The organism is Holdemania sp. 1001095H_141210_F2, assembly GCF_015558105.1.
Classification (GTDB): Bacteria; Bacillota_I; Bacilli_A; order Erysipelotrichales; family Erysipelotrichaceae; genus Holdemania.
This window is the reverse complement of the sequence record NZ_JADNPO010000001.1, coordinates 57672-114887: the sequence shown is the minus strand read 5'-3', so window position 1 is coordinate 114887 and position 57216 is coordinate 57672. Positions and strand designations below refer to the sequence as shown.

The 57216-nt window shown below is 51.7% G+C and carries 57 protein-coding genes and 2 tRNA genes (2 of these 59 running past the window's edge); 26 read left to right on the top strand and 33 right to left on the bottom strand.

Annotated elements, in window-relative coordinates; genetic code table 11:
* From I2G61_RS00575 to I2G61_RS00560, 4 genes are all read right to left on the bottom strand, one after another.
* Positions 1-699: the 5' end (the start) of a HAMP domain-containing sensor histidine kinase gene (locus tag I2G61_RS00575; protein ID WP_072685016.1), read on the bottom strand. Its footprint begins 1551 nt before the window's first position; 699 of the gene's 2250 nt are visible here — the first part of the coding sequence; the start codon lies at positions 697-699; the stop codon falls past the left edge of the window.
* Between the two features lie 4 nt (positions 700-703).
* The gene (locus tag I2G61_RS00570) at positions 704-1408 is read right to left on the bottom strand and encodes a response regulator transcription factor (RefSeq protein WP_072685015.1); all 705 of its coding nucleotides are present in this window, start codon (positions 1406-1408) and stop codon (positions 704-706) included.
* A 76-nt stretch (positions 1409-1484) separates the two neighbouring features.
* Positions 1485-2363, bottom strand: a complete 879-nt coding sequence (locus tag I2G61_RS00565; RefSeq protein ID WP_072685014.1) for a glycosyltransferase family A protein — start codon at positions 2361-2363, stop codon at positions 1485-1487.
* Positions 2364-2366: 3 nt separating this feature from the next.
* The gene (locus I2G61_RS00560) at positions 2367-3125 is read right to left on the bottom strand and encodes a TVP38/TMEM64 family protein (protein WP_072685013.1); all 759 of its coding nucleotides are present in this window, start codon (positions 3123-3125) and stop codon (positions 2367-2369) included.
* A gap of 220 nt (positions 3126-3345) precedes the next feature.
* Here I2G61_RS00560 and I2G61_RS00555 point away from each other — a divergent pair, with 220 nt between their 5' ends.
* On the top strand, positions 3346-3951 hold the full coding sequence (locus tag I2G61_RS00555; RefSeq protein ID WP_072685012.1) for a histidine phosphatase family protein: 606 nt from the start codon (positions 3346-3348) through the stop codon (positions 3949-3951).
* A 100-nt stretch (positions 3952-4051) separates the two neighbouring features.
* Here I2G61_RS00555 and I2G61_RS00550 read toward each other — a convergent pair whose 3' ends face one another.
* From I2G61_RS00550 to I2G61_RS00540, 3 genes are all read right to left on the bottom strand, one after another.
* The gene (locus tag I2G61_RS00550; protein WP_006058713.1) at positions 4052-4693 is read right to left on the bottom strand and encodes a lactate utilization protein; all 642 of its coding nucleotides are present in this window, start codon (positions 4691-4693) and stop codon (positions 4052-4054) included.
* 63 nt (positions 4694-4756) lie between these two features.
* Complete coding sequence (locus tag I2G61_RS00545; protein ID WP_072685011.1) at positions 4757-5053, bottom strand: hypothetical protein; 297 nt, start codon at positions 5051-5053, stop codon at positions 4757-4759.
* Between the two features lie 94 nt (positions 5054-5147).
* Positions 5148-6281, bottom strand: a complete 1134-nt coding sequence (locus tag I2G61_RS00540; RefSeq protein ID WP_083538584.1) for a M20/M25/M40 family metallo-hydrolase — start codon at positions 6279-6281, stop codon at positions 5148-5150.
* A gap of 89 nt (positions 6282-6370) precedes the next feature.
* On the opposite strand from I2G61_RS00540, the gene I2G61_RS16725 reads away from it, so the two are divergent.
* Positions 6371-7864: an NAD(P)H-hydrate dehydratase gene (locus I2G61_RS16725; RefSeq protein WP_195395395.1), complete on the top strand. Its 1494-nt coding sequence runs from the start codon at positions 6371-6373 to the stop codon at positions 7862-7864.
* Positions 7855-8325 (top strand): GNAT family N-acetyltransferase, encoded by a 471-nt coding sequence (locus tag I2G61_RS00530; RefSeq protein WP_195395396.1) that lies wholly within the window; start codon positions 7855-7857, stop codon positions 8323-8325. The genes I2G61_RS16725 and I2G61_RS00530 overlap by 10 nt, the downstream gene beginning before the upstream one ends.
* 114 nt (positions 8326-8439) lie before the next feature.
* On the opposite strand, the gene I2G61_RS00525 is transcribed toward I2G61_RS00530, so the two are convergent.
* Both I2G61_RS00525 and I2G61_RS00520 read right to left on the bottom strand, forming a co-directional pair.
* Positions 8440-10488 (bottom strand): S9 family peptidase, encoded by a 2049-nt coding sequence (locus tag I2G61_RS00525; RefSeq protein WP_195547733.1) that lies wholly within the window; start codon positions 10486-10488, stop codon positions 8440-8442.
* Between the two features lie 66 nt (positions 10489-10554).
* Complete coding sequence (locus I2G61_RS00520; RefSeq protein WP_072685007.1) at positions 10555-11454, bottom strand: mechanosensitive ion channel family protein; 900 nt, start codon at positions 11452-11454, stop codon at positions 10555-10557.
* 163 nt (positions 11455-11617) lie between these two features.
* Between I2G61_RS00520 and I2G61_RS00515 the strand changes: the two genes are divergently transcribed.
* From I2G61_RS00515 to I2G61_RS00505, 3 genes are all read left to right on the top strand, one after another.
* Positions 11618-11938, top strand: coding sequence for a co-chaperone YbbN (locus I2G61_RS00515; protein ID WP_072685006.1), 321 nt, complete (start codon positions 11618-11620; stop codon positions 11936-11938).
* Positions 11938-12855 (top strand): thioredoxin-disulfide reductase, encoded by a 918-nt coding sequence (trxB, locus tag I2G61_RS00510; protein WP_083538582.1) that lies wholly within the window; start codon positions 11938-11940, stop codon positions 12853-12855. The genes I2G61_RS00515 and trxB overlap by 1 nt, the downstream gene beginning before the upstream one ends.
* Positions 12856-13023: 168 nt before the next feature.
* Positions 13024-13257 (top strand): hypothetical protein, encoded by a 234-nt coding sequence (locus tag I2G61_RS00505; RefSeq protein WP_072685004.1) that lies wholly within the window; start codon positions 13024-13026, stop codon positions 13255-13257.
* 14 nt (positions 13258-13271) lie between these two features.
* Here the strand turns inward: I2G61_RS00505 and dhaS are convergent, their stop codons facing one another.
* A complete protein-coding gene (gene dhaS / locus I2G61_RS00500) occupies positions 13272-13829 on the bottom strand; it encodes a dihydroxyacetone kinase transcriptional activator DhaS (protein WP_072685003.1) in 558 nt (185 codons plus the stop codon).
* Positions 13830-14115: 286 nt separating this feature from the next.
* Here dhaS and I2G61_RS00495 point away from each other — a divergent pair, with 286 nt between their 5' ends.
* Positions 14116-14622, top strand: coding sequence for a hypothetical protein (locus tag I2G61_RS00495; RefSeq protein ID WP_072685002.1), 507 nt, complete (start codon positions 14116-14118; stop codon positions 14620-14622).
* Positions 14623-15298: 676 nt separating this feature from the next.
* On the opposite strand, the gene I2G61_RS00485 is transcribed toward I2G61_RS00495, so the two are convergent.
* The 13 genes from I2G61_RS00485 to I2G61_RS00430 all read right to left on the bottom strand — a co-directional run bounded on the left by I2G61_RS00485 (position 15299) and on the right by I2G61_RS00430 (position 28315).
* Positions 15299-16066 carry an SDR family NAD(P)-dependent oxidoreductase gene (locus I2G61_RS00485; protein ID WP_200798802.1) on the bottom strand — a complete coding sequence of 256 codons (768 nt, stop codon included), beginning with the start codon at positions 16064-16066 and terminating at the stop codon, positions 15299-15301.
* A gap of 80 nt (positions 16067-16146) precedes the next feature.
* Positions 16147-17370, bottom strand: coding sequence for a mannitol dehydrogenase family protein (locus I2G61_RS00480; RefSeq protein ID WP_229100621.1), 1224 nt, complete (start codon positions 17368-17370; stop codon positions 16147-16149).
* A gap of 5 nt (positions 17371-17375) precedes the next feature.
* Positions 17376-17747: a hypothetical protein gene (locus I2G61_RS16285; RefSeq protein WP_229100619.1), complete on the bottom strand. Its 372-nt coding sequence runs from the start codon at positions 17745-17747 to the stop codon at positions 17376-17378.
* Entirely contained in the window at positions 17738-18817 is a 1080-nt protein-coding gene (gene uxuA / locus I2G61_RS00475; protein ID WP_072684998.1) for a mannonate dehydratase, read from the bottom strand. Before uxuA ends, I2G61_RS16285 begins: the two co-directional genes overlap by 10 nt.
* Before the next feature lie 61 nt (positions 18818-18878).
* The gene (locus I2G61_RS00470) at positions 18879-19943 is read right to left on the bottom strand and encodes an iron-containing alcohol dehydrogenase family protein (protein WP_072684997.1); all 1065 of its coding nucleotides are present in this window, start codon (positions 19941-19943) and stop codon (positions 18879-18881) included.
* A gap of 3 nt (positions 19944-19946) precedes the next feature.
* Positions 19947-20624: an RpiB/LacA/LacB family sugar-phosphate isomerase gene (locus I2G61_RS00465; protein ID WP_072684996.1), complete on the bottom strand. Its 678-nt coding sequence runs from the start codon at positions 20622-20624 to the stop codon at positions 19947-19949.
* 258 nt (positions 20625-20882) lie between these two features.
* Positions 20883-22109, bottom strand: a complete 1227-nt coding sequence (locus I2G61_RS00460; protein ID WP_072684995.1) for an ATP-binding protein — start codon at positions 22107-22109, stop codon at positions 20883-20885.
* 201 nt (positions 22110-22310) lie between these two features.
* On the bottom strand, positions 22311-23195 hold the full coding sequence (locus I2G61_RS00455) for a class II fructose-bisphosphate aldolase (protein WP_072684994.1): 885 nt from the start codon (positions 23193-23195) through the stop codon (positions 22311-22313).
* 60 nt (positions 23196-23255) lie between these two features.
* Positions 23256-24350, bottom strand: a complete 1095-nt coding sequence (locus tag I2G61_RS00450) for a PTS fructose transporter subunit IIC (protein ID WP_072684993.1) — start codon at positions 24348-24350, stop codon at positions 23256-23258.
* Between the two features lie 18 nt (positions 24351-24368).
* Complete coding sequence (locus tag I2G61_RS00445) at positions 24369-24680, bottom strand: PTS fructose transporter subunit IIB (RefSeq protein WP_072684992.1); 312 nt, start codon at positions 24678-24680, stop codon at positions 24369-24371.
* A 143-nt stretch (positions 24681-24823) separates the two neighbouring features.
* Entirely contained in the window at positions 24824-25276 is a 453-nt protein-coding gene (locus I2G61_RS00440; RefSeq protein ID WP_072684991.1) for a PTS sugar transporter subunit IIA, read from the bottom strand.
* A gap of 40 nt (positions 25277-25316) precedes the next feature.
* On the bottom strand, positions 25317-27284 hold the full coding sequence (locus I2G61_RS00435; RefSeq protein ID WP_072684990.1) for a transcription antiterminator: 1968 nt from the start codon (positions 27282-27284) through the stop codon (positions 25317-25319).
* Between the two features lie 278 nt (positions 27285-27562).
* Positions 27563-28315 carry a DeoR/GlpR family DNA-binding transcription regulator gene (locus tag I2G61_RS00430; RefSeq protein WP_072684989.1) on the bottom strand — a complete coding sequence of 251 codons (753 nt, stop codon included), beginning with the start codon at positions 28313-28315 and terminating at the stop codon, positions 27563-27565.
* A gap of 75 nt (positions 28316-28390) precedes the next feature.
* Here I2G61_RS00430 and I2G61_RS00425 point away from each other — a divergent pair, with 75 nt between their 5' ends.
* From I2G61_RS00425 to I2G61_RS00395, 7 genes are all read left to right on the top strand, one after another.
* Positions 28391-29179 (top strand): 5-deoxy-glucuronate isomerase, encoded by a 789-nt coding sequence (locus tag I2G61_RS00425; protein ID WP_072684988.1) that lies wholly within the window; start codon positions 28391-28393, stop codon positions 29177-29179.
* A gap of 166 nt (positions 29180-29345) precedes the next feature.
* Complete coding sequence (locus tag I2G61_RS00420) at positions 29346-30401, top strand: transaldolase family protein (RefSeq protein ID WP_072684987.1); 1056 nt, start codon at positions 29346-29348, stop codon at positions 30399-30401.
* 12 nt (positions 30402-30413) lie between these two features.
* On the top strand, positions 30414-31565 hold the full coding sequence (locus I2G61_RS00415; protein ID WP_072684986.1) for an iron-containing alcohol dehydrogenase: 1152 nt from the start codon (positions 30414-30416) through the stop codon (positions 31563-31565).
* A 92-nt stretch (positions 31566-31657) separates the two neighbouring features.
* Complete coding sequence (locus I2G61_RS00410; protein ID WP_072684985.1) at positions 31658-32617, top strand: aldo/keto reductase; 960 nt, start codon at positions 31658-31660, stop codon at positions 32615-32617.
* A 565-nt stretch (positions 32618-33182) separates the two neighbouring features.
* Complete coding sequence (locus I2G61_RS00405; protein ID WP_072684983.1) at positions 33183-34973, top strand: flavocytochrome c; 1791 nt, start codon at positions 33183-33185, stop codon at positions 34971-34973.
* Positions 34974-35168: 195 nt separating this feature from the next.
* Entirely contained in the window at positions 35169-36629 is a 1461-nt protein-coding gene (locus I2G61_RS00400) for an FAD-binding protein (protein WP_072684982.1), read from the top strand.
* A gap of 69 nt (positions 36630-36698) precedes the next feature.
* Positions 36699-37067 carry a VOC family protein gene (locus tag I2G61_RS00395; RefSeq protein WP_072684981.1) on the top strand — a complete coding sequence of 123 codons (369 nt, stop codon included), beginning with the start codon at positions 36699-36701 and terminating at the stop codon, positions 37065-37067.
* A 155-nt stretch (positions 37068-37222) separates the two neighbouring features.
* On the opposite strand, the gene I2G61_RS00390 is transcribed toward I2G61_RS00395, so the two are convergent.
* Positions 37223-37546, bottom strand: a complete 324-nt coding sequence (locus tag I2G61_RS00390) for an inorganic diphosphatase (RefSeq protein WP_072684980.1) — start codon at positions 37544-37546, stop codon at positions 37223-37225.
* Positions 37547-37813: 267 nt separating this feature from the next.
* On the opposite strand from I2G61_RS00390, the gene I2G61_RS00385 reads away from it, so the two are divergent.
* From I2G61_RS00385 to dcd, 6 genes are all read left to right on the top strand, one after another.
* Positions 37814-39247 carry a tagaturonate reductase gene (locus I2G61_RS00385; protein ID WP_072684979.1) on the top strand — a complete coding sequence of 478 codons (1434 nt, stop codon included), beginning with the start codon at positions 37814-37816 and terminating at the stop codon, positions 39245-39247.
* Positions 39244-40719, top strand: a complete 1476-nt coding sequence (locus I2G61_RS00380; RefSeq protein ID WP_072684978.1) for a UxaA family hydrolase — start codon at positions 39244-39246, stop codon at positions 40717-40719. The genes I2G61_RS00385 and I2G61_RS00380 overlap by 4 nt, the downstream gene beginning before the upstream one ends.
* Positions 40720-41334: a hypothetical protein gene (locus tag I2G61_RS00375; protein ID WP_072684977.1), complete on the top strand. Its 615-nt coding sequence runs from the start codon at positions 40720-40722 to the stop codon at positions 41332-41334.
* Positions 41335-41470: 136 nt separating this feature from the next.
* Positions 41471-41650, top strand: coding sequence for a hypothetical protein (locus I2G61_RS00370; protein ID WP_072684976.1), 180 nt, complete (start codon positions 41471-41473; stop codon positions 41648-41650).
* Between the two features lie 137 nt (positions 41651-41787).
* Positions 41788-43149 (top strand): hemolysin family protein, encoded by a 1362-nt coding sequence (locus I2G61_RS00365; RefSeq protein ID WP_072684975.1) that lies wholly within the window; start codon positions 41788-41790, stop codon positions 43147-43149.
* Between the two features lie 167 nt (positions 43150-43316).
* On the top strand, positions 43317-43856 hold the full coding sequence (gene dcd, locus I2G61_RS00360) for a dCTP deaminase (protein ID WP_072684974.1): 540 nt from the start codon (positions 43317-43319) through the stop codon (positions 43854-43856).
* A 187-nt stretch (positions 43857-44043) separates the two neighbouring features.
* Here the strand turns inward: dcd and I2G61_RS00355 are convergent, their stop codons facing one another.
* Together I2G61_RS00355 and I2G61_RS00350 are read right to left on the bottom strand one after the other, a co-directional pair.
* Positions 44044-45393, bottom strand: a complete 1350-nt coding sequence (locus I2G61_RS00355) for a four-carbon acid sugar kinase family protein (protein ID WP_072684973.1) — start codon at positions 45391-45393, stop codon at positions 44044-44046.
* On the bottom strand, positions 45390-46052 hold the full coding sequence (locus tag I2G61_RS00350) for an aspartate/glutamate racemase family protein (RefSeq protein WP_195395423.1): 663 nt from the start codon (positions 46050-46052) through the stop codon (positions 45390-45392). The genes I2G61_RS00355 and I2G61_RS00350 overlap by 4 nt, the downstream gene beginning before the upstream one ends.
* Positions 46053-46749: 697 nt before the next feature.
* Between I2G61_RS00350 and I2G61_RS00345 the strand changes: the two genes are divergently transcribed.
* The 6 genes from I2G61_RS00345 (at position 46750) to I2G61_RS00320 (ending at position 50377) form a co-directional block, all read left to right on the top strand.
* On the top strand, positions 46750-47436 hold the full coding sequence (locus tag I2G61_RS00345; protein WP_072684970.1) for a TM2 domain-containing protein: 687 nt from the start codon (positions 46750-46752) through the stop codon (positions 47434-47436).
* Positions 47437-47537: 101 nt separating this feature from the next.
* Positions 47538-47627, top strand: a tRNA-Ser gene (locus I2G61_RS00340).
* A 135-nt stretch (positions 47628-47762) separates the two neighbouring features.
* On the top strand, positions 47763-48293 hold the full coding sequence (locus I2G61_RS00335; protein WP_072685064.1) for a phosphatase PAP2 family protein: 531 nt from the start codon (positions 47763-47765) through the stop codon (positions 48291-48293).
* A 53-nt stretch (positions 48294-48346) separates the two neighbouring features.
* Positions 48347-48433, top strand: a tRNA-Leu gene (locus tag I2G61_RS00330).
* Between the two features lie 357 nt (positions 48434-48790).
* On the top strand, positions 48791-49534 hold the full coding sequence (locus tag I2G61_RS00325; protein ID WP_072684969.1) for a hypothetical protein: 744 nt from the start codon (positions 48791-48793) through the stop codon (positions 49532-49534).
* 348 nt (positions 49535-49882) lie between these two features.
* Positions 49883-50377 (top strand): CarD family transcriptional regulator, encoded by a 495-nt coding sequence (locus I2G61_RS00320; RefSeq protein ID WP_072684968.1) that lies wholly within the window; start codon positions 49883-49885, stop codon positions 50375-50377.
* A gap of 9 nt (positions 50378-50386) precedes the next feature.
* On the opposite strand, the gene I2G61_RS00315 is transcribed toward I2G61_RS00320, so the two are convergent.
* The 7 genes from I2G61_RS00315 to I2G61_RS00285 form a co-directional block, all read right to left on the bottom strand.
* The gene (locus I2G61_RS00315) at positions 50387-50707 is read right to left on the bottom strand and encodes a helix-turn-helix domain-containing protein (protein ID WP_072684967.1); all 321 of its coding nucleotides are present in this window, start codon (positions 50705-50707) and stop codon (positions 50387-50389) included.
* A gap of 795 nt (positions 50708-51502) precedes the next feature.
* Positions 51503-52726 carry a phosphopentomutase gene (locus I2G61_RS00310; protein WP_195547732.1) on the bottom strand — a complete coding sequence of 408 codons (1224 nt, stop codon included), beginning with the start codon at positions 52724-52726 and terminating at the stop codon, positions 51503-51505.
* A 17-nt stretch (positions 52727-52743) separates the two neighbouring features.
* Positions 52744-53844: an aminotransferase class V-fold PLP-dependent enzyme gene (locus I2G61_RS00305; RefSeq protein WP_195547731.1), complete on the bottom strand. Its 1101-nt coding sequence runs from the start codon at positions 53842-53844 to the stop codon at positions 52744-52746.
* A 10-nt stretch (positions 53845-53854) separates the two neighbouring features.
* A complete protein-coding gene (locus I2G61_RS00300) occupies positions 53855-54823 on the bottom strand; it encodes an amidase family protein (RefSeq protein WP_195547730.1) in 969 nt (322 codons plus the stop codon).
* A gap of 6 nt (positions 54824-54829) precedes the next feature.
* A complete protein-coding gene (locus I2G61_RS00295; protein WP_072684962.1) occupies positions 54830-55999 on the bottom strand; it encodes an alanine racemase in 1170 nt (389 codons plus the stop codon).
* A gap of 3 nt (positions 56000-56002) precedes the next feature.
* Positions 56003-56914: a phosphotriesterase gene (locus I2G61_RS00290; protein WP_195547729.1), complete on the bottom strand. Its 912-nt coding sequence runs from the start codon at positions 56912-56914 to the stop codon at positions 56003-56005.
* Positions 56915-56971: 57 nt separating this feature from the next.
* Positions 56972-57216, bottom strand: partial view of a DUF2620 family protein gene (locus I2G61_RS00285; protein ID WP_072684960.1) — the 3' portion only. The gene runs 136 nt beyond the window's last position; only the last 245 of its 381 coding nucleotides appear in the window; its start codon lies beyond the right edge, outside the window; the stop codon is at positions 56972-56974.

Here is a 57216-nt window from a genome sequence, read left to right as displayed (position 1 = left end):
GTTGTGGATCAGGCTGGTAATCGCGTCATCGCTTTCCAGCACGTTGGGAATGCCAAAGATCAGCGTGATGTCCTTCAGCACCGGCTCATGCAGCTCCAGAGAGAAATCCCCATAATACTGCACATAGTTCGTCAGTACGCTCAGCGGATAGAAATCCGAATAGCCATAACCGCTGTTGGACGTGACGCTCAGCACACCGTAGCTGTCGTATTCCGCGCGGATCCAAAACTGATAGTTTTTGGATAATTCGCTGTCGGTCTGAGCCAACACGTTGGTTTTGGGTCTGCGCACGGTCGTCTTAGTGACGTTGTCAATCGCCAGGGCATGCAGATTACCCAGCTGCAGGCTGTTTTCAAGCTCCTGCTGCAGCGACCAGTCGAGCTGCGATTTCTGTTCGTTGATCTCACTCTGCGTCCAGCCGTCTTCTAAAAGAAGCTGCTGCTGATCAGCGCTGATCAACAGATCGGCGTAGCCCAGATCAGTATGGTTGACCTCGTTGATCAGATCGCGGATCATCGTGACCGCATAGTCGTTGATCCATGCACGAACCGCGCGGCTTTGGCCGAACAGCTCGCGGTGAGTTTCCGGCCCGGCGTTCTCGCTGATCGATCCGGCCGATGGGATAAGGATCAGACTCAGGAAACAGATCAGAACCAGAAATCCGGCCAACAGTTTTTCTGAAAATTTGGATTTATTCATTCCTTTATCCCTTCTCTATTTTGTAGCCGACGCCCCACACCACCTTCAAATACCGCGGATTGCGGGGATCGATCTCAATTTTTTCACGGATGTTGCGGATGTGCACCATGACCGTATCGGTCGCGATCGCTTCCTCGTTCCACACTCGTTCGTAGATTTCTTCAGCGCTGTAGACGCGTCCCGGATTTTTCATCAACAGCTGCAGAATCCGGAACTCAATCGGCGTCAGGCGCACCGGATTGCCGTCGAGCGACACTTCCTTGGTATCGTTGTTCAACTCCAGGCCGCCGACCGTATAGACCTGTTCATCCTCGCTCTGATGTTCTTTCAGGCTTAAGAATTTGGCATAGCGGCGCAGCTGGGAATTCACCCGCGCCAACAGCTCCATCGGCGTAAACGGTTTAGTGATATAATCGTCCGCGCCCATGTCCAGGCCGGTGATTTTATCCATGTCCTCGGACTTCGCCGACAGCACGATCACGGGAAAATCATAGCTCTGCCGCAGCGTCATGATCATCGTCAGTCCGTCCATCACCGGCATCATCAGATCGACAATCGCCAGATGAATCGTCTGACGGGCCAGAACCTCCAGCCCTTCCTTCCCGTTATAGGCGCGATGAACGCCGTACCCCTGGTTCTTTAAATAGATTTCGATCGCGTTGCCGATCTCGACTTCGTCTTCGCAGACGAGAATTTGATAGTTTTGCATGGTTTGCTCCCCTCACTGATTCTTCCTTTAGTATAGAATAAACTCATGAAGTTGCAATGGATAAAAAGCTTAAGAATTAGTAAAGATTGCGGTGAACGAGGAATTCTGTGCTGGGCGAGGGTTCGGAAAACGGCAGAATCTGATCCAGAAGCGGATCATCAAAGCGGCCGTGCAGCGCCAGCGCGCCCCCGATCACTAACCGCACCCTGGCCAGCATGACCCGGGCCTGACGCGTCAGCGACGGATCATAGGCGACAATGCAGCGGGCCTGATCCTGGAACGCTTCCAGCATATCCTTAAGAATATCCGGGCGCAGTGAATAGGTCAGACTGTTGGGCCGATGGGTATTGTAATGAACCAGGGTATCCGGAACGATCACGGTCTTCTCCGCTCTCAGCAGTATCTGGGGAATCAGCTGGACGTCCTCAAACACCCGGCCTTCCCAGAACTGCAGACCGTCGAACAGCGACCGCCGGATCAGCTTGCCCCAGGCGTAGTTGCGCACCTGGCGGTCCTTCATCAACATTTTCATCAGCGTCCGCTTGTGCGGAACCTGAACACGGCGGACATGGCGGCGGGTTGTGATCCGGCCTTCATAAACGTTGCCGCAGATCACGACGTCGGCCTGATACCGGGCCTGTGCCGCGACCAGCGTTTCCAGTGTGCGCCGCTTCATCCAGTCGTCGCTGTCCAGAAACAAAATGAATTCGCCCTTCGCGGCCTTTAGCGCCGCGTTGCGGGCCGCTGAGACGCCGCGGTTTTCCTGATGGATGACCGTGATCAGCTCGGGATGGATCTTCGCGTAGAAGTCCAGCCGCGATCCGGTGCGGTCCGTGGAGCCGTCGTCGACGGCGATCACTTCAAAGTCGTGATAGGTTTGTTCCAACAGGGAACGGATGCAGGTATAGATTTCTTTCTCGCTGTTATAAGCGGGGATTAAGACGCTGACTTTCATGATTTATCCCTCGGACGGCACAAAGGCCGTCTTCCCTTTCTTGGTTTTCGCCTGTTCGTTTCGTTGATGCTCCAGCGCTTTCTGCTGGCGTTTTTTCATCACCGTGCGGTAGAGCAGCAGCCCTGCGCCGCTGAAGGCGATCGTAATCGCATAAATCCAGAAGGCCGATGCGAAATCCTGCTGGATCAGCTTGTCCCCGGCAAGCGTCGAGGTGATGACCGACGGAATCCGCGCGACGGTCGTAATGACCAGGAAGTGCGTGAACTTGACCGGCGTTAACCCGGCAAAATAGGTGATGATATCCTTGGGTGTGCCGGGAATTAAGAAGATCAGGAAGATCAATTTGTCCAGCTTCTGTTCATCCTTCATAAACGAAAGCTTATCGAGCTTTTCCTTCGGCACCAGGCATTCGACTAAGCTGGAGCCGTAGCGGCGCACGAGCCAGAAGATCAGCGCCGTGCCGACCGCCGCGCCGATCAGGCACAGGATCAAGCCTTCGATCGGGCCGTAAGCGACGCCCGCGCCGGTTTCAATGATTTCTCCCGGCAATAACGCAACTAACACCTGCAGCGCCATCATGCCTGCTAGCACCGCCCGGCCCAGCCAGCCGAACTGTTCCAGCCAGACTTTAAACTGCGCCGGATCCGAAGCCACGCTTTGAAATAAAACGAACAACACCGCCGTCATGACGAGGGTAAAGGTAAGGATCGCGCCGATTGAGAACCAACGCACACGTTTCTGCCACTTTGTTTTCTGTTCCATCTTGAGGGTCCTCCTGATTACTGGTTTTATTCTACCCGTTAAACATGAAGATCCCCTTCTGGAAATTCAAAAGAAATTCTTAAGCCTTGCTGAAGAAGCGATGAAGGTCAAAAAATTACGTTTTTATCAGCGATTTCTCCTCCTCCGCTGGCGTTTTCCGCCAGGTCTGGCTATAATGGATTTCCTGACATCTCAAAAAGCAGGGAAAGCGAGGTCTTGTATGAAAATCATTTATACGCTGCAGCATCCGCAATCCGAGCACCATCTCAACGGCCGGGTCGGCTCGTGGACGGATTGGGATTTAACCGAACTGGGCATCGCACAGGCCGAACGCATCGCCTTCCGTTTGAAAGAAGAACTGAAGGACAAGCCGGTCCGGCTTCTTTCCTCGGATCTCAAGCGCGCCTGGCACACGGCGCAGATCGTCGGCCAGGCACTGAATGTCATACCGGAAAAAGAAATCCGGCTACGGGAGCGGAACCTGGGCGAAGCTGTCGGCCATTCTGTGGCCTGGCTGAAAGAAAATTTGCTTCAGCCGGAAATCACGATCGACGACCGGCTGTTCCCGTCCGCCCAGACCCGCCGTGAACAATACGTCCAGCTCAAGCCCTTGCTGGAAGAGCTGCTGGCAAAGGAGGAGGAAATCCTGCTTCTTGTTTCGCACGGCGATACGCTGGGCATCCTCCATGCCCTGTGGCTGGGTCTGGAAGCGGAAGCACTGAATTCGATTCAGCTGGCCGGATCAGCCGGCGGCGTTTTGGAACTTTGGCTGCGCGGGGGCAAGCGGATCGTGCGCCGGCTCGGCGATCTGTCTTATCTGTGCTGAACTCTTGAATCAACAAAAAAACATGCGGCTTCCCTTTTCGGGATCGTCCGCATGTCTTTTTTATGCTTTTTTTTATCGTGTCCCATCCATTTTAAATGAATCAGAACCCGATTTCATCGGCGATCATGATGATCGTGAAACGTCCCGGCGTCTTCCGGCCATGGTTGATGATGCCGACCGAATTGCAGACCGACTGCTGGATCTGGCAATCCATGCACTTTCCCGTTTCAACGCACGGCGCTTTGTGATGTACGCGCATCGCATTGAGCGGCGCGATCTGACGCAGCCGCTTCATCGCGTCATCCAGCGTATCGACAACCTTGTTCACTCCGGCGACCACGATGACCTTGCGCGGTCCGTAGCTGATCGCCGCGACACGATTACCGGACGAATCAATATTGACCAGCTGCCCCTGCCGCGTGATCGCGTTGCTGCTGGTCAGAAAGACATCCGCTAACAGAGCCTGACGGTAGATTTCCTCAACCTCGGAAAACGGCAGCCCCTCCTGGTAACGGTCAAAAAAGTGATAATCGCCGTTGCGCAGGATATTGATCATATCCATCGCTTTGAGCGTTTCCGATCCGCCGACGCCGACGCTGGCGCCCTTGGGGATCAGCTCGAGCACTTTGTCGCGGGCTTCCTCCACATTTTCGGCATAATAGGTGATATACCCCTTTTCCGCTAACAGATCGACCATTTCATGGGCGACGGCCACTGCTCTGCGCTTACGATACTTATCCATACGACTCTCCTCTTTTCTATTTTTTTGACAAAAAAGACCGCGGCGAAAGCGCGGCCCTTTTCATTACTGATTGACTTCTGAATACTTCCGGCGTTCCGGACTCAAGTTGTCGCAATAATACCGCACGGTCAGCGCGCCGCCAATCTTGGTTTTGACTTTCGGCAATTCCATAAACCGGTCGCCTTCCAGCATGATTTCGATCATCGCTTTGCAGCAGGCCGTCAGATTGTTCACCTTCGGCTCCACTTCCGTCATCAGCTCTTTGGCGTTGATATCAATATACAGCCACTGGATGTTATGGGCATCCCATTTTTTCTGATTGATAATGTCGATATAATCTTGTACTGTTTTCTTTTCCATTAGAAAGGTACCCCCTAATCGATTTTATTATAGCATTGAACATCAATGAAATAAAGTCGAATCGCGGAATCAAGCCGTTTTTTCAGAATTCAAATCAAAGAAAATAATCTAAAACAAATTCCATCATGACGCCCAGCCCCGGAAGCAGCGACGCCTTTTCGATTTTTTCTTCGCGGGTATGCGCGCCCTCGCCCAGATAGCCGCCGAAGCATAACGAGTTAATGCCCAGCGAGAACGGAATGTTGCAGTCGGTCGATCCAGAGTGCCCCTCCGGCCGCACGCCGATCCGCCGTTCGATCAAATCCTCGACCTTTTTCTCAATCGCGCGCTGTTTCTCCTGGTCGATTTCGCCCATGCACGGCCGTTCGCCTAAAATCTCGACATTGACCTCCACGCCCATCTTCCGGTAAGCGTCGATCAGGCTGTCGAACATGCCGCGCAGCTGATCCAGGTGCTCACGCACATCGGAGCGGAATTCAAACAACATCGAAGCCTGCTGGGCGATCGTGTTGACGGAAGTGCCGCCTTCAATCGTGCCGACATTATAGGTGGTCTTGCCGCCCTGCGGCACTTTGACAGAGTACAGCGCGTCGATCAGGGAAGCCAGCACGCGGATCGCGTTGCGGTTGCCGAAAGCGCCGTAGGAATGGCCGCCCTCCGTCTTCACTTCGACGCGGTAGCGGACGGAACCGACCGCCTTGTTGACATAGCCTTTATAGGAGCCGTCAAACGAGTAAACCTCGCTCAGCTTATCCGCGTAATCCTGCATCAGCCGGCGGCAGCCCTTAAGGTTGCCCAGACCTTCCTCACCGGCGTTCAGCACGATCAAAACGCCTTGCTTCGGCGGACACTTCTGCTCGAGCAGATACCGGGTGATGACCATCAAAAGCGCGACGTTCGCCGTGTCGTCCCCGACCCCCGGCGCTTTCAGCCAGCCGTCTTCCTCCACCAGCTCAAAGCCGGTTTCATCCGGGAACACCGTGTCCAGGTGCGCCATAAACGCGACGGCCTTGCCGGCCTGAACGTCGCCGAGTGTAACGATGACATTGCTTGCCTCGTCGATTTTCACATCTTCCGCGCCGACATCGCGAAACCACTTCGCGCAGAACTCAGCGCGGGCCTGTTCATGATTACTGAAGGCCGGGATCGCCACCAGCGTGCGGATCAGTTCCACAACCTCATCCTGATGATCGCTGACATACTGTTCAAAAGCTTCATTCCAAATCAAAGAAATACCCCCTTTTTTCAGGTTTCATTATACCATTCTTTTCGGCGTCGGAACAATTTATGTTAGAATAGTGCCAGGAGGTGATCCCTGTGATCCTCGAGAAGAATCAAATCGCCGCGGCGGAAGCGGCCAGCGGCAAAACTGAAACACAGCTGATGGAGCTGGCGGGCAAACGCTGCGCCGACACGCTGCTGCACGAATATCCGGAAAACGACTCGTTTCTGATCCTGTGCGGAAGTGGCAACAACGGCGGCGACGGGTTTGTGATCGCCCGGCATTGCTTAGCGGCCAACCGGCAGGTGGCGATCATTCTGATGCTGGACGACATCCGTACTCCGGCGGCGATCGAAGCCCGGCAGAAGCTGCCGGATTCCTGCCTGATCTATGGTTATCAGGAATTAAGCGAAACCCAGTTTCAGACGATGGCGCAGCGCGACGACGTGATCGTTGACTGCGTGTTCGGATTTAATTTCCATGCCCCGCTGCCGGATTTTTTGCGCAGCGCTTTCCGCTGGATCAACCAGCAGCGCCTGCCCGTTGTCAGCATCGACCTCAACAGCGGTCTGGAAGCGGATCACAGTCTTGGGGATCCCGATGCCCTGCACAGCGAGCTGACGCTGGCGTTAGGGGCGTTGAAGCCGGTTCACTTATTCAGCCGGGAACATCAGAAGCTGGACCGGCTGATTCCGATCGGACTGGGGTTCGCGGAGCCGGAGGCATCGCGCTGGATCCAGATGGACGCGCTGCAGGTCACGCGCCTGCTGCCGCGGCTGCACGACAACGATTATAAAAGCACGACAGGCCGGTTAACCGTGATCGCCGGCAGTCCCTGGATGGCCGGCGCAGCCCAATTCAATCTGGAAGCGGCCCAGGCGATGGGCTGCGGCATGCTTCACGCGCTTGTCGATCCCGCAATTTATCCGATCCTGCAGGCAGCCTGTCCGCACGTCGTCTATCATCCCAACACGCTTTCGGAAGCGGATCTGACCGCGCTGCTTAATCAATCCGACGCCGTGGCAATCGGCAGCGGCTGCGATCATCTGGCAAATCTGGAAACGTTATTGGAAAGAGTGCTGCGCCGCAGTTCCGTGCCGGTAATTCTGGACGCCGCCGCACTGCGCTGCCTAGCACGTCATCCGGAGTGGCTCAACACCCCTCACGGCGATTGGATTCTCACGCCACATGTCGGGGAGTTCAGCGCGCTGTGCGGACGCAGCGTTGAGGAAATCCAGGCGGACCGGATCCGCTGCGCCGAGGAATACGCCCTCGCTCATCAGGTGACGCTGGTCTTAAAAGGCGCGGACACGCTGATCGTTTCACCGGAAGGCCTGCGCTGCGTCAACAAGACCGGCAACCCGAGCCTGGCCAAAGCCGGCAGCGGCGATCTGCTGACCGGCATGATCGCCGCCCTCGCTGCACGCGGATTGACACCGATGGAAGCGGCCTGCTGCGGCGTCTGGCTGCATGGCAAAGCCGCGGATAAAGCGATTGAAAAGACCTCGCTGTACGGCGTTCATCACAAGGAAATTCTGGCCGGTCTGGACGCCTTCTTATTCGATCATCAGAAGGAGTTATGGCGGTAATGGAAATCCGCCCGGTCAACCGCGCTGATTTACCGGCAATTCGCGACTTGTTTCTCCGCAGCGTCCAGGAAGTCGCCATCCGGGATTACACCCCCGGCCAATGCGCCGCTTGGACAGCGGGCGCTGATAAACCCGGCTGGGCCGAGCGGTTTTTAGTCACCTGGACGATCGGCGCATTCTGTGAAGATCAGCTGGCAGGCTTTGCGAATCTGGAAAGTCCGACTCAGCTGGATTGTTTCTACGTCCACCCCGATTTTCAGCGTCAGGGCGTCGGCACCGCTTTGTTGAACGCTGTCGTAGCCCAGGCCCGCAGCCAGGGCGCGGTCTTCCTGGAAAGTGATATTTCGCTGACCGCCGAACCGTTTTTCCGCAGGCAGGGTTGGAAAGCTGTGCGCCGCAATCAGGTCTGCCGGGGTGATCAGGTGCTGATCAACACGACGATGCGGAAGACATGGGGTTAAAGCCAGACGGACCGTCTGTGTTTTATCTCTGGCGATTTCGCTGCATATTTACCTTTAATTTAACCTAAACAAACGGACGACTGTGATAAGCCGTCCGTTTTTGATCTTTCTGTTTTATGATTCTGTTTCGTTTTCCGTTTCTTCTTCTGGCTCCAGCACGCTGAGATGATCGGTGTACTGATCGAACCACTGCGTGATTTCCTTTAACCGGCGGATCCGGTGAATCGGCTTCCCGGAACGGCTCAGCTCATGATTTTCACCATGGAACAGGCAGATCCGGGCGTCGACATTATGCAGCTTCAGCGCCTGAAACATTTGTAAGCCTTCCGCCATCCAGCAGCGGTAATCCTGATCGGAATGGATGAACAACGTTGGCGTCACCGCCTTGTCCGCGTATTTTAACGGTGAGAAGCCCCACATTTTTTCCGGATTTTCCCATGGCGTCGAATCCATCTGGCTCATGTTGTGATAGTAGCCGATATCGGTTGTCAGCGATTTGGAAAACCAGTTGGAAATGGAGCGCTGGCTGGCAGCACACGCGAAACGATCAGTATGGCCGATAATCCAGTTGGTCATAAATCCGCCGTAGCTGCCGCCGGTGACCGCAACGCGTCGTTCATTAATCATCGGATAGGTCTTCAGCACGAGATCCGTAAACGTCATGATATCGGAATAGTCGACTGTTCCATACTTGCCGCGCAGATCCATAAACGCGTTGCCGCGGCCGTCGGAACCGCGCGGGTTGCAGAAGAACACAAAGTAGCCCTGAGAAGCCCAGTACTGCATCTCATGCATGAAGACTTCGCCATACGCCGCTTTCGGTCCACCGTGGATATCCAGCACCGCTGGATAGGTCTTCGCCGGGTCAAAATCGATCGGTTTCAGCACCCAGCCGTCAATCCGCACGCCGTCGTTGGTAAAGCTGATCTTCTCCGGCTGAGCAACATAGGACTCCGCGAGCACGGCGTCGTTAACATGCGTGAGCTGGATTTCTGCGCCGTCTTTCAATTCGTACAGCTCCTGCAGCCGCATTTTGCGCATCGCGCTCAACACGATCCGGCCGTTCTGCACGTCGAAGAAATCGACGGAGCCTTCCGCCGTCGTTAACGCCCGGCGCTGCCCCTGACGATCAAACACCGTCAGTTCGGAATGGTTATCCCACGTCAATAACGTCCAGATCTCGCCGTTGACGATCTTCCAGCCGCGGCCGCCATACAGCTTGGCATCGCTGCCGACAGAGCTGCCCCACGACAGATCCTCGCCGTTGAGCAGTGTCATCGCACCGCTGGCAACATCAATCGTATACAGCTTGGCGTTTTCGCTGGATCCCCAGGTTTGATAGTCGGTCGCGGTCACGGCCAGCTGGTTATCGTTAAGCCAGCCGAGATGACCGAAGCTCCATTTGCCCGACGGCACCAATGTCGTCCGCTCGCCGCTGGCCCGGTCAATTAAATACAAGACTGAGGTCTGGCTGTTGACGGAATCGAATTCAGGACCGGCGATCGCGATCTTCGTGTGATCCGGGCTGATTTCCAAATGCCGCACATCCATGTATTTCGGGGATAAGATCTGAGCCTCGTCCGTGCCCGGTTTCACCAGCACCGCCCAGGTTCTTTTTTTATTGATGAAGCCGCGGCCGTTAAACCAATACGGCAGTTCGTCTAAAACCTCGTAATCCTTTTCTTCTTCCCGCTGTGCCAGCACCTTGTCGAGTGCCTTGCCTTCCAGCCCCTCTGCCGGCAGCTCGTTGAGATCCTTCAAGACCAGCGCGGCCATCGTTTCCTCGTCGACCGGCTTTAACGCCGTGACCTTCCATGGCAGCGTAAACGCCTTCCGCGCTTCCCCACCGTTAAGATCCAGACGGTAATAGGTCGTCTGCGTCTTCCCCTGCTTCGCCGCTTTTTCATCCTCGCCGGTCCGATCGGCTGGAAACAGGATATGTTCCGCGTCTTCAAACAGGAAATTACGTTCTTTATGACCTGACGTCAACGGAATACTGCGTTTCTGATCAAAGTCCCAGCACCTCAGATCGTGCTCATACCCGGTGCCTTCCGCGTTGCTTTGGCTCTGCACATAAACGCATCGCCGGCCATCCGGCGATAACGTCGCTTCCGACAGATACTGATAGGCTTTAAACGTATCAATTTGAATTGGTTTTGCCATTTTATTCTCCCCCTGCCCCGCTAATGGAGCTCATTGTCCTTATTTTACCGCTGCCTGAACGCAACGTCAATTTGGTTGTGACGAATCTTCCGCTTCCATTTTCAAATGCACGTCCTGCTGCGGATACGGAATGCCGATCCCGGCCTCATCCAGCGCTTCCTTGATCGCCAGACGCAGGCCACGTTCGACCTCCCAATGCCGTAAGGGCAGCGTGCGGCAGATGACCGTGATGTTGACGGAGGAATCCGCCAGCTCCGTAATTCCCTGAACCTTCGGTTCCTCGACGATGATTTCCTTGACCTGCCGGGCATACGCCTTGGCCGCCTGATCGAGAATCTCCATCACCTGGCGGCTGTCCGCTTCATACGGCGTGCCGACCGTGACCTTCGCCAGCGAATCCATCCGGGAATAATTGATCACCCGGCCGATCGTGCCGTTGGGAATGATGATCTGCTGCCCGGCGAAGTTTTTCAAATACGTCACGCGCATCGCCGTCGCCGTCACAGTGCCTTCAATATCGTCCAGCTTGACATAATCGCCGACCGAAAACTGCTTTTCAAACATCATGAAAAAACCAGTGACCACGTCCTTGATTAAGCTTTGCGCGCCGATGCCTAAAGCCAGCGAGCCGATCCCGGCGGATAACAACAAATTGTTGATCGCATTGCCGAAGCCCAGCTGCGCCAGGATCATCAAGGCGCAGATGCCGTAGACGATATAACGGAAGGTGCTGCGCGTCATCGTCATCATTGTCTGCACGCGGCGCGCCTGCATTTCCGGCATTTCCTCGGATTTTTTGATCTGCCGGGCAGTTAATTTGGAAATCAGATTCAATACCAGCTTGCCGCCCAGAACGATCAACAGTATGCCGACGCCTTTCCAGAACAACAGCCCGCTGTTTTCAGCGAGCGTGCTCAGAAAACCGTTGAAATAATCCGTGATTGTTTTTCCCAGAATTCCTGTCATGAACATCCCCCTGTCTTGTGCTTAAGTTTAACGAAAATCGGCGGCTTATTCAATCCTTCTTCATGGAATTGAAAGATTTCCCGGGGTTTGCAGGCAAATTCCTTGTTTTCCCGCGTTTTTCACGGCTATAATGAAACCAGAATAACATAAAGGAGGATTCGTAATGGCAACGGTAATTACAAAGGATAATTTTGATCAGGAGGTCGTTCATTCCGACCTGCCGGTCATGCTCGATTTCCAGGCGCCCTGGTGCATGTACTGCCGGCGTTTAGCCCCGGTTATCGCCAAGCTGGAAAAAGAATTGGAAGGCCGGGTGCGGATCGGGACAGTCGATATTGATCAACAGCCGGAGCTGGAAGAAAAATTCGACGTCAACACGATTCCGTCGCTGATCCTGTTCAAGCAGGGCGTGCAGGGTTCAACGCTGGTCAATCCGCCGTCCCGCGGCGCAATCATGAGCTGGCTGGAAGAACAGGGGATCTGATGATGGAACACGTACAAGTCGTTGTTTTAGGCGGCGGCCCCGCCGGATACACGGCGGCGCTGTATTGCGCCCGGGCTGGTTTCCGCACTGTAATCCTGGAAAAATTGTCGGCCGGCGGCCAGATGGCGACCACCGCGCAGATCGACAATTACCCGGGGTTTGACGAAGGCGTCGATGGTTTTGAGCTGGGCATGAAAATGCAGGCGCAGGCGGAACGGTTCGGTGCTGAAACTTATTTGGAAGAAGTGCTTTCCGTGGATTTAACCGCAGTCCCCAAGAAGATTGTCACCGACAGCCGCGAGCTGACGGCGGACGCCGTGATTCTGGCAACCGGCGCGTCGGCGCGGAAATTGGGCGTGCCGGAAGAAGATTCGCTGGTCGGGCGCGGCGTAGCGTACTGCGCGACGTGCGACGGCATGTTTTATAAGGGCAAGACGGTCGCAGTCATCGGCGGCGGCAACACCGCGGCGGCGGATGCTTTGTTTCTCTCGCGGATTTGCGAAAAGGTGATTCTGATTCACCGGCGCGACACGCTGCGGGCCGACCGGGTTTACCTCAATCCGCTGCAAAGCTGCGATAATCTGGAATTCATCTGGAACAGCACGGTCGATGCCATTCTGCATGATCAAAAGGTCACCGGTCTGCGGCTGCGCGACAAGTTCAGCGGCGAGCTGCAGGAAATCGCATGCGACGGCGTCTTCGTCGCAGTTGGCCAGCTGCCCAACACCGCTTTGTTTGAAGGACAGCTGAAACTGGATCATGGATACATCGCCGCGGATGAAACGACGAGAACCTCGCTGCCGGGTGTCTTCGCGATCGGCGACGTGCGCACCAAAGCGCTGCGGCAGGTCATCACCGCCGCCAGTGACGGCGCAGTCGCCAGCCACTTTGTTGAGGAATACCTCGCTTCCCTGTAAGCTTCCGTTCCTCATTTCATAATTTCATAACATATTTGACGGCCGCGGTTTTCCGCGGCCTTTTCTGCCCGCCGAAATTTGTCTGAAATTACGACACAACGCGCAAACTGCTTATAGGCAAATCCTGTCTGTTCACGTATGATAATTTCAGAAAGCAAGGGATAGGAAATGTCATTGGACGCAAAGCTGAAGCAATCACTTTTGGAAACCGCCGCCCGCCATCGGCTGCGCCGCGGCAAATCCGGAAGGCAGACCGCCCGCAATCTCGTCGATCTGACCTGCACGCTGAAAAAAAAGGATCTGCCGGAATATGACAGATCGCTGATCAGTGAAGAATGCTTCAATCTATTAAAAAAGACGAGTATCGAAGACACGACAGCCTGGCTGATCCATCGGATCTAGCCTTTTTCATTGGCTTAGAACTGCCCCTGCAGACGCAAATTCGCCATTTTCTCGCTGTCATTGGCCAATTTCCGAATCCGCAGCGACAGGGATTTGGGGCTTTCCTTCATTCCGTTCCGGACCCAGTCACAGATAATCCCGCACATTCCATAGCTGTAAAAGCGGGAATACAGCCGCACATCCGCCTCCTGCAGCCGCAGGCTCCCATCCAGACGGCGGATCGCTTCTTCAAACAGCGTGCAGGTGATCTGAAACAGATAATCCTCAAAACACTGCGGCGAAGCGCTGATCGTATTCTCATAGAAGATCTGATTTTCGCGCATCATGGTCAGCAGCTTTTCCATGTGCTGATGCCAGTTGTCAAAGGTCACGTCGCTGGCCAGATAAACAAACCCTTCCTGATAATAAATCCAGTCCAGCAATTCGTATTTATCCTGAAAATGGTAATAAAACGTCTGACGATTCAGTCCGCATTGTTCCGTGATGTCCCGCACTGAAATCTTGTTAAAGTCCTTGTGATGACATAATTCTTTCAAGCCTTCCGCGATCGCTTTTTTCGTCAGATCCGCCATGTCCTGCCTCCCGGATCTGCACTTGCCCGACTCCCGGCCGCAAATCCTGTTTCTACGATAGCTTTATTGTAAGCTATTTTGATCAAAAGGGAAAGAATGAAGCATACCCGCTTCTGATAAATGGGATTTGGATCCAAGCTCGGTCATTTTACGGAGTGCTGCAGCCTCTGATCTCTGTAAAAGAGCGTAAGGATTTTAAAACACTGAATACTTTCTATTTAAAATTAATATTGGTATTAATTATCACATCCACTATAATTAAATAGGTATTAGGAAGAAGGGCGAAATGGATAAAAGTAATTTCCAGCAATATAAGCAAGCCAAAACTATTTCCGAGCAATTACAATATTTAAATGAACATAAAAGAGTTCAATTTAATGAGATGAATAAAGAAAACGCAGGAAACAAGCTGCTAGAATATAACTACATTAATGTAATTACTCCGTTTAAACATAGATTCGCTAAATTAAATAACAAGAAAGAAGTTGAAAAATCAAACGGAAGACATGTATACGAGAGAGATATAGAATTTCAGGAGTACTATAATTTCTTTATCCGTGAAAGAAAGTCTTATCCTATTATCATTACAAACATATTAGATTTTATACTACATTTTAAAACCAGCGTCGCTTATAATATTCTTACAACCTGTAAAATCCAAGATTCAAACCAGTTGAAATTATTTCTTGATAAATTAAACTTAAAATTTGCTTTTTTAACGTCGAAATATAAGGAAAACAGAATTGAACACATGAGCAATCGCATAAACGCTCTAAAAAAAAGATATTTTTAAATATGCTGATGTTTATTGCTTTTTTGATAGAATGAGTTTAGGAGATATGCTAACCGTCTTTACCTGTCTTGACAATTCAATGCAAAACAGAATTTTTCAGGATTTAAAAAAGTTTCAAATGACATTTAATGTTGATAAAGTCCCTGATTTTATTGATAAAGTGTTTTGTCTAGTATCCATTAGAAACTGTGTAATGCATTGCAATAGCCTGGAAATATTAATCAGATTCTATAATCCTAAAACACATGAGCTAAGAAAAAAATCAGATAGGAAAAAATATTTAAACATGATAAAAAATCTAAGTATAGAAAAAACTCACGATAAATCGTGAGTTTTCTTCCGCACCGAGTGCCATTTACAATGTTATTATATGCTATAGGTCGGTGAATATCAATTAAAAGTTTATATCAAAATCCTGAAGTTTGCTTTCACCGCAATCGGAAAGAGATCTTTAGTAAAACTCACCCCAGTGCCGCTAAGGAATTTTGTTTTCGAAGCCAAACCGTTCCGAGATCTTTTTCCTGATGTTGACAATCCCTGTCTTCGGCATAAAGCCGAATGTCCTTCCAATTTCGGACTCATGAAGTTCTAATGGCAAGAGCTTGTGAAATGAAAAAGACCGGCTTCCCGCATGGAAAAACCGGCCTTGGATTCGATCTTCGATTCGATAACTTCTTTAGCGCGCCAGCCAGCCGCCGTCGACAGGAATCGTCGCGCCGCAGATATAGTCGGAAGCTTCGCTCGCCAAAAAGACCACCGGTCCCTGCAGCACGGACGGATCGCCCCAGTAGCCGATCGGCAGCCGGTCGAGCACTTCTTTATTGCGGACCGGATCGTCCTGCATCGCCTGCGTCAGCGGCGTCTTCATGTAGCCCGGCGCGATGGCGTTGACGTTGATATCCTTGCTTGACAGCTCGTTGGCCATTTCCTTCGTCAGCCCCATGATCGCCGATTTGCTGGCGGTGTAGGCCGGTACGAGGATGCCGCCGGTAAAGGAAAGCATGCTTGCGATGTTGATGATTTTACCGCGGGTTCCCTGCTTTACCATCTGGTTGGCTGCACTTTGTGAAAGCAAAAAGACCTGCTTCAGATTCAAATTCAGCGTGTAATCCCAATCCGCTTCGGCGTATTCCAGAAACGGTGCGCGGCGGTTGACGCCGGCGTTGTTCAGCAGAATATCCAGATGACCATAAACGTTGACGACTTCCGCGACGATCGCATCGGTCAGCGCTTTGGTCGGCTTCGATAAATCTGCCTTCATGTAATGATAACCGCGGCCGATCTTTTCAATCGCTTCCCGGATATTCGCATCGTCGCCATGGCCGATGTTGAAAATATCCGCGCCGTTTTCCGCCAGACCAACGCACATCGCATAGCCTAAGCCTCGATTTGCCCCGGTCACTAATGCGACCTTGCCCTTTAGCAATCCTTCTTTATAAATCATATTCATCCTCCTCACTCGTTACCCTAACAATAGCACAAATTCCGTGTTTTGTATCCTTCATTTATTTTTTCACAAGTTGCTCAATCCAACTGTTCATGCAAAGTCCGCCGCACAGCGCCCGGACCTAGCAGCATTGCGGTCAACAAATCTTCCACCCGTTCAATAAGACCTGCATCTTCCAGATCCAGTCCGAAAATCGCCGGATTCTTTAAAATAGCGCGCACGCCGGTAAGCGGCGGGCAGGTCTGACCCAGCGTAATGCCTTCCAGCAGCGGCCGCAGCGTGTCCAGCAATGGGTCCGGGCTTAACGGCATCGGCTGCCCCTGATCATCAATCCCCAACAGGTAGCGCAGCCATCCGGCATAGACCAACGGGATCGCCTTTAAATCGGAAAGCGGGCGGCCTTCCTTCATATACGCCTTGACGGTTTCGCCAAACCGCACCCCCAGCTTCTGTGAGGTATCGGTCGCGATCCGCTGCGGCGTATCCGGCATAAAGGGATTCGGGATGCGCAGCGTCAGCACTTCGTCAAGAAATTGTTCCGGCGCCAGAATTTTCGGGTTTGTCACAACCGGCAACCCTTCCACCCGGCCGATCCGTTCCGCCAGCCGCTTTAAATCCGGATCCTGCATTTCCGCACTGATCTTGGTGAAGCCGAGCAGACAGCCGAACACCGCCAGACCGGTATGCACCGGATTCAGACAGGTCGAAACCTTCATCCGCTCCACCTGCTCTACCGTCTGCCGGTCCGCGAACATCACGCCGGCTTTTTCCAGCGGCGGACGACCGTTGGGAAAACGGTCCTCAACGACGAGATACTCACATTCCTCGGCGTTGACAAACGGCGCGATGTAGGTATGCCTGGCCGTTATGATCGGGCTGACATCCTCCACTCCGTCCTGCTTCAATAACGCTTCAATCGCCGGATCCGGCCGCGGCGTAATCTTGTCGATCATCGTCCATGGGAAACTGACCTGGCCTTCATCCTGCACATAGTCCAGAAAGCCCACTTCCATCTTGCCCGCGCGCGTCCAGCCTTCAGCCATTGTCACAATCGCCTGTTTCAGCTTTTCGCCGTTGTGCGAACAGTTGTCCATACTGACCAGCGCGATCGGCAGCGCCCCGTTTTGATACCGCGCGGAAAGCAGCGCGGCGACTTTGCCAATATAGCTGAGCGCCGCCTGCGGCCCCCGTTCAAACTCAGCGGCGATCTCCGGCAGAATCTGCCCTTTTTCATCGCGGACACGATATCCTTTTTCCGTGATCGTAAAGCTGGCCAGCTGCAGGCTCGGCTGGATGAACAACTTTCTTAACGTCGTGAAATCCGCGCTGGCCGGATCGAGGCGGCGGCCAGACTGCCGATCACCGTTTTTTCCACGCTGCCTGAGGCTTTCAGCGTGACCAGAATATTCAGATCATCGTGCGGATTGAGCATTCCGTCGACGATTTCATCATCATATCCTTCCGCCGCGATCAGACCTTCCGAAACTTCCCCGGCTTCAATCAGCTGCTGCATCAGCCGCGTCTGATACGCGCGGAAGATATTCCCGGCGCCAAAGTGAATCCAGCGCGGCGTTGCCAGCGTTGCCTGACGCATCCGCTCGCGGTCGTATTGCGGCAGCGTGTAGCCATGATCCAGCCAGCCTTGCCGGTCTTTCAGTCCTTCATCAGTTAATCGCATACGCGGCCCTCGCTTTTGACAATCGCTTCCCACAAACCGTTAAGATAAGCCGCGCCCAGCGCCCGGTCATACAGACCATAGCCCGGCATCGCTTTCTCGCCCCAGATCATCCGGCCATGGTCCGGACGGATCGGGCCGTCAAAACCGATATCGAACAGCGCTTTCATAATTTCATACATATCAAAGCTGCCGTCACTGGACAGATGCGCACTTTCCTCAAAATCATCCGGCGTATTAAACTTCAGGTTGCGGACATGCGCGAAGTGAATCCGGCCTTTTAACGAGCGGATCATGTGCGGCAGATCATTTTCCAGATTTGTTCCATAAGAACCGGAACAAAACGTCACGCCGTTGTGCGGATTGTCGACCATCTTCATCATCCGCAGAATGTTGCCCTCGTTAATAATAATCCGCGGCAGACCGAACACGCTCCAGGCCGGATCATCCGGGTGAATCGCCATGTTGATGTCATACCGGTCGCAGACAGGCATGATCGCTTCCAGGAAAATCCGCAGATTTTCAAACAGCTGCTGCTCATCGACGCTGCGGTACAGCGCAAACAATTCCTTGATCCGGTCCATTCGTTCCGGTTCCCATCCCGGCAGGATAAAACCGTTGGTATCCGCGCCGATCGAAGCGAACATCTTTTCCGGATTCAATTCGTCCACCGCTTTCTGCGTGTACGCCAATACCGTCGAGCCGTCCGGACGCTTGCGGGCCAGTTCGGTCCGCGTCCAGTCAAAAACCGGCATGAAATTATAACAGACCATGTGGATGTCCGCTTTGCCCAGATTTTCCAGCGTCTGAATATAATGATCGATCATTTCGTCGCGCTGCGCCGTTCCCGCCTTGATCGCATCGTGAACGTTGACGCTTTCAATTCCGCTGACGCGCAGTCCGGAAGCCTCGACCTCATCTTTCATCGCCGCGATCCGCTCAGGCGTCCAGATTTCACCTGGCAGCGTGTCATACAGCGTCGTGATGACGCCGCGGACGCCCGGAATCTGACGGATTTGTTCAAGCGTTACGGAATCGTAGCCGGTCCCATACCAGCGTAATGTCATTTCCATAGGTTTTATTTCCTCCTTTACCTAAAAGAAAAGGGACGGCTTGTCCCTTTGTTCAGACTGTTTAGCCTGCGTAGTTTTCAAGATCGTCGATCGCCTTGCGGATCAGCGCCTGGGTGACCGGATACGGAACATGGTTGAGTTCCTGATTCTTTTCCGCCATTTCCAGCACATCGCTTAACGGATCGTCCTTACTTAACTCTAAATCCGCCAGACAGACCGGCAGCCCGATTTGACGGTGGAAGGCGTAAGCTTTTTGAAGCATTTCCTTCTGACCGTCCATCATCAGCTGCACCAGCGTGCCGTAGGACACAACCTCGCCATGCAGATGGTTCTTCTCGATATGCTCGCGCACCGTCAACCCGTAGAACAGAGCGTGCGCCAGTGCGGAATTGTAATCGGGATGGACAAGCAGTGAAACGCTGCCGGTGGAAATCAGGATATTCTGGATGATCTGTTCGAGATCGTCGCTGACTTCCTGATTTTTCGCTGCGCGCAGCGCGCTGACGCCGTGGGCGATCACCGGCTCAAAGCACATCGCGCTGATCGTACGGCCCAGTTCGCTGGCATAATTCAGTGAATCGTTGCGGGCGGAGAACGTACACTCCACATGCTTCGCCATCGTATCGCCGATACCGGCCCATAAATACTGAATCGGCGCTTCGGCAATGACTGAAGTCGGGATCAGACAGTGTACCGGCGCGGCCTTCAGCTTTGGAATATCCTTGAACGAACCGTCGGCGTTATACATGATGCTGATCTTGGTTACTGCCGCGCAGGTGGAGGCGATCGTCGCAATCGTGACGACCGGCTTTCCCAGCTGATCGCCGGCCAGCTTCACCGTGTCCAGACATTTGCCGCCGCCGATGCCCACCAGCACGTCTGCCCGCCGCACATCCGGATCCTCTGTCAGCCTGGCGACGTTCTCATAGGTTGCCTCATGCCCATAACAGACTTCCCTGACAACGTCCAGCGAACCCAGCGCCGGGGTTAACAGCGCCTGACAGGCGGCATAGGCTTTCGCACCATGAATCAGCGCCACTTTGCGTCCATAAGCAGAAACGACGCGTTCCAGATCATTCAGTGCGTCCGGGCCGATCGTATAGCGCGGAAGGGTCACGTTTTTCATACTTTATTTGCCTAAGACTTCACGTACATACGCTTCCAGCTCGGCGTTCTGGCAGCCGGCGAAGAAGCAGTCCTGGAACCGCTGCGTCAGCGCTTCCCTGACCATGCTCTGATCAAGCGCCTTCAAGCCTTCCAGAACCGGCTTGCCCACCGCGGCCTTCACTTCGTTTAACAGCGCGGCGTTGCGGTTCTGCGATTCCTTGCGGCCCGGCTCATTCGGATAGCCCATGCCCTTCGGAGAACCAAATGCTTTTTCAAAAATCGTGTGGATGTTCAGCTCGCCGCCCCAGCCGAAGCCTTTGGCATAAGGGATCGACAGTGCGTTGCCGTTGTTGATCTGCAAGAACAGGTAGGCGTCCGACGGTTCGATGCAATAGCCGCAGACAACGCCCGGATATGCGTTCAGCGACATCAGCGCGCCCTGACCGGTGCCGCAGCCGGTAACGACGAAGTCCACCGCGCCGCTGTTGAGCAGCAGGCAGGCCTGAATGCCCAGATGCAGATAAGTCAGACGTGGATTTTCTTCCGTATACGCTTCCGGAACGTCCTTGTCCAGCAGCGGTTTTGCCATCGCGGTGTTATAAACGGTATGACCCATCGGTTCGACGACGTCTTTCAGCTGTTCCAGAATAATCGTGTTCTTCGGGGCCTGGCTGAATTCATTCATTAATGCAATTTTCATGTGTTTGTTTCTCCTTTTCTTCTTTTTAACAGGAACATCGTTTTCCTGTTCCTGTCTATAAAAGTATCATAAACGATTCGTTCCGGATTATCAATCCTCGTCATTTTAATGTGGTAAATTGTCGTTTATCCGCCCTGCCAAAATGGAAAAGCAAAATAATGTGATCCAATAAAACTTCATTCTGTAATTTTTCATCCTGTTTTCCAGCTAAGGTGATCCGATCAATACCCCTTGCCCAGGTCATTGTTTTCAGTTTGACTACAGTACTGATACAGGACAGTACCAGGACTGGCGGTTAAACGGAATCAGCTCGTCGCTTAAACATAGAATGATTCCCGGCTGAACGTCGAGATGAAACTGCTGCAGAACATTAAAATTCTTATCCGGTTTCGAAGGTTCCTTGCCTTTCTTAATCTCGATCGGCGTGATCTGATCCCCATTCACAACAAGCAGGTCGATCTCCTTCTTATCCGTATCCCGGTAATAGAACAAATCGACAGGTTTGCCGGCATTGTAATAACTCTTAACAATTTCCGTAACGACATAAGTTTCAAAGAAGGCACCATCCATCGCACCATTCGCCAAGGTCTCCGCATTCGGCCACCGGCATAAATAAGCCGCAAGTCCTGTATCCATAAAATAAACTTTAGGAGTTTTGACCAACCGTTTGGAAATGTTGGAAAAATAAGGACGCAGAATAAAAATCACACCGGACCGCTCCAGAATGGATATCCAGGATTTAGCGGTCGGCAAGGAAACGCCAATCGTCTTAGCGATTTCATCATATTTCAACTCCTGCCCCGTCCGGGCAGCTACAAAGACTAGAAAATCATAAAACTCATTCAGTTTTCCAACCTGCGCCAAGTCTTGAATGTCACGTTCAAGACAGGTATTGATATAGTCCATATAGTAACGATCGTTGTCAAGATCACTAACACGCAATTTAGGCATGCCTCCACGATAGATATCCTCATAAATCGTATGGATATCCTTCTTCACGCTGGTTTTCAGGCGTTCCCGCAAAGATTTTAGATCCGGCTGAAAAAGTCCGACGGGACGTCCCTCGATCTCAGCAGCCGACAATCCGGCCATATCAAAAACGGCAACCCGGCCTGCCAGAGATTCAGAAACACCCTGCATCATTTTAAATTTCTGCGATCCGGTAATCCAAAACATCCCGTTGTTATCTTCGCCCGCAAGCGCCTTCTCATCGACAATCTTTTTCATTTCCAAAAGAAGCGAAGGAACACGTTGGATTTCGTCGATCAACAGCGGTGATCCATAAGTTTCAAAAAAAAGGGCAGGATCCTGAATTGCCAGTCTGCGGGCATTGCCGTCATCCAGTGTGACATAGCGCCGATCCGGTTCCTTGATATGATTCAGCATTGTAAATTTTCCCATCTGACGCTGGCCGCAGACCATGACGACAGGATAAGAGCGAGAGGCTGTTAGAATTTGATTTTCTAAGTGTCTTTGAATATACATGAAAGCACCTTCTTTCGATATTTTTAAAGTATAACTTTACTTTATCCGTATTTTCCGAATAAATCAAATATAGAAAATTGTATTTTCATCTGCTTAATAACCTTCATTAGATATCGACCTAGGGTCATATAAAAAACCGCACAGACAACAAACGAGCACCTTGGGTAAGATGCTCGCTTATTTACTTATAAATGGGAGGATTTATTCGTTGCCGGTCGAAACCGATTCACCGTAGAAATACTGGTTGTTGGACCCGATCACCCGGATATATTCCTTCACGAACTGCTTCACAGCGGCTTCCGCCGTCATGCACAGTTCCAGATAATCCGCGTTCGGTTTGCACTCCAGCTTCTTTAGCATCGCGTTTTTCGCGGCATGGAAAGCGTCGGTGCAGACATTGATCTTGTTGATGCCTCCGGCAACGGCCTTGCGGATGTTCTCTTCGCCGCTGCCGCTGCCGCCGTGCAGAACCAACGGCATATCCAGCGCCTTTTTCAGCTCGGCCAGACGTTCAAAGTTCAGCACCGGCACATAGCCCTTCGGATAATCCCCATGCGCCGTGCCGATCGCCACAGCCAAAGCGTCGCAGCCGGTGTCTTCCACAAACTTCTTTGCTTCTTCGACGTTAGTGTACAGGTCGACCTTACTGTTGTCGCCGTCCGCCGCCTGCCCAACATGGCCCAGCTCCGCTTCGACGCAGATTCCGTGCGGGTGCGCCAGCGCGCAGACAACCGAGGTCCGCTTGACGTTTTCCTCATAAGGATAGGAAGAAGCGTCGATCATCAGGCTGGTGAAGCCGTTGTGGATGGCCGTGACCATATCTTCCAGCTTTCCGCCATGATCCAGGTTCAACGCGACCGGAATGCTGGCGCGTTCAGCCAGTTCCTTCACCAGCGGAACGATCTCCGTCAGATGCGCATGCTTGCCGATCTGACCCGGACCCATCTGGACGATAATCGGGGAATGTTCTTCCTCGGCGGCGCTGATCACCGCGCGGGCCATTTCCATATTGATGCTGTTGACTGCCATCACCGCGTAATTATGCTTGTGCGCGTGCTGCAGAATATCCTTCATCGAAACTAACATAGGACTCCTTCTTTCTTTCCTTAATATAATTGCGAATGTCTTAGAAATTGAGGGTGAAGCTTACAGGTTGATGTCCAGGTCGACGATTTCTTCTTCCTCTTCCTGACCTTCCTCGCTCGGCTTCTTGATCGCCGAATAGATGACGCCAGTCGCAACTGAGCCGACAATCAAGGCGATCACCGCCCACATCCAGTTGGTCATCATCGGGAAGACGAAGATTCCGCCATGGCCGGCAACGGATTCAACACCCATCGCTACGGCGATGCCGCCGGCTAACGCTGAACCGATCATGGAAGCGGGGATGAAGCGGGCCGGATCTGCCGCAGCAAATGGCAGGACGCCTTCAGTAATGAAGCACAGGCCCATCGGGAATGCGGTTTTCGCGGTTTCTTTTTCCGTCAGCGAGAATTTTTTCGGTGTTAACAGAGTGGAAACGAAGACGCCGCATGGTGGCGTCATGCCGCCGATGATCTTGGCTGACATTGGTCCGTAGATGCCATCAGCACCCAGCGCATTGGCCGCCATAGAAGCCGTCTTGTTGACCGGGCCGCCCATATCGAAGCCCATGCCCGCGCCGATAACCGCGCCGATGATGAACTTGGAACCACCGTTGAGGCTCATGATCCAACCCTGCAGAGCATTCATGGCAATCGCCATCGGCTTCGCCACGATCGCGAAGAAGGCAACGCCGCAGACAAAGGTCGCGATGACTGGAATAATCATAACCGGCATCAGGCCGACCATCCACTTCGGAAGCTTCCAGGTCTTCATCCACTGGATGAAATAACCGATCACAAACGCCATCAGCAGACCGCCTAAGAAGCCCGCTTTCGACTGGTTTGCCGCATAACCGATGACGAAGCCCGGCACGATGCCCGGACGTTCAGCGATCGAGTAACAGACGCCGGCCGTCATGACCGCAACGCCGAAGCTCATCGCGTAGTCAGATAATTTGGAAATCATCCACCAGAACTGTTTCCAGTCGAAGCAGTTCAGGTTGCTGAAGAGGGTCGCGCCCGCTTCCGGCGCATAATTGCCGACTTCCCATCCGCCGAAGCCTTTTGCTAAGGCGCCCAGGATACCGCCGGCCACGATCATCGGAATCATGTACGAGATGCCGGTCATCATGTGTTTTTTAAAGTTCAACTTTTTCATGGATTCATCTACCCCTTTTTATTTTTGGATTTTCTTTTCGATCGTGGCGATCAAGCTTTTTGGATTCTTCATCGCGACGCTGATCGGAATGTCAACGGTCGGCTTGCCGGCGAAACGTTCCATTCCGCCGACAGCGATATCATGCGCGATGATGACAACATCCGCCGCGGCGATATCTTCCGCTGTCAGTTTGTTCTGTGCGCCGATCGTCCCCTGCGTTTCGATCTTGCACTGATGGCCCGCGGCCTCCGCTGCGTTCTGAATCTTTTCCGCAACGATATAGGTATGCGCGATGCCTGCGGTACAAGCTGTAATTCCTACAATCTTCATTTGGGTTCACCTCCCATCCGTCTTTGTTCTTTTGGCATGATCATAATTTATCATGTTGCAAGCGCTTTAGTTTAACAACTGCGGGAACTTTATTACGGTAATTTTTTGATTAAGTAACGATTAAATTACGGTAATTTTGGTCATTAGTTGAGGAATAAATTAATCAACTCCTGCTTTGTTGTAACCTTCTGCAGCTTCTCCACGCGTTCGTCGTTGCCCAGCTTGCCGGCCAGCTCCGCCAGCAGCATCATGTGATTGGACGCGAAATCAGCGTCGTCGCTGACGCAGAACAGGAAGACCAGATTGATCGGCTCATCGTCGTAGCTTTCCCATTCGATCTCATTTTCGCATCGGCCGATCGCGATCCCGATCTTTTTGACGGCATGACTTTTGCCATGAGGAATCGCGATGTGGTTGCCCATGCCGGTAATCCCTTCCGCTTCCCGGACATAAATGTCCTTGACGAACTGTTCGATGTCTTCAATGTAGCCCGCTTCCAGCAGGTGCGCGCTCAAATCATGGAGCACTTCGTCTTTCGTCGTGCTCTTTAAATGCAGGTCGATGATGTTTTCATCCAGAATATCCGCTAATGCCATACGTTGTTTTCTCTCCTTATCGTAGCTTTGCTTACTGAAATTACTTGATTAAATATTTGTAAAAATCGACGTTGGTCTGGAAATTCCGCAGGACGTTGACCTGCTCGTCGGTTCCGACCAGCTTGATGTACTGCTTATAGAAAGCCTGGGTGCGGCGGATCTCAAAGTCATTGGTCATTTTCACGACTAACAGAAAGATCACGTCGACCATTTCGCTGTCCCACAAGATCGGTTTTTCCAGCGTGGCGATGACGACCCGGGCTTCGTTGATCTCGTTCTGATCGCCATGAGGAATCGCAACGCCGTTGCCGATCGACGTCGGCGTAAACGCTTCACGATCCAGGACCGTCTTGACATACTTGCGCGTGACATAGCCCTTGCGGACCAGATGATCGCATAAATACTTCAGCAGCGCCGGCTTGTCGTCAATTTTCAGATGCGTAAAGATCAGATCCGGCTCAAACAGCTGGTGGCAGTCCGCGTCGAACTGCGCCTCGCTGACCTTGTTGAGAATCGTGTTGCGGATCCAGTGGTTGATTTTCTGAATCGAAGCGTCGGACAGGAAATCGTCGATCTCCACGATCCGCGGGTCATTCAGCTGCAGCTCGCGCGTCGTCAAAATCAAATCGACGTCCGTGACTTTTTCAATCTTGAAATCATGGACGCTGACCACCTTCACCGAATGAATCAGGCTGGACGAGCGGCAGATCTTGTCGCACAGCATCTGGTTGATGCCCATGCCCGAAGCGCTGACCAGCATCGTCCGGACCGGATTCTCATTGCGCTCCAGAGCGGATTGGATATACAGCACGATATAGCCCAGCTCATCCTCGCTGACCTTCAGATCGAAATATTCCTCAAACAGAACGGAGATCAGCCAGGCAACCCGGAAGGTCTTTTTGTATTCCGTTTTAATATAACTGGTCAGCCCGTTGGTATGTCCACGTTCATAGCGCAGCCGAAACAGCGTCGGCCGCATGTGAATCAACAGGCCGTGATAGAGCGCGTCGTCATGCGTCAGATCGACGTTGAGAACGTTGCTGACAACGGAGATGATCTTGCGGACAAATTCCTGCAGCTTGTTGTCATATTCCCGCAGCACCTCGCCGCTGTCGGCGCTGTAGCCGCTGTCGATCAGCTTGGAGCACAGGATCTGGATTGACAAAAACGCTTTTTCCTCAGTCGGCAGCGTCATGTTGAAATGCGCCCCGAGCTTTTTAAAGATCGCTTCGGCAAAGCTGTATTCGTTGTACTTCTGAAGCATTTCCAGCTCTTCATCTGAAAATTTCAGCTTGCGGCCATTTTCCTGCTGGTTCTGATAGATCGCCAGCGATGCGTAAACAAGCACCTCGTTGAAGGATTCCTCGGCGAACTCAAAGCTCCATTCCTTTTCCGTTTCCATGATTCCCCGCCGGATCGCATCAAGATCCAGTCCCGGCATAAAAAACAGGATACTTTCCTCGACGTTGGTCTCGGTATCGAATTTCAGAATGAAATGCTTCAATGCCAGGCGGTAGGACACCTCGTTGTACGCCAGTTCCAGCCCCTTGTTGCGCACGACGTTCAGCTCGATGTTAAACAGCTTCAGCCAGCTGCGGCAGTCGTTGATCACCTTGAGCGTCGTCGGTACGCTGAGATAGAGCTGGGAGGCCAGCTGCTTGGTCGTCAGCGTGTTGTTCTTCGTGCTTTTCAAGATCAGCTTCAGCGCTGTTGCGGTGCGGACCTGATCGTTTTGCAGTACGTCCATATTCGTCGAGTTGTTGATCAGCGAATTGAGCTTCAGCCGCTGCTGCGCATCCGCATTCAGCCAGATCCCGATCCGGGGTTTCTTGCATATCTCGCCCAGCTGGTTGTCCAGCAGCATGTTGTTGATCACTTCCACTTTAGTGCGGATCGTTTTTTCTGACAGTCCAATTTCTTCCGCCAGCTGGCCCGTGGTCACCATCTCTTTATTCAGCAGCGCCTTCAAGATCAGCTGGGTGTAGTAATTAGACTTTTGATCATTCATTTTGTCACCGCCCTTCCCTCGTCAATAAAATAGCATACTTTCCTGTTCCGGCTGAAAGAAAAACGGGAACAGAAATCCGGTAATTTTTTGCTTGTTGTTTCGCGAAGCTGGGGAAAAAGCATGAATATCCCTTTTATAAAAGCTTTTTTAATACTTTTCTCGAAGAATCACAAGTTGATCAAGTTAACCAAGACCTTCTCAAAACCAAGTTGACAACCTGATCAACAGACACTATGATAAGCTTGTCCAGGCAATCAAAAAGCCCGGCTAGTCCGGACTTAATCAATCAACTGGATTTTGAGATTTTTGAAGTATTGCCGGTATTTTTCACTCGGTTCTTCATCGGTGATAATTCCGGTAATGCCTTCAAGATCGAAAAACTTGTTAAACGCCACCGTACCGAATTTCGAGTGATCGGCGACGATCCAGACCTCCGCAGAATTCTGGATCACATGCCGCTTGATCACCCCTTCATTGAAATCGGTATTCGTCAGCCCCTTGGAAATCGACAGGCCGACCGTGGAAATGAACGCTTTATTATAGTAGTACGGATAAAACGAGGTATCGGAGAAGAAGGTCTGGGTTTCCCTTCTCAGCTTCCCGCCCAGGCAGATGCCCGTCAGATTCTCTGTTTCCGTCAGCGCGTTCATGACATGCAGGCTATGAGAGATCACCGTGACCTCCTGTTGATGAAGATAGGGGATCATGGTATAGGCGGTGGAACCTGAATCCACAAAAATTACGTCGCCGTCCTGCACTTGCCGCGCCGCCAGCTGACCGATCCGATCCTTGGCCGCCGCGTTGGTGCGCAGCCGGGAAGATAAAGTCGGCAAGGTCGCCGCGCTGATCTTTTCCGGTTTGGCCAGAACGCCGCCGTACACCTTGGTGATCACATTGCGGTCCTCCAGTTCCTTCAAATCCCGGCGCAGCGTCTGCACGGAGATATTGAACAGCTGCTGAAGCTCCTCGTTGCTCACCGAGCGGTTTTTACGGATATAGGCTTCCATTTCCTGCAAACGATTGTATTTCATGGTTTTTCCCCGACCTTTCAACTTTCTCCATTATAGACAAGTTGAATCCCTGTGACAAGCAGAAAGGAGTTCACAATGCTAAGAAAAAATGAGGATCTGCATCCCGGTTTCAATCAGATCTGCGACAGTGAAAAAGACCGGATGTTCATGAACGTTCAACTGTTAATCGCCCATAAAGGCGAGTCCTGGCCGATCCAGTCAAAGGATCAGGAAACGGCGCTGCTGCTGCTGAGCGGAACTGTTGTCTATCAATATGAAGGCAAAGCGGTCAGCGCCGTGCGGAAGGATTGCTTCCACGACGACGCGACCTGCCTGCACGTCTGCCGGAACACGCCGGTGACGCTGGTCTTTGAGGAAGATGGCGAGGTGCTGGTCCAACAGAAGGAAAACCCGCGGATCTTCCCGGCCGTGCTGTATGATAAGTCCAACATCGACAAACAGTTCTTCGGCGAAGGCAAGCTGGCTGCCACGACCAAGCGCCAGGTCACGACGATCCTGGATTACCAGCGCACGCCATATTCCAACATGGTGCTGGGGGAAATCACCAACTTTCCAGGCTTCTGGAGCAGTTATCCGCCGCATCATCATCCCCAGCCGGAGGTCTACTTCTACAAGTTCGATCATCCGCAGGGCTTCGGCAGCTGCTTCATGGGCGAGGAGGTCTATAAAATCACGCACAACAGCGTCGCGATGATCCCCGGCGGTCTGACCCATCCGCAAAATGCCGCGCCGGGCTACGCGATGTTCTATGTCTGGATGATTCCGCATCTAAAAAACAATCCGTGGATCAAGACGCGCACCTTCGACCCCGATCATGAATGGGTCAACGATCCGGATGCCGAATTCTTCCAGCTTGATCAATAAGCCATAACCCCTTCATTCCTCAGGTCCGCTCAGCCATCGCGCAGAATCCGTCCGTCTTCGAAAAAAAGGACAGCGGCAAATGCCTTGCCGGGCAGCGGTCCTGCAAAACAACGCCAAGTCTTGTCAAGGCGGTCAGCCTGTTAAAGTAAAGGAGAAATAAAAATACATGAATAAATTATACGAAATGGTCACCCGCTTCCCGCAGACGGAAGTGTGGAACGACTCCTGCAGCTGCAAGGAGCTGCAATATGCAATCGACAACGGCGCCAGCGGCGCAACCACCAACCCGGTCATCGTCGGCAACGTCTTAAAGAAGGAACTGCCCGAATGGGAAGAGACCATCAGAGAAATCATCAGCACCCATCCGGCTTACACCGAGGATGAGGTCGCCTGGGATGTGATCAAGGCGTTAGGCGCCAAAGCCAGCCGGCTGCTTTTGCCGATGTTTGAGGAAAGCCATGGTCAGAAAGGCCGGATTTCGTTTCAGACCAACGCCAAGTTCTACCGCAGCAAGGACAAGATGGTCGAGCAGGCCTGCGAGCTGGCGGCCACCGTGCCCAATTCCCAGATCAAAGCCCCGACCTCCAAGGCCGGCATCGAAGCGTTTGAGGAATTGACCTACCGCGGCGTCAGTATCAATGCGACAGTCTCGTTCACCTGCGCCCAGGCGATTGCGGTCGCCGAAGCCGTGGAGCGCGGCTTGGCGCGGCGGGAAGCGGAAGGCTTGTCCACGGCGGAAATGCATCCGGTCTGCACGATCATGGCCGGCCGGACCGACGATTACTTAAAAGCCTGGGTCAAGCAGCACGACGTGATGATCAGCGCGGAAGCGTTGGACATGGCGGGCGTAGCGGTCGTCAAAAACGCCTACCGGTTATACAAGGAACGCGGCTATCGGACAAAGCTGCTGGTCGCGGCCTTCCGCAATCAGCATCATTGGGAAGAATTCATCGGCGGGGATATCGTTCTGACGATCACCAGCGACTGGCAGCGCAAATACAACGGCAGCGACGTCGTGATCCAAAACAACATCGACACGCCGGTCGCAGACGAGCTGATCAACGAGCTGATGAAGCTGGATGAATTCAAAAAAGCATACTTTGAGGATGGGTTAAAGCCGGAAGCGTTTGAGCACTACGGCGCGTTTTTGGCGACGATGAATCAGTTTCTGGGCGGCTATGACGATTTAGTCAAACTCATCCGCGGCTACATGATCAAATAAGGAGGAACGACAATGGCAAATCTATTTTTAACACCCGCTAAAATCATCAACGGTTCAAGCGCTCTGGAAATGGCCGGTCCCGCATTGGCCGCGTTAGGCAAAAAGGCGCTGATCGTCACCGATTCGATGATGATCAAGCTCGGCAATCTGGACAAGGTGCTGAGAGTGCTGAATCAACATCATGTCGGATATTCGATTTATGCTCAAATCAACAGTGAGCCATGCGATACGATGATCATCGACGGCTTGAAGCAATATCAGGCGGAACACTGCGACTTCTTGATCGCGCTGGGCGGCGGTTCGCCGATCGACTCGATGAAGGCGATCGCGATGATGAGCGCCGATCCAAACCGGCCGTTGAATTCCTACATGGGTCAGCCGGTGGAAACGCCGCTGCCGAAGAAGGTCGCGATCCCGACGACTGCCGGCACGGGTTCGGAAGCAACCCAGTTCACGATCATCACCGACACGGAAAACGACGTGAAGATGCTTTTAAAAGGCGGCAGTCTGATTCCGGATCTGGCGATCATCGACCCGCAGTTCACGATGACCGCGCCCAAGGGCGTGACCAGCGCGACCGGCATCGACGCCCTGTGCCACGCGGTTGAAGCCTACACCTCCCGTCTGGCCCAGCCACTTTCCGACACCTTCGCGCTCAGCGCCGTCAAGCGGATTTTCAACAATCTGACAAATGCCTATGAGCATGGCGACAATGAGGAAGCCCGGATCCAGATGTCGCTGGCGGCGCTGGAAGCCGGGATCGCCTTCAACAATTCCTCGGTAACGATCGTCCATGGCATGAGCCGTCCGATCGGCGCGCTGTTCCATATCGCGCATGGCTTAAGCAACGCCGTGCTGTTGGAAGTCTGCATGAAATATGTTAAGGATGGCGCAGTGGCCCGGTTTGCGGATCTGGCGCGTTATTGCGATATGACACAGTGTGAGGATGATGAACAGGCGGCCGATCTGTTTATTGAAAATCTGTCCGCGCTGTTAGCCCGGCTGAACGTGCCAACCTTGGCGCAGCTGAATGTCGATCGGGATCAGTTCATGAATTCGCTGGAAAAAATGGCCCATGACGCCAACGTTTCCGGCTCCCCGGCCAACACCCGCAAGCCGATAACGGAACAGGCGATGATCGAGCTGTATAAACAGCTGTGGTAAATCCTTCAGATCTTTCTTAGCCCCTAAGTTTCTCCCCTGCCCAGGACTTCCCGTTTTTTTCCGGCATCAATGATGAAAGGATGATCTAAATTATGCGCATGACTCATTTTAAAAACGCCAACGTCGACGTCAGTCAGCTGGCCGTCGGCACCTGGGGGCTGGACAGCCTGCGCTGGAACGGCGCGATGAGCGAAACCGAAGCGATCGAAGCAATCCGCGCGATGATCCAGGGCGGCGTCAACCTGATCGACACAGCACCCAACTATGGCAACCACAGCTCGGAACAGATCGTCGGCAAAGCGATCCAGGGTCTGAACCGGTCTGAGATTTTAATTTCCACGAAGTTCGGCACGCACAATGATTTATTCACCGGCGGCGTATTCCGCGACGCCCGTTTCGGTACAGTCATGGAGGAAATGGCCAGCTCGCTGCGCAACCTCCAGACCGATTACGTCGATTTTTATTTCCTGCATTGGCCGGATACGCACACGCCGATTGCGGAAACGATGTGTGCCCTGAACTTCTTAAAGCAGCAGGGAAAAATCCGCTATATCGGCTTGTCCAACTGCGATCAGCCGTTATTGGAGGAAGCGATGAAATACGGTCAGATCGACGTCGTTCAACCGCCCTTCTCGATGATCGATCAGCGTTATAAGCCATTGATGCAATGGTGTGCCGCACATGGCATCGACACGATGACCTATGGTTCCTTAAGCGGCGGGATTCTGACCGGCCGGTTCCGCGAGGTTCCCGACTGGCCGGCCAACGATGTCCGGCTGTCCTTCTATAAAGGCTTTAAGCCGGAGATCTTCCCCCGCGTCATGGAGCTGATGGCAACGCTGGATGAAATTGCCCGGACACATCAGGTTCCAGTCAGTCAGGTTGCGATCAACTGGTCGACGCAGAAAGCATTCGTCTCCACCGCGTTGGTCGGCGTACGCAGCGTGCGTCATGTCGCGGAAAATCTCAATACGTTCACATGGCAGCTCAGCGATGCTCAAATGCAGCAAATCGACGCGGAAATCGCACGGCTGGGATTGGATCAGCTCTGATTCCCTGCTCACCGCCTTGTATCACGGTTCTTCTTCCTTAGAGAAAAATGAGGGCTCCGTAAGGGAGAAGGATTTCAACGCTGAAGCTCAACGTTGAAGGAAATTACGCAAAACGAAATGTTTGTTGATAGAAACGCCGGGACCGGATTGCCCGGCGTTTTTATTTCATGTCAAAAAAACTCAAAAGAGTTGTTTAATTACCATTCTTGAGTTATACTGAATATGGAAAGCCGGGACGCTCTTTGCTTTACAGGAAATTTGATTATCGTCTTTCCTGAAAGCTCCTATCGCTGAAGATTCTTCCAACTTTCTGCCAATAGATTCCGTCCCGCGTCTTTCCGCCTGTTGATCATAAGATCCAGCGCATAAAAACAGAAGAATCCCATTGAAATTAACAGCCATGAGAACACCTGTCCCTCATGGATTCGGTTAACTCCCTGAAAAAATTTTGTTTAAATTATCTGTTTTTGTGCACAAATGGACAATATTACAAAAAATGCAGAAGATAATCCATTCAAACCTTTCGGCCGGTTCTATAAAATAAGAATCAGGAGGAAGGAAAATTATGAAAAAAATCGTTAAACTGATGCTTTCCGTCATGATGATCGCTTCGATGGCTGCGTGCAGCTCGGCACCGAAGAATGATCAAGGCGGCGAAGGCAAATTCAAAGCAGGAACTTACACAGGCACCGCCCAGGGCAATAACGGCGACGTTACCGTCGAAGTCACCTTGAGCGCCGACAAAATTGAAAAGGTCGAAGTCACGGAACACAAGGAATCGGCTGGCATCTCCGATGCGGCGATCGCCAACATCCCGGCTTCGATCGTTGAATCCCAGTCGCTGAACGTCGACACGGTATCCGGCGCAACGCACACATCCGACGCGATTCTGAACGCTGTCAAAGCGGCGCTGACAGAAGCCGGCGCAGATATCGAAGCGCTGATGAGCGGCGAGGGCGCGGCGAAGACGACCGTTACTTTAGAAGATAAGACCTATGACGTCGTTGTCTTAGGCGCCGGCGGAGCGGGCTTGTCTGCAGCGATCGAAGCACAGGCAGCAGGAGCAAATGTCGTTGTCATTGAAAAAATGCCATATGTCGGCGGCAACACGATTCTGTCCTATGCCGAACTGGCCTGCCCGAACAACTGGCTGCAGGAAGAACAGGGCATTGAAGACAGCCCGGAACTGATGGCGAAGGAAATGTGGGAAGGCGGCGGAAAGGTCGCAAAGAAGGAAATGGTCGATATCGTCGCGAACGACGCGACGGCGGCAGCGGAATGGCTGCGCGATGAGATCGGCGTCAAATATCAGGATTACCTCGTTTGGGAAGGCGGCCACAGCGTAGCCCGTGCCGTTGAACCGATTGATTTAGGCCCGGGCATGATCAATCCGTTAAAGGAATACGCTGAAGGTCACGGCGTTGAAATCATGCTGAACACCAAGGCTGAAGAACTGATTCAGGATGAAACCGGCAAGGTTGTCGGCGTTAAGGTCTCCCAGGGCGATCAGACCGCGACAATTTCCGCGAACAATGGCGTCGTTCTGGCCACCGGCGGTTTCGGCGCGAACGTCGAAATGCGCGAACATTACAACACGCGTTGGGAAACGCTGGACGAATCGGTTAAAACGACGAACTCCCCGGCGATTGTCGGCGACGGCATCGTCATGGCTGAAAAGATCGGCGCTCATCTGATCAATATGGAACACATCCAGCTCTATCCGTTCAACAATCCGATCACCGGCGTCTTCTATGGGATCGAAGCACCAAGCTGGTCGGGCGAAGGTCTGATCTATGTCAACAAAGACGGCAAGCGTTTCGTCAACGAAGTTGCAATGCGCGACGTTCGTGCTGAAGGTATTCTGGCTCAGGGCGGCTTAGTCTACGCGATCTACAATCAGGAAGTCGCTGACCGGCTGAATCTGGAAGAAAAATTCGCCGATGAATATGCCCGCTGCCTGGAAGACGGTGTCTTCTTCAAAGCCGACACGCTGGAAGAAGTCGCAGAACACTATGGCATCAACGCTGAAAACCTCGTTGAAACGATGGATAAGTACAACGAAGGCATCGAAAACAACAACGATGAATTCGGCCGTACCACCAGCATGGTCACGATGAAGGAAGGCCCTTGGTTCATTCTGGAAGGCGTCGTTTCTGTCCATCACACAATGGGCGGCGTTGAAATCAACGAAAATGCAGAAGTTCTGGATACTGAAGGCAATGTCATGCCAGGTCTGTTCGCCGCAGGCGAAGTTACCGGCAGCATCCATGGCAACAACCGCGTCGGCACCTGCGCGATCGCCGATATCACCGTCTTCGGACGGATCGCCGGCCGCAACGCAGCCGCTGCGAAATAAATCAATTTCCCTCCAAGGAATCCCAGTCTGACGGCTGGGGTTCTTTTTTACTCATCCTTGAATGCCAGCGAAATCTAATGCCTGGTTTGATGAATCCTCAATTTCGTTCAGTCTTGACAAGCCAAAGTCATTCAATCGAAAAGGTTTACAAACGTAGACTCTGGTAGTAAACTGAAATCACAGAGGTGATCTTCCATGCGTTTTCCTTTCACAAGACACGGTTTTCGCTGCGCTCTGCTTTGTTTCGTCCTGCTCTTTACGGGCTGTCAGCCGACTTCCCTTCCCTACGATTCAGAATTAAATTCACAGTATGATTGGGAAAACGACCTGGTCATTATCGGCGATGCGATTCCCAGCCTGATCGCCGCGATTGAAGCGCATGATCAGGGGGTTGAGGATATCCTTGTCATCGTATCTTCGCTCAAGCCGGACTACACTTCATTTCACAGCGCCGATCTGCCCCATTCCGTCGAAATTCTGACGGAGGAAACCGATCGCTATGCGGCGTTAGGCGCCGCAGCTCAGCGGGCTGACCAAAGTCAGCGGCGCTGGACGCTAACCGAAATTGAACAATTTTATACAGATTATTTTTCGGAACTCACGCTGAGTGCCGATTCTTCTCTTTTCCGAACAACCGTTGAACATTCCGGAGCGGACGTCGACTGGCTGATCGAACGCTGCGGCGTACCGTTTGCCGAACCAGTACCGGGTTTACTGCCGGATTATAAATTAATGATGACCCCCAATGATGGACAGACTGAAGGACACCCTGTCGTTCTATCCGCCTTGACCCAGATCGCCGCCGATCTGGGGATCGCCTTCATGGAAAATTCACACCTGACTCAGATTCTACTGAATGAAGCACAGGATGGTGTAGAAGGCGTCAAAGTTGTGCAATCCTTCAGCAATAAAGAAACAGGCCAACCTCTGAATTATTCGCCTAAAATTAAAACAAATGCGTTAATCATCGCGGATCAGTTTCTTTCGCAAGACGTTTTCCTTCGCGGACATTTAAGCTCCGATTACACACCGCTTCAATTAGAGGATTGGGAATCGGTGGCTTCACTGCAGGAAGACTACGATTACTTTACCCTGCCCAATATCATTTTTTTAAATTCTGACGGCCGCCGGTTCTTTAATGAAAAGGATCCGAAGATGAACTATCAGGATCAGCTGATTTGGATTGCCAAACAGGAACCGGTCTATGGAATCAGCGATCTCGATCACGTTCAAGCGGCCGGAATTTCACCGCGAACCTTTTATTTCGAAGTGGATAATCTTGATTTCCTCGCTGACATGATCAATCCGGAATACCCCGGAATTGTAAAAAAAACGATCACGGATTACAATCAGTACGCCCGGACCGGCCTTGATTTAGAATTTCAGCGTGAGGGATCGACAATGAGCGAGCTGATACCTCCTTATGTTATCGTGGAATTTCATACTTCCCTATCCCGCCCGACTCTCAACAAATCACTTTTGCCGGTGTCCTTTAAAGGGGAAGTTCTGAGCTACGCCTCAGACAATAATAAATTCAACGGCCTGTACTCTGTTTATGGAGAAGATACGAAATGTCCGGGATGGGAATTGACATCCGGGCTGGTCTGGGCGCGAATCACCGCTCAAAGTGCTGCCGCTCAGCTGCTGAAAAAATAATTGGTACGCTTGCTTAAATTGAAGAAATCGTTTACTATGAAACTAAAAATAAGAAAAAGAGGTCATCTTATGTGTAATGAAATTCGTCTGGCCGATCTGGTCGTCGACTGTCCTGACGCTATAAAGTTGAGTCAGTTCTACCATGAACTGCTGGGCTGGAAAACTACGGAACTGTTCGGCAATCCCGCGGTTGTCAGCGAAAACGGCGTGATGCTGGTCTTCGTGCAGGAAGACGATTATGTACCGCCGGTCTGGCCGGAGGTTGAAGGCCGGCAACAGAAACAAGTCCACTTTGATTTTCTCGTTTCCGACCTGAATACAATGATCACAAAAGCGGAAGCCTTGGGCGCGCGGAAGGCCGACACGCAGTTTGGCGGTTCTCAGTTTGTAACGCTATTTGATCCGGCAGGGCATCCATTCTGCCTCGTTCAGGCTTAAACTTTCCTATGTTAAAAAGATATCTCAGAAATACGGGATATCTTTTTTCTTCATCGTAAACCCTAAACACTTCATAGAATTGTCCGTATGATTAACCATTCTATTCTGTCCTGAGTTATTTTCAAATTCGTTTTTTCCAGGCTTTAAATCATAAACTACATTTCAATATAAGTCGTAAAGTATTGTTCCTGAAACTTGACTTGCTCCATGATTTCTTCTTTGGATAAGGTTTGTTCCCTGGGAACCACAACCCATTTTTCTTCCACATCGTCTTTTCGGTGAATGATCGCGATGATTTTTCCCGTAAACACATTCACAGGTTCATCAACGCCTAAAATGTACGCGTCCTGGTCTTCCCCGTCGGGCGCGGGGATCCCCTGGATATAACCATAATTTACCGGATAGATCAGATCCGGATACTTTGGATGGCGCGTTCCCATTTTTCGATCGACTGTGACCGTGACAATTTGTCCAAGCATCTTTTTCTCCTGTTCTGATTTTCTCATTCTTACGTTAATGATTTTATTATAAAGGATAAAGAGGGACTTTTGATCATTTTTCTGATTATTCCGCAGCGGCTGCCCATTTGTTCATTCTCAAGACTTCATCAGAATGAAAACAAAAATCAGGCAAAAAACTTCGTTAAAATGAAAACATAAAAAATTACCGGAATAAACTGCCTGTTTGCCTGCCGTGGACGCTTGTTAAACATGATAAAATGGAAAAAAAGAATGGAGTAATCAATGATGGAATCTTTAAATCGTCAAAATCATCCCCAGCCGCAGCGGCCGGTGCGCATTCTTCAGTTCGGCGAAGGAAACTTCCTGCGGGCCTTTGTCGATGATTTCATTTCTCAGCTGAATGAGAAAACCGATTTCAACGGCGGCGTCTGCGTCGTTCAGCCGCGGCCGCATGGGCGGGTCAGAAACTTAATGGAACAGGATGGATTATATACGCTGCTTTTAGAAGGAAAAAAACAAGGCACGGCAACGCGTGAGATGCGGATCATCGACGTGATCGAACAGGGAATCGATCCCTACACGGATTACCCGGCGCTTTTGCAAGGTGCGGCAGATCCGCAATGCCGCGTGATCATCTCGAACACCACCGAAGCGGGAATCGCCTATACAGACGAAAACGTGACGCTGGACGCTTGTCCGCAAAGCTTCCCCGGCAAAGTTCTGGCCGTGCTGAAGCATCGCTTCCAGTCGTTAAAGGGCACGCCGGAAAGCGGCATGGATATCGTGTGCTGCGAGCTGATTGAACGCAACGGCGACACGCTGAAAGAAATCGTCTGCCGCAAAGCCCGCGAACAAGGCGAACCGCAGGCTTTTCTGGACTGGATTGAGAACGCCAACCGATTTTACAATACGCTGGTTGACCGCATCGTACCGGGCTATCCGAAAGATCAGGCGGGGGCGCTGGAAGAACTGCTCGGCTATCACGATGCCTGTCTGGTCAAGGGTGAAATCTATCACAGCTGGGTAATTCAGGGCGATCCCGCGCTGCGCTCCGTGCTGCCGCTGGATCAGTTAAATCAAAACATTATCTTTACCGACGATCTGGCCCCTTACCGCGACCGCAAAGTCGCGATCCTCAACGGCGCGCATACCGCGATGGTTCCCTTAGGATTACTGGGGGGACTGGAAACCGTAAAGGAAACCGTCGAGGATCCGCAGATTCGCCGTTTCCTTGAAGCCTTTTTAAAGGAAGAGGTATGGCCTTCGCTCAATTTCAGCGAAAGTGAATTAAAATCCTTTACTCACGACGTTTTTGAACGTTTTGAAAATCCGGATATCCGCCACGAGCTCATGAGCATTTCGCTCAATTCAATCGCCAAGTTCAATACCCGTGATCTGCCGGCGATGCGGCATTATTACGATACGCATAAAGCGCTGGCCCCCCATGCCTGTTTCTCGCTCGCCGCGCTGATCGTCCTTTTGAGCCGGCGGAAATCAGACGGCACGCCGTTGATCAGCGAAAGCCCGGAAGTCCTGGCCTGTTGGCAAAACTGGGATGAGCGCCAGCCGCAGGCAACGATCAGCGCGCTGCTCCAGCTGCCGCTTTGGCAGGGCAAATTGGCAGCGATGGACAACATCACGGAACGTTTGACTGAAATCATCCGTTCGCTCACGACGCTCGGCCTTCGCGAAGCGTTAAAAAAGGAGGGACTTGCATGAAGAAAACGCTGCACATCCAGTCCAACGACAATGTGATCGTCGCACTGGAACCCTTGTCCGCCGGAGAATCGGTCGATGGGATCCTGTTGCTGGACGACATCCCATCCGGACATAAATTTGCCTGTAAACCCATTTTGGCCAATCAGCCGGTCATCAAATACGGTCAGCCGATCGGTCAGGCCGCTGAACGAATTGAACCTGGACGCTGGGTTCACAGCCATAACCTGAAAACATTATTGTCCGGGACGCTTAACTATCAATACAACCCCATCGTTGATCCGATTGTCAAACGTCCTCAAGGCCGTTCCGTCATGGCCTACCGCCGCGCCAACGGCAAGGTCGGAATCCGCAACGAGCTGTGGGTGATCGTCACGGTCGGCTGCATCGGCGACACCGCCCGCAACATCGTCAACACCTTCCGCCAGCGTCATCCCTTCGATGATATCGACGGCATCTTCACGTTTGATCATCCATTCGGCTGTTCGCAGATGGGACAGGACCATCAAAACACCGTCAAAATTTTACAGGACATCGTCACCCATCCCAATGCCGGGGGCGTGCTCGTGCTCGGTTTGGGCTGCGAAAACAACCAGCTGAAACCATTCTACGATACACTGGAACAGATCGACCCGGAGCGTATCCGCTGCCTGAACTGTCAGGATGTCGAGAATGAGGTTCACAGCGCCGTGGAGCTGCTCGAACAGATTTATCAGGTCATGCGTCATGATCAGCGCGAAGCTTGCGATCTCAGCGATTTCTCCTTCGGTTTGAAGTGCGGCGGTTCCGACGGCTATTCCGGCATCACCGCCAATCCGCTGCTGGGACGGTTTTCCGATATTCTGTCCAGCTATGGTGCGAATATCGTGCTCAGCGAAGTCCCGGAAATGTTCGGTGCGGAACAGCTGTTAATGAACCGGGCCGCCGATCAGGAAACATTCGATAAGCTCGTCGCGATGATCAATCGCTTCAAGGATTATTTCCTGTCCAATCATCAGGTTGTCTATGAAAATCCATCCCCGGGCAACAAGGCCGGCGGCATCACGACGCTGGAGGAAAAAAGTCTGGGCTGCATCCAGAAAGCCGGAACCGCGCTGATCCGCGATGTGCTCGACTATGGCGAGCCGATCCAGAAAAAAGGCGTCAGTCTCGTGTATGGGCCGGGCAACGATCTCGTGTCAACCACGGCGCTGGGCGCCAGCGGCTGTCAGATCGTGCTGTTCACGACAGGCCGGGGTACGCCGTTTGGTGGGTTCATTCCAACTTACAAAGTTTCGACCAACTCCGAGCTGGCTGCGAAAAAGCCGCACTGGATCGACTTCAACGCCGGAATCCTGACGGAGGGCGTCACGCTGGACGAGGCGGCAAGCCAGCTGGTCGAAGATCTGATCGCCGTGCTGGAAGGAAAGAAAACACGCAATGAAATCAGCGATCTGCGCAGCATCGCAATCTTCAAACAGGGGGTAATCTGTTAAATGGATGTCATTCTGTATGGCCTGATCACCGTTCTGTTGGCGTTGGCTGTGTTCCAGGCGTTCCGGCTGCACAAGCATTATACCAAAACGCTGTATCCGGCGTTGTTCGCTAACTATCTTGAATACTTCTGGCGCTATCAATTCCGCCAGAACCTGTCCGTCAGCAGCTGGCTGAAACAGGAGCTGGGCTTCCACCGGCTGCTCTACAATTCCGTGCTGGATCAAAATGGGCATGTCGCCCAGACCTATGTTACCCTGTTATGCACCCGCGGCGCCTTCGTAATCCGCGACGTCCGCAGCGAAGGTCAGATCAGCGGCAAGCCGAACGACAAGCACTGGATCGTCAGCCGCCCGCAGACGGAAACGACAAAAAACTTCCGGATTCCCAATCCTGCCGACGGACTGCGTCAACATTGCCAATATCAGCGTCAGGCATTGGGCGGCGTGGACTGCACCGGCCTCTGTGCCTTTCCCGACGCCGCGGATCTGACGCATGCCCGAAGCGAGTTTGCACTGCTGCATTACAAAGACGTCGTCAGCTGGATCAAAGACCAGCCGGAACAAATGAGTGAGCCGCAAATTCTGACTGCATTTGAAAACGTATCGAAGAAATAAACAGGACTGCGCGGACAACGCGTTTCGTGTTCCGCTTGCTTCTGCCAACCACGCCGGCCGTAGATCAGCCTGATTGCCTCAGGTTTTCGTCTTGGCCGTATGGTTCATCGGAATAGTTTAAAAGGAGAAAATACACATGGCATTTATTTTACTGGGCCTCGGTCTGGCGTTGGTGATCGCTTCCAAGATCTTCTATAACAAGCGCTGCGTCGCCGGTCAGGGCATCCCCTATAATCAAAAGGAAAAGCTGACGCTTTACTGTGGTTACCTCCTGTTGGGAATCGCATTTCTTCTGGCGGTATTCAATTTAGCTTAACCTTCCGTGTCTCTTCAGGACGTTCCCGCACCGCTTGGGAAACGTCTTTTTTTGTCTGAATTAGACAAACCGGCTCCGCTGTATTTGCGGTTTAGCCGCAATTCTGATATACTGGCTATCAGTTTAGGAGGATGATTATGGCATCAGATCCCGGCGGTAACGCCATCGCCATGCAGCTGTTGCTGCTGGTACTTCTTACGTTAGTCAACGCGTTCTTCGCAGGCGCGGAAATGGCTATCGTTTCCGTGAATAAAAACAAAATTAAAATGCTGGCCGAGAAAGGAAACAAAAAAGCCCGGTTGATCGAAGGACTGTTTGACGACTCGACGAAGTTTCTGTCTACTATTCAGGTAGCGATCACCTTTGCAGGCTTCTTCTCCAGCGCCTCCGCCGCCACCGGCATTTCGCAGGTGCTGGGCGGATGGATGGCACAGTATGGCATCCCGTACAGTTCGACGATCGCGGTGGTGCTGGTCACGATTATTCTTTCCTACTGCACGCTGGTCTTCGGTGAACTGGTGCCCAAGCGCATCGCACTGCAGAAAGCGGAGCAGTTCAGTTTGATGTGCGTCCAGCCGATCTTGGTGATCTCGCGCGTACTCTCGCCGTTTATCAAGCTGCTTTCCCTGTCGACCAACGGTTTCCTGCGGCTGATCGGCATGAAAACGGAAAATCTGGAGGAAGAAGTCAGCGAGGAAGAAATCCGTTCGCTGGTCCACAGCGGCCGGGCCAGCGGCGTCTTTGACGACACGCAGACGGAAATGATCGATTCGGTTTTCACCTTTGACGATAAAACCGCACGCGACGTCATGGTTCCGCGTCAGGAAGTCGTGATGCTCGACATGGACGAGCCCGTTCGTCCGCAGTTGAAAGCCCTGCTGAGCACGCGTCTGAGCCGGTTTCCGGTGTACCGCGAAAACAGCGACAACATCATCGGCATTTTGAATATAAAAGATTTAATGATCGCGATCAGCGAAGGCGACACCGATCAGTTAAAACTGGAATCGCTGCTGCAAAAGCCTTATTTTGTCCCTGACAGCAAGCCGACAGCCGAACTGTTCCGGGAAATGCAGAAGACGCAGTACCGGATGGCGATCCTGATTGATGAATTCGGAGGATTCAGCGGAATTACGACGACGGAAGATCTCGTCGAGGAAATCGTCGGCGATCTGCATGACGAATATGAACAGGAAGAACCAGAGCTGATTCAGTTCAATGCCAACGAATATCAGATCGACGGATTGATGAATCTGGACGAACTGAACAAAGCACTGGGCTTCAAGCTGGAAACCGAATATTACGATACAATCTCCGGTTATCTGATCGAGCAGCTCGGGCAAATTCCGCAGCCCGATGAACATCCGCAAATCCAGATCGGCAATCTGCGCTTCACCGTACAGTCGATGGAAGGCAAGCGGATCGGCAAGATTCATCTGACACTGTTGTCCGATTCAAAGACGGAAGAAACCGCCGCTGAATCAGAAAAAGAAGTTCGCTGAACAACGGCGGACTTTTTTATTCCGCTCATTGCATAAAACCAATCCGCATTCAATTTCCAGAAAGTCAGACATTTCGAAAAAAAACAGGTCAAAACTCCCTGTTCTCTGTGCTATGATGAATACAATCGGAATTCAGATTGAAAACCGTAAAGAAAGAGGGTTAGCCAATGATTCTGTCCGACAAAACATTGCAGGCCATGCTGAGCGCCGAAACATTGAAAATTACACCGCTGGATCCCAACCAGATTCAACCCGCCAGCGTGGATATCCGTTTGGGAAATACTTTCAGCGTCGTTGAGGATTCCCCTTCCGGGATGATCAACATGGAAAACGAAATCCGTTATAAAACGATCACCTGCGACACCTACATCCTGCTTCCAAATCAATTTGTGCTGGCGACGACGCTGGAGTTTTTCGATCTGCCTGACGATCTCACCGCCTTTGTCGAAGGCCGCAGCTCGTTAGGCAGAATGGGCCTGTTCATTCAGAATGCCGGTTGGGTTGATCCGGGCTTCAAGGGTGAAATCACGTTAGAGCTGTATAACGCGAACCGCTGCGCGATTGAATTAAAGGCCGGCAGACGGATCGGTCAGCTCGTGTTCGCGAAAATGGATGCGCCTGCACTGAATCCGTATAACGGAAAATACCAGGGGCAGAAAGGCGCAACCGGATCGCGCGTGTTCCTGGATCATGAAAATCGTTTTTAAATAAAGCAGAGCTCGGGAAAAACGGGAATCTAGCCTGGAGGAGTTATCCGGCAATTCGATTCCCGTTTTTATTTGTCTTCTTGTTTTTTTGTTTATGGAAGGAAGAGGCAGCGGCTTCTGATCGAGAAATCTCCGCATTGCTTTTTTCCCGCAAATGCGAATGATCCGAAGAACGGGAACAGAAGGCTTATGCCTGCGCCGTATTCAGCTTTACCACGATCTTCGCCAGCGTATTGTCTTCCCCGACATTGCCGGGAAAGATCACAACGGGCAGCTCGGGAAACCGGCTGGCACGATCACAGCGAATCACGCCGATTCCCGGTTCAATCTGGCCTGATGCCCATTCCCGCCGGACCCGAAGCCCCCGCGTCAGACAATCACTGGACGTGATCCCGCCTTTGGTGATCATAAACCGCGGCCACACGTTCAGCTGCTCAACAACCCGGATGAACTGATCGTTGATCGCCTGCGTCAGCCGCAGCTGATCCTCCGCGCTCCCCTGCGGCAGATCCACGCGTTCCCGCCGCGTCTGCAAAACTACCGTGATTCCCTCCGCCAGTTTTTGGTTTACAAGTCTGGCGCAGCGCTCGCTTTCTTCCATCAGCGAGCCCTGCAGGATCTGATGTTGATCAAAGACGATCGTTTCCAGGCATAAATTCTGGCGCAGCACTTCCAGCTGACGCGACGTTTTCTGGACATGCGAGCCTGCGACGATCAATCCGCCGTTGTGATTCTGCGGCTGCACGCAAACCCGCGGATCCAGCAGCGGTTTGTCATCCTGCTGTGCAAAGAGTTTACAGAAAGACGCCGCGGTCCGAAACAGGAATACCTTCTCTTTCAGCACCGTCTTTAATGGTCGGATCAACGCGCGCAGATCGTCATCCGTTTCCGCGTTGACAATGATCTTCTGAAAGCCGTGCGCCTGCCGCAGAATTCGCATAATTGCCGCTTCATCATGATTTCGCAGTATTTCCAGGGAAATTGACAGGCAGGAAGAAGCCGGATAGCGTCCCTGGGTCTTTTCTTCCACATACACTTTGAGATCGCTGGCATGAAATCCAAACGTCTTATCCTGGGCAAATTCACTTTCCCCGACGGGCAGCCATTGTCCTCCCTGTTTCAGATAATGGATATCGTTCCGCGTGATTCGCATCCCCTGCAGATATGGACACAGAATTTCTCCCTCCACCTCAATTCCATGCTCGCTGAGTCCTGCGCGAACCGTTTCGGATTCCAGCGGATAATGCCCCCGCAGGGTTGAATCCGAGCGCAGTACCAGCCAAAAAGGAATGTTGCTTCGACGGGACGCCGTGATCAGATTCTGCGTCAATTCCCGCAGCAGGCAGCGCGCGGCTTCCGGCTTGAGCGCACGGGTGTTGGTCAGGATATAGACCATCGCCTCACTCTGCTGCAGGAGGTTTTCACAGGCTTCTTCCTCCCACGATGTATATACCGCGACGTCATGAACCATCTGAATCCCGGTCGGATCGTCGTCGAGCACGACGATCTTAGGTGCTTTGTCAACGAAAGAACTCATGCCTGCTGCGCCAGCATCTGCTTGACGCGTTCCACCGCTTTACGCGGGCTGGTCAGCACCGGCTTGGAAATTCCCTCCAGATAGGGAAGCATCACCGTCATGCTCCCCTGAGCCAAAACGATCACATCGCACTCCTGCTCGGCCTTTTTAATTTCTTTCAGCACGAGTTCATTATGTTTTTCCTGATTCTTCTCCTTCATCAAAATATCCAGTGCCCCGGCAACCAGATACTCCTTCATTTCCACGGCTTTGCCTGCTTGCCGTGCTTTTGTACGAATCAGATTGCAGCTTGGTTTCATCGTTGAACCCACCGTAGCGATCACGCCGATTTTCGTTCCCAGCTGCACCGCTTCCTCGGCCATCGGTTCGTCGATCTTAAGCAGCGGGCAGGTTACAGTCTGCTTCACAATATCCGCGCTTTCACCCACGGATGAGCATTGGTTCAGAATCAAGTCCACGCCCATCGACTGCGCCGCCTGACCATACAGGCACATCCTTGAGACGATGCCCGGCGTGATTCCATTATTGCGCTTGACCTCCTCCAGTAAACTGTCGTCAATGATGTTGATCATCTCCACCTCCGGCAACAACTCCGCAAACAAGGCTTTCAGCTCGTTAAGCGAGACCGGACTGGTATGAATAACCGCGACTTTCTGCATAATAATCTCCTCCTTTATGCTTTGTCTTCATTTTACAGGAAAGCTGAATTTTCAGAGTAAAACAAACGGTCAGAATAATCATTGCTTTTTTCACTTGTTTTGGTTTTTTATGTTTCTTGCATGGCGAGCAATGGATTACTGAAAACCAGGCGCAAAAAATCCGGCAGATGAAAGACAACCTGTTTTTCATTTTCTCCATTCCCGCGGCAATCCAGTTCAAGCATAAAATTATCTTCATTTTCCAGGGTTGAATTGTGTCTGTTTGAGCCGATTATGGAAAAACGAAAAGACGATTCTATCGGAACGGGCATCCGCAATGTGCCGCTTTCCATGTGTAAGTTGGCGCTGAAGATCAATATCCGCCTAAAGGAAATGATAAAAAGATTGTTCGCATAGCTAAAAGAACGCGAACAGTTCTCTTAAGGGTCTCTTGCGGAAATCAACTTTTCTTTGTCTGTGGTCTTTTTAACCCGTCTGGCGAAATCAGGTTTTGTTTCTGTTTTCAGTAAAGTTCAATCCAAAGAAAGGACAAATGGATTCAGTCACGGTTGTCTCAGCGAACAACGCTTTTCTTCTTGCAGCTTCGCCGAAAAGTCACTTTCTTACGAAATTCTTCATAAGTTTTTCCGATTGTTTTTAAATAAATCTGATATACTGTATTTACAAACGCAAATATGCTGCACAGGAGGTTTACCTTATGAATGATCATGAAGAATATGATCCGATACTTATGTTTTTTATCACCTTCTTTTTTGGAGTCTTTGGCGTTCACCACTTTATTCGCCGCCAATATGGCTTGGGAGTTTTATACTTCTTTACATTTGGGGTCATGGGAATCGGCTGGCTGATTGATACGATCCGCGCCTTCATTACAATGTTCAAAACAAACAGCGAACCGCAAAATGACGGAAGACATTGCCGTCAGTGCGGACGACGCCTGGAGCCGAACCGCGAGTCTACCTTTTGTTCGCATTGCGAGGAACAAATGGAACAGGATTATTTACAAATCTCCAAACACTTCACCCGCGTCATCGACGAAGTGGAAAAAGGCCAGCCGCATTTAGAGGATTACCTGCGCCGTTTTGATATTCTGAATAAAGACGTTGAACAGATGTGGGATCTGGCGCAGGATATCGACGTTGAACCTCCGTTTCATCAGAGCGATCTGCGGCAGGCGATGGACCGCAAATTCGCTGAAGCGGTCAGTACGCGGATCTCCATGGCCTTGGAAAAATCCCAGATCACAATGGATACTGTCAAATTGAAACAGGAGCTGATGACGCTGACCGAGGAATTGATCGACTGCAAATACCATTTTCCGAAATATGCCGGACTGATCAATCCCATGATTGAAAAGACGAAGGAAACGTTGAACAAAATCTGAAACGCAAGTAAGAAAGACGGCTGCTGAGTCGTCTTTTTCTTATGAATTTTGCTAAAACCTTTGACATCCCGATATGGATCCGCTATAATATAAAAGCACTTGGAGAATTGGCCGAGTGGTTTAAGGCACCATCTTGGAAAGGTGGCGAAGTGGCAACGCTTCCGTGAGTTCGAATCTCATGTTCTCCGCCATGTGTAAATAAAGGCTTAACCAAGCCTTTTTTCTTTATTTTCTTAAGTTTTTTTCAACAACTCTTAAGAATCAGTACCGCCCTTTTGTGTTATGCTAGGGATAGTTTCAAAAAGGAGGGATTCCCTTTGGATTTCATGATTATGGAATGGATCACACAGGTGTTCCAATCTCCGGCCATGACGGCGGTCATGCGCTTTATTACCGGTTGGGGAAATTTAGGCGCGTTGTGGATTTGCTTTGCATTTTATTTTTACTTTATTAAGAAGGATCGTCAGACTGCCGCCTTTCTGCTTCTGGCCATCGTGCTGACCTGGTCGTTAAACGATTTAGTAATTAAACAGCTGGTCGACCGGCCGCGGCCGTTTATGACGCATGCCGAACTGCCGGCTCTGATTGCGATGCCGACGTCCAGTTCGTTTCCATCAGGTCATACCGCGACTTCCTTTGCGGCGATGATGATTCTATTCGCTTATGGCGGCCCTTATAAATGGATGGGATTAGGCGGAGCTGTTTTAATCGCTTTCTCACGGATTTACCTGCACGTACATTACCCCTCGGACGTTCTGGCAGGCTGTCTTGTCGGTCTGTGTATTGGCGCCTGGCTTGTCCGATTGATGAAGCAACGCAGCGTTAAGCTCACACCGGCCGACGGGGAAAAGTGTTAATTTCTACTTGATTTCACTCTGGGGATCAGATATAATAAATAAGCACATGAATTCCCCAGGTGGCGAAATTGGTAGACGCAAACGACTCAAAATCGTTCGGTAGTGATACCATGCCGGTTCGAGTCCGGCCCCGGGGACCATGAAAAAGACAATCAGACGAAAGTCTGATTTTTTTGTATTTGAATCTTAGCGGTGATAACTGACGATTTTTGAGCTTATCCAGCACCTGCCTCGGCAGAAAAGGAAATATCAGATGCAGGAAATAGTCAACTTCATAAATAGAAAGTCCAACAGGATGATTTTAACGTCAGAATCACTATTTTTTCATGAATCACATTTCAGATCAGCGTCCTCTAATCTTATCAATTTAACGTTCTTAATATGACTAATGTTATCCCTGTTTTCTTAACTTTTTATGAACTTGGATCCCTTCCCGTCTTATTCTTGTTATACTTTAGTTAAATAATGTATTCTGCTTAATTTCAGGAGGTGTTTCAATGAAGAATTCCGGTACTGTTCTCCTCTGTGCTTTTCTGCTTGCTGCTTGCGCCGTCGACAGGAATAACGCCGCCCCTCAGGTTCAGCTTGACGAATCTTCCGCTTCTGCTGATCTGCAGGCTTGTTCCTATACCGACGCCTATGCCCAACTGGATCCGGATTCGATTCAAATTCAGAATCTGCTTTTGGAATTTGTCCCTGACGCGCTGGATCAGGATACGCTTATTCAGGCCAGCACCGATGTCGTTTTAGCGACAGTTTGTTCCATTGAGGGAGGAAGCACCGTTCATGAGATCAAACATAAGATTGTTCTGCCTTATACTTATGGCACTCTGACAATTCTCAAAAGCCTGAAAGGTGATCTTTCTGCCGGTCAAACGATCCATTTCACACGTTCTGGCGGTATCATCGCTTACGAAGAATATCTTCAAACCTTAGAGCCCAGTCAAAGGAACGCTGTGGCATCAGCCACTGAAAAACCTGCTTATATCAAGCAAAAAGTTTCCGAAGATATCGACATTGAAGTTGGAAAGTCCTATTTAGTTTATCTGTCTGACGATTCATATCAAGTAAAACCCGATGCTTATGCGATCCTTGGCTATCAAGGCGGTCTGCGGGAAGTCTGGGCCGTCAGGGATCTGCAGATTACGCCCGAAACTCCGTTTTCCGAAATTGAAGTTTATCAGTTTATTGACAACAGTTGGGAACCTTTAACACTTATTTTTACCGATTCCTCTCAATGATGAAAGGAAATAGAGGCGATGAACAAACTTAAAAAATCAGATTTTGAATTTGTGCTCTGCCTGGTTATTATCTTTCCTTCCGGCTGACCTTGATTCTTTGCGCTATGACATTGGAAAAAATCATCCCTGATGTCTTTTTGCTGAATGTATTCGTTTTTCTTCTTCTGATCATCCTGCCGCTGGTTCTTACAAGCCTTATACTGCGATGCTTGGGCCGCTGTTTTCCACGCTTATTTTAACCCTGACTTTCCCCCTTTTGGATGCCGTTGACGATTTTACTTACGAAAATCCCTTAAAAATGGTAGAATAAAGGTATAGATTCACCTTTTGGAAGGGGGAATGAGCTTCATGTTTAAAGAAAAGGATTATGTACGTTATGGTGCGCGAGGAATATTCCAGGTTGATCAGATTGTCAAAAAAGAACTGAAACCGCGCCGTCCTGAAACGTGTTACGTGCTCAATTCCGTTTATGGCATCCATACGCAGATCGTAACGCCAGCCTCCAATTCACAACTGCGCCCGGTCATGAATCGGGAAGAGATTGAACAGATGATCAACGAAATGCCGCAGCTGGAATCCGCCTGGATTGATGATAAGCGCAAACGCGAGGAAACCTACCAGGCAATTCTGGCAGAAGGCGACGGCCGCAAGCTCGCGCAGATGATCATCTCGATTTACACTCAGAAACAGGACAAGCTGAAGGATCGTAAATCGCTGTCCCGCGCGGATGCTGAAATGCTCGCCCGGGCAGAAGACCTGCTTCATGAGGAAATTTCATTATCGTTCAAAATAAAAAAAGAAGAGGTTGCCGATTACCTCCTCAGCCGATTTAAAGACAAATAAGTCTGATCGTTACGGAAGAACAGCATTTGATGCCGGCCTTTCCGTTTTTTTATGCTTTTTCAGCTCTGCCGGATTGATTATTTCTTCTTCCTCCTCAAATACATAATCGTTGAGTTCCGGAAAATCCAGAAATTCAGTCAGCGTCATATTAAAGCCCAGAGCGATGCGATGCAGCGTGCTGACACGCGGATCCTTGGTGTTGCCGCGGATAATATTATCCAGCGTCGATTGCCGCAGAGAAGACATTTTTGCCAGGCGGTGAACGGTTATGCCTCCTCGCTGACGACACAGATCTTTAATTCGGTGGATAAGCATTTCAGAATATTCCATAGCCGACTCCTTTCATGATTTGATCCCCGTCTTCCCCATTTCTGAAAGACTTGATTCTTATCATAACAAGCAAAAGGCAGGTTTATACCCGAATTCGGTTAACCATCCCTTTTCTGCATCAAAAACAATCGTCTGCTCTGAAAATATTTTCAACAAAGTCAATGTTCGCAGGGAACTGACGCCGCGCATTCGAAAAGGCAAATTCTGTCAGAAATCTGCTTCTTTTCTTCCCATCCTGTATGCTTCCTTCTCTTACTCAGCTTGCTGAGTTCAAGGTCTGGGCAAAACTTTCTTTATTCAAATGTGGCGGGTTATGTTCCCTTCGTTTATCTCATGGCTTGCCCCGCTGTCCCACACGAAGCAATATCATGGATTGTGCAGCCTCCCTGCCGGCCGTATTTTCCTGTCCCGCTCTCACTTGCAAAAGCACAATTCGCCGGATTATCCCCTCTTCTTTCACTGCATTCCAGATCTGACGCTTTGGCTGATCCTTCCTTCTCCCTTTAACCATCAAGCATTTTCTGTATTATCACTTTCTCTGCAATAAGTATAGAACACCTTAGTTTTAACTGACCAAAATGCCAACATGATTTTCCTGAAACGAAAAGGATTGACCTGTCTTCTTTCGAATCATGCCAATTCTATTCTTATTGGATGATCTTTCTTATAACTTTCTCTAAGTTCAGGTATTGGCTATTTTCAAGTTTTTTTTATCGGTGCTCTCTGCCTGTGCCGATCAATCTTCCCACCGATAAAAAAGTCAGCATATCCTCTTTGCAATATGCTAACTTCGATTTAACCTTGCGGCAGCTGAAGCAAATCCAGATACGAAGTCCCGTTTTCCGGGGCATCCACGCCAAAGAAATCACAGCACGTCGCACCGTTGTCGGACATCGTGCGCCGTGTTCCGATTTTCACGCCTTTCAGACCTTTCCGATAAATCAACAACGGAACACACTCGCGGGTATGCCGGCTGCTGCCGATATCCGGATCATTGCCATGATCCGCCTGAACGATTAATATATCGTCTTCCGTCAGTTCCGGCAGGATTTCCGCCAGACCCGCGTCAGCTTGTTCCAGAATCCGCCTGTATTCCGCGCTGTCCTGTGAATGCCCTGCCAGATCAGTTTCCTGAACATTGGTGCAGATAAACCCGGTATCCATGCGGCGCACGGCGTCCAACGTCAGCCTCATGCACTCCGGCGTCGGCACGCAGGAAAGACTGGTACCCAGATCGTTGGCGACAATATCCGCGACCTTGCCGATCAATACGCACGGAATTCTAGCTTTGGTCAGGATTGTTGGAACCTGGACATTCTTGTTGACGCCATACCCCAGATGACGGCATTGATAACCTTGTTCGTAGGATTTGGATTTTGCCGAAGCGATTCCGATAAACCTGCCCTGCCTGATTTCCTCAGCGTTATATAAATCCTGCATCGTATTGCCGCTGCCGCCGAATACGATCACCCGGCCGACCGTCACGACCTCGCGGACCCGCTCCGCGATTTCCACTTCTTTTTCAAAAGAAATCAAATCCAGCGGCGCGGTCACGTTGTAGCACATACCCAGATCTGCTTCCAGATTATCGGCGATCGTGACGAACTTGTCGCAGACCACATACCGCAGTCCCTGTCGTTCGATGATTTCAACTTGATGGCCGCAGTTTTTCAAGTGCGCTGCGACGACGTCGACTTTCTGCTGGAATGGATGGACTTCCGGCTGCTTTGGCAGAGTCCCCATAATTTCCTGATGCCCCATGAACGTATCCGCTCCGAAATGCATCAATTCGCTTTTGCCGAAATTGGCCTGAGGATTGAATTTCATCTGCGCACTTTCGCTGCCATACGCGTTCATCAACCCCAGCTTTTCCAGCGTCGGCAGCTTCAGATCCGGGTGATCGCGCAGGATGCTGCGCAGCGTGTTTGCCTTCTCATCGCCCGGACGCACCGTAGCGGCATCCTCCATCGCGCCGATCCCGAAACCGTCCAGCACGACGATGATAAATCGCTTACTCATCCGCTTCACCCCCGCATTCAGGCTTCATTCGCTTCCTGAATGCTTTCTGCCAGAATCCTTAATACCGTATCCGCACCGGAGCGGTTGGGATTGATGCGGATCATATATTCACCATAACGAGGGTCTGATTTTAAGAACGTTCCGGACACGCGGTAGAACATCGGCGCCAGTTCATATTTGGATTCCGCGCCGACCGGATTAGGCAGAGCGCCGCGTTTTTCAGCCGCCGTCAGCACCTTTTTCGCGATCGGCTCAGCAAATTCGACTAACAGCACCTTCGACTGAGCGTTGGCGATGCAGGCCTGCTTAATCCCTTTGACTTCCCCGGCCTGAATGCGTTTGAGCGCTTCTTTTGCTGCGGCATCCGTCAGCGCCAGCATCACCGGCGCGTAGGTCAGACCACGCAGAACCTCCAGCGCTTCCCAGCCCTGCGTCTGGCATCCGCCGGAATAGTGCATCTTCCGGATCCGGTCGATGATCACCTTGCGTCCTACGACACAGCCGATCCCTTCCGGTCCCTGCAGCTTGAACGTCGAGAAGCAGGAGACGTCCGCTCCGCATTCGCATCCGATCTTTTCCACCTTCATGACGCCGTAGTTATCGTCAATCAACACTGGAATATCCGCCGTCTGCTTGATCGTGGCGATCACTTCCGCCAGATGATAGCTGTCGTCAATTTTCTGCCGGCTGTGCTGTACCAGCGCCCCGCGGATATCCGGATTTTCCTGCAGCGTTCTGACGATTGCCGACAAGTCGTTAAAGTTGGATGGCACCGGGACCAGACCAAACATTTCAAAACTGGTCTGGGTTGTCGAATAGGCCGGGGCTTCGTGAATCAGAATCTTCTGACCGCACTCCATCATCGCGCTCAAGCCGTAGCGAATCGCGCCGGTTCCGCTGCCGCGGACCAAGATGCAATCCTCAGCACCGAAGAACTCCGCAATCGCCTGTTCTGCTTTCCGCGTCGTCACCGGCTGATTGCCCGGCTGATGGACTCCCAGATCCCCGCGCGTTAAACTTTCAGTGCCGCGAAAGTGCCGCGTAATGCAGTCGACCAGCTTAAACTGCTTCTGCATCGCCTGTTCCAAAGTCATATTTTTTAATGGGTAAACGTTCATTGTTGTCCTCCTATATTTCGTAACCTTCGATAAAATAGTTGTTCAGATCCAAAAAATACCGTTCGATCAGTTCGTCATGAACTTCCTCAATCTGTTCGGCCAGATAAAGCAGCCGCGCGATTTTTTCACTTTGACTTTCGCACATCAGAAGCGTCGCCATGCCCAAGCCGGACTGCGGCAGCGACAGCGCCGTTGCACCGGCCAGATTGCACACGCGGACATAGCCCTTCCCCGCGGCCTGCTGAATCCTTTGCGTCCGCGCATCGAAATGACCGAACAGCGAATCGCCGAAACCGTCCAGATCAATCGGCCCTTCGGTGATCATAAAGACGTCGCAGCGTTTCAGAAGCGCTTGTAAATACGCTGTCAGTACGGCGCGCGGTGCGGCCGGATCCTCAATCGCAATGACCTGCGCGTCGATTCCCGGATATTCCCGATCCGCCAGAACCCTTCCAGCGCCGGAGGCCGGACGGATGCCGATGGCAGCCTGAATTGCCTTCATCAGGATCTTTTTATCGCGGGCCATAAAGCCGATCGAATTGGCTGATGTGATGTTGTCGGTGTTGGGTTTGAGCTGCTGCAGACGGTCGGCTTCGATCAGCCTGGAAATGAAGCTTAAAATATTGACGCTGATCGCCGGCGCCAAAACGCTGCCCCCGCCGTCGTTGCCGATGCCCAGATCATTGATGCCCGCGAATACGTTGATCGCGGTGCCGGAGGAGGAACCTGACATGAAACGGCCGCTGATCGGATTGATCAGCTCCGTGTCGACAGCCCGGCCGGCCAGCTGAGATTTCTTGTCGATTGTGTGCAGCGTGAAGCCCGCAGGTTCCAGTCTGTGCATCAGCGTATTCGGAATGGAACGCACGTTTTTGATTCCAACCAGAAGCTTTTCCGGATCGCCGTCCAATACCTTGACAATGGATCCATAGGGATTTAGCAATGCGGTTTTATGCTGCAGCGAATAGTTGTCTTTCATCCTGTTTTACTCCCAATTTACCTGAATTTTTCGGCCCTGACTGTCAAACAGCCCGCTGATCCGCGGACAGCCCCGGCTGAGTCCTTCGACGATCGCGACATGGCTGCGGGTTGTAAAAATCTGAGCCCGGAAGCACATCAGCGCGGTATCGGATACCGTGCAGTTGCGGTCGATTTCAAAATGATAGTCGATCGAATCGTCATCGGGCGCCTGAATGTTGAACATCCGCGCGTGCGCGAGATCTCGGCCGACCAGGACATGCGCCATGTGTCCGCGCCGGTAGTGTCCGCCGCCGAAGCAGTACGCCTTGTCCTTATAATTGTGCGAGATTTCCGAAACATAAAGATAGCCGATATTCTCCGGTTCGCGGCTGGCTTTGTGCAGCGGCGTCGTGCCGGTCAGCCCGTGGCCGGGTTCGCCGTTGTTGCCGCCTAACTGCCGGATTGTGGGAATGGAGGCGCAGCAGGTCGCGCTGGGGATGTTGATCAACAATTCATCCGACACTTTATCTTTCAGATAATCCACCGCCCGAAGCAGGCCGCTGACATTGCTTGTGGCTTCTATCTTCTGTGTTTTTTCACTGTAAAGCAACGCTGGAAACACGGTCACGCCGCCGATCCGCACGTGCCTGAGCGACTTGACTTTCGCCAGGATTTCCGGCAGCTGAGCGCTGGAAAAGCCGGCGATCTGACCGGAATACAGGCTGGCGTCGTCATCCGTAATCCGGATCATAAGCGGCTGTACCCGGTTGATTTCCGCGGCTGCCTGATCGATCTCCGCAATCTTTTCAAGACTGTACACCGTCATCACATCCGGACGCGCCGCAATGATTTTCCTCAGCGCAGCCTTGGGCGTCTGAACCAGGTGACCGACGTTGCCCAGATGAATTCCATTCTCAATCATCACCAGCGCTTCCTTGTAATCGACCGCGACGCAGCCGGCAAAGCCCAGCTCCATCAGCCGTTTTGCGACGATTGGATTCCGGCCCAGCTGTTTCAGCATGAAAAACAATTTCACATCATTTTGACGGGCGGTTTCCAGCATTCGCCTTCCATTTTCAGCGATCGTATCGAGATCCAACAGATAGGTGTCGGGGAGAATCAGACCCTGCTGATGCGCATGAAAAGCAAATTCGATCAGTTTTGAATTATTCTGCAGGCATTGATTCAAAAACATAGTCTACCTCCACTCGTTATCCAGGATCCGCGCCGGATTATCCGTCAGACAGCGTTGAATCTGCCGCTCTGAGGCGCCGGCCTGCTTCAGAAGCGGAACGACCCATTTCATCACGCTCAAATACCCGTCTCCGCCATGACTTGTGAAATATGTCCGCCGGGATATATCGTTGCTGAAAAGCAGATGATCGCCATAGCCGGCTTCCATGATCGCCAGCGCATTGCGGGCGCGGGTTTCATCCGGCATGTACGCTTTCTTGCCGCAGGTGTCAAACGCGAGATTCACGCCGTAATTCAACAGCTGGCAATGATACTTTGTGTCGTCGATCAAGTCCTGATGCCCGATGATGATCTTATCCGGATCGACCCCTTCCGCCAGCAGCGTTTCGATCGTTTCCACGGCGGTCGCGCGGCCGGTGTGCGTCGATACCGCCGCCCCGGTCAGCTGGGAAGCGATGCCGGCAGCCTTCAGAATCTTCTTTTCCTCCCCCTCGAAGCGTTCCGGGGACGAGGCAATCTCAGCGATGATCCCGGCCCGGATTCCGGTATCCTCGATGCCTTCGGTCAGCTCCCTGACATACACTTCCGCGATCTGCTGAGCCGAAGCTGTTTTCAGCCACTCCGGGTGATACTGCGTTAAATAAAAACCGGTGGACGCCACGATCGTCAATCCGGTGTCCAAACTGATCTGTTTCAATTTACGGACGTCGCGGCCTAAATCAATCGTGCTGACCTCCACTGCCGCCTGAACGCCCAGCGCCATCATCTTTTTGATTTCCGGCTCGACTTCCGCCGGCGTTTCAATCATGCTGATGCCGTCATGACGGACCCGATCCAGATCCACAATGAAGTGTTCGTGGCATATCGTAACGCCCAGCTTTTCTTTTTCAATATCGTTTAAAACCGTACGGATCATGAAATTTCCTCCTTAAAAAGAAAGAGGCATCCGAAGATGCCCCTAAATGAATACCCGCTATTCAGGTTTTCCTTCAGATTTATCAATCAGAGCCTGCACCAATGCCGGAACTACTTGTTCAGTATGAGTTTTAACATAGCCAAACGCCTTATGATTTCCTGAATAAATGAGATGACGAATTTGTTTTTCATTCGGACAATTGCCTTGTTTGGAAACGGTCAGACAGTTCCCATAGCCCAAAACCATGATCGCCGTCGCAAGCGAGCCGCCGCCTCCGGTCATACAGCTTCCCAAGTAAAAAT

What these genes read in the sequence shown, in the direction of transcription:
- I2G61_RS00570 (WP_072685015.1), bottom strand. Translation starts at nt 1,408, where the DNA reads ATGCAAAACTATCAAATTCTCGTCTGCGAAGACGAAGTCGAGATCGGC.
- I2G61_RS00565 (WP_072685014.1), bottom strand. Translation starts at nt 2,363, where the DNA reads ATGAAAGTCAGCGTCTTAATCCCCGCTTATAACAGCGAGAAAGAAATC.
- I2G61_RS00560 (WP_072685013.1), bottom strand. Translation starts at nt 3,125, where the DNA reads ATGGAACAGAAAACAAAGTGGCAGAAACGTGTGCGTTGGTTCTCAATC.
- I2G61_RS00555 (WP_072685012.1), top strand. Translation starts at nt 3,346, where the DNA reads ATGAAAATCATTTATACGCTGCAGCATCCGCAATCCGAGCACCATCTC.
- I2G61_RS00550 (WP_006058713.1), bottom strand. Translation starts at nt 4,693, where the DNA reads ATGGATAAGTATCGTAAGCGCAGAGCAGTGGCCGTCGCCCATGAAATG.
- I2G61_RS00545 (WP_072685011.1), bottom strand. Translation starts at nt 5,053, where the DNA reads ATGGAAAAGAAAACAGTACAAGATTATATCGACATTATCAATCAGAAA.
- I2G61_RS00530 (WP_195395396.1), top strand. Translation starts at nt 7,855, where the DNA reads ATGGCGGTAATGGAAATCCGCCCGGTCAACCGCGCTGATTTACCGGCA.
- I2G61_RS00525 (WP_195547733.1), bottom strand. Translation starts at nt 10,488, where the DNA reads ATGGCAAAACCAATTCAAATTGATACGTTTAAAGCCTATCAGTATCTG.
- I2G61_RS00520 (WP_072685007.1), bottom strand. Translation starts at nt 11,454, where the DNA reads ATGACAGGAATTCTGGGAAAAACAATCACGGATTATTTCAACGGTTTT.
- I2G61_RS00515 (WP_072685006.1), top strand. Translation starts at nt 11,618, where the DNA reads ATGGCAACGGTAATTACAAAGGATAATTTTGATCAGGAGGTCGTTCAT.
- trxB (WP_083538582.1), top strand. Translation starts at nt 11,938, where the DNA reads ATGATGGAACACGTACAAGTCGTTGTTTTAGGCGGCGGCCCCGCCGGA.
- I2G61_RS00505 (WP_072685004.1), top strand. Translation starts at nt 13,024, where the DNA reads ATGTCATTGGACGCAAAGCTGAAGCAATCACTTTTGGAAACCGCCGCC.
- dhaS (WP_072685003.1), bottom strand. Translation starts at nt 13,829, where the DNA reads ATGGCGGATCTGACGAAAAAAGCGATCGCGGAAGGCTTGAAAGAATTA.
- I2G61_RS00495 (WP_072685002.1), top strand. Translation starts at nt 14,116, where the DNA reads ATGGATAAAAGTAATTTCCAGCAATATAAGCAAGCCAAAACTATTTCC.
- I2G61_RS00485 (WP_200798802.1), bottom strand. Translation starts at nt 16,066, where the DNA reads ATGATTTATAAAGAAGGATTGCTAAAGGGCAAGGTCGCATTAGTGACC.
- I2G61_RS16285 (WP_229100619.1), bottom strand. Translation starts at nt 17,747, where the DNA reads ATGCGATTAACTGATGAAGGACTGAAAGACCGGCAAGGCTGGCTGGAT.
- uxuA (WP_072684998.1), bottom strand. Translation starts at nt 18,817, where the DNA reads ATGGAAATGACATTACGCTGGTATGGGACCGGCTACGATTCCGTAACG.
- I2G61_RS00470 (WP_072684997.1), bottom strand. Translation starts at nt 19,943, where the DNA reads ATGAAAAACGTGACCCTTCCGCGCTATACGATCGGCCCGGACGCACTG.
- I2G61_RS00465 (WP_072684996.1), bottom strand. Translation starts at nt 20,624, where the DNA reads ATGAAAATTGCATTAATGAATGAATTCAGCCAGGCCCCGAAGAACACG.
- I2G61_RS00460 (WP_072684995.1), bottom strand. Translation starts at nt 22,109, where the DNA reads ATGTATATTCAAAGACACTTAGAAAATCAAATTCTAACAGCCTCTCGC.
- I2G61_RS00455 (WP_072684994.1), bottom strand. Translation starts at nt 23,195, where the DNA reads ATGTTAGTTTCGATGAAGGATATTCTGCAGCACGCGCACAAGCATAAT.
- I2G61_RS00450 (WP_072684993.1), bottom strand. Translation starts at nt 24,350, where the DNA reads ATGAAAAAGTTGAACTTTAAAAAACACATGATGACCGGCATCTCGTAC.
- I2G61_RS00445 (WP_072684992.1), bottom strand. Translation starts at nt 24,680, where the DNA reads ATGAAGATTGTAGGAATTACAGCTTGTACCGCAGGCATCGCGCATACC.
- I2G61_RS00440 (WP_072684991.1), bottom strand. Translation starts at nt 25,276, where the DNA reads ATGGCATTAGCGGATATTCTGGATGAAAACATCATCGACCTGCATTTA.
- I2G61_RS00435 (WP_072684990.1), bottom strand. Translation starts at nt 27,284, where the DNA reads ATGAATGATCAAAAGTCTAATTACTACACCCAGCTGATCTTGAAGGCG.
- I2G61_RS00430 (WP_072684989.1), bottom strand. Translation starts at nt 28,315, where the DNA reads ATGAAATACAATCGTTTGCAGGAAATGGAAGCCTATATCCGTAAAAAC.
- I2G61_RS00425 (WP_072684988.1), top strand. Translation starts at nt 28,391, where the DNA reads ATGCTAAGAAAAAATGAGGATCTGCATCCCGGTTTCAATCAGATCTGC.
- I2G61_RS00420 (WP_072684987.1), top strand. Translation starts at nt 29,346, where the DNA reads ATGAATAAATTATACGAAATGGTCACCCGCTTCCCGCAGACGGAAGTG.
- I2G61_RS00415 (WP_072684986.1), top strand. Translation starts at nt 30,414, where the DNA reads ATGGCAAATCTATTTTTAACACCCGCTAAAATCATCAACGGTTCAAGC.
- I2G61_RS00410 (WP_072684985.1), top strand. Translation starts at nt 31,658, where the DNA reads ATGCGCATGACTCATTTTAAAAACGCCAACGTCGACGTCAGTCAGCTG.
- I2G61_RS00405 (WP_072684983.1), top strand. Translation starts at nt 33,183, where the DNA reads ATGAAAAAAATCGTTAAACTGATGCTTTCCGTCATGATGATCGCTTCG.
- I2G61_RS00400 (WP_072684982.1), top strand. Translation starts at nt 35,169, where the DNA reads ATGCGTTTTCCTTTCACAAGACACGGTTTTCGCTGCGCTCTGCTTTGT.
- I2G61_RS00395 (WP_072684981.1), top strand. Translation starts at nt 36,699, where the DNA reads ATGTGTAATGAAATTCGTCTGGCCGATCTGGTCGTCGACTGTCCTGAC.
- I2G61_RS00390 (WP_072684980.1), bottom strand. Translation starts at nt 37,546, where the DNA reads ATGCTTGGACAAATTGTCACGGTCACAGTCGATCGAAAAATGGGAACG.
- I2G61_RS00385 (WP_072684979.1), top strand. Translation starts at nt 37,814, where the DNA reads ATGGAATCTTTAAATCGTCAAAATCATCCCCAGCCGCAGCGGCCGGTG.
- I2G61_RS00380 (WP_072684978.1), top strand. Translation starts at nt 39,244, where the DNA reads ATGAAGAAAACGCTGCACATCCAGTCCAACGACAATGTGATCGTCGCA.
- I2G61_RS00375 (WP_072684977.1), top strand. Translation starts at nt 40,720, where the DNA reads ATGGATGTCATTCTGTATGGCCTGATCACCGTTCTGTTGGCGTTGGCT.
- I2G61_RS00370 (WP_072684976.1), top strand. Translation starts at nt 41,471, where the DNA reads ATGGCATTTATTTTACTGGGCCTCGGTCTGGCGTTGGTGATCGCTTCC.
- I2G61_RS00365 (WP_072684975.1), top strand. Translation starts at nt 41,788, where the DNA reads ATGGCATCAGATCCCGGCGGTAACGCCATCGCCATGCAGCTGTTGCTG.
- dcd (WP_072684974.1), top strand. Translation starts at nt 43,317, where the DNA reads ATGATTCTGTCCGACAAAACATTGCAGGCCATGCTGAGCGCCGAAACA.
- I2G61_RS00355 (WP_072684973.1), bottom strand. Translation starts at nt 45,393, where the DNA reads ATGAGTTCTTTCGTTGACAAAGCACCTAAGATCGTCGTGCTCGACGAC.
- I2G61_RS00350 (WP_195395423.1), bottom strand. Translation starts at nt 46,052, where the DNA reads ATGCAGAAAGTCGCGGTTATTCATACCAGTCCGGTCTCGCTTAACGAG.
- I2G61_RS00345 (WP_072684970.1), top strand. Translation starts at nt 46,750, where the DNA reads ATGAATGATCATGAAGAATATGATCCGATACTTATGTTTTTTATCACC.
- I2G61_RS00335 (WP_072685064.1), top strand. Translation starts at nt 47,763, where the DNA reads ATGATTATGGAATGGATCACACAGGTGTTCCAATCTCCGGCCATGACG.
- I2G61_RS00325 (WP_072684969.1), top strand. Translation starts at nt 48,791, where the DNA reads ATGAAGAATTCCGGTACTGTTCTCCTCTGTGCTTTTCTGCTTGCTGCT.
- I2G61_RS00320 (WP_072684968.1), top strand. Translation starts at nt 49,883, where the DNA reads ATGTTTAAAGAAAAGGATTATGTACGTTATGGTGCGCGAGGAATATTC.
- I2G61_RS00315 (WP_072684967.1), bottom strand. Translation starts at nt 50,707, where the DNA reads ATGGAATATTCTGAAATGCTTATCCACCGAATTAAAGATCTGTGTCGT.
- I2G61_RS00310 (WP_195547732.1), bottom strand. Translation starts at nt 52,726, where the DNA reads ATGAGTAAGCGATTTATCATCGTCGTGCTGGACGGTTTCGGGATCGGC.
- I2G61_RS00305 (WP_195547731.1), bottom strand. Translation starts at nt 53,844, where the DNA reads ATGAACGTTTACCCATTAAAAAATATGACTTTGGAACAGGCGATGCAG.
- I2G61_RS00300 (WP_195547730.1), bottom strand. Translation starts at nt 54,823, where the DNA reads ATGAAAGACAACTATTCGCTGCAGCATAAAACCGCATTGCTAAATCCC.
- I2G61_RS00295 (WP_072684962.1), bottom strand. Translation starts at nt 55,999, where the DNA reads ATGTTTTTGAATCAATGCCTGCAGAATAATTCAAAACTGATCGAATTT.
- I2G61_RS00290 (WP_195547729.1), bottom strand. Translation starts at nt 56,914, where the DNA reads ATGATCCGTACGGTTTTAAACGATATTGAAAAAGAAAAGCTGGGCGTT.